49 protein-coding genes and 1 tRNA gene (1 of these 50 cut by a window edge) are annotated in these 57,671 nt (G+C 66.5%); 31 read left to right on the forward strand and 19 right to left on the reverse strand.

Annotated elements, in window-relative coordinates; all coding sequences use genetic code 11:
• Positions 1 to 170: 170 nt before the first annotated feature.
• From ABD088_RS11385 to ABD088_RS11395, 3 genes are all read left to right on the forward strand, one after another.
• Positions 171 to 1,058, forward strand: coding sequence for a cytochrome b/b6 domain-containing protein (locus ABD088_RS11385; protein WP_343902050.1), 888 nt, complete (start codon positions 171 to 173; stop codon positions 1,056 to 1,058).
• A 69-nt stretch (positions 1,059 to 1,127) separates the two neighbouring features.
• Positions 1,128 to 2,264: an acyl-CoA dehydrogenase family protein gene (locus ABD088_RS11390; RefSeq protein ID WP_343902051.1), complete on the forward strand. Its 1,137-nt coding sequence runs from the start codon at positions 1,128 to 1,130 to the stop codon at positions 2,262 to 2,264.
• 59 nt (positions 2,265 to 2,323) lie between these two features.
• Positions 2,324 to 2,397: transfer RNA gene (locus ABD088_RS11395), tRNA-Met, on the forward strand.
• A gap of 96 nt (positions 2,398 to 2,493) precedes the next feature.
• Here the strand turns inward: ABD088_RS11395 and ABD088_RS11400 are convergent.
• Positions 2,494 to 3,246 (reverse strand): PspA/IM30 family protein, encoded by a 753-nt coding sequence (locus tag ABD088_RS11400; RefSeq protein ID WP_343902052.1) that lies wholly within the window; start codon positions 3,244 to 3,246, stop codon positions 2,494 to 2,496.
• 83 nt (positions 3,247 to 3,329) lie between these two features.
• A complete protein-coding gene (locus ABD088_RS11405) occupies positions 3,330 to 5,411 on the reverse strand; it encodes a TPM domain-containing protein (protein WP_343902053.1) in 2,082 nt (693 codons plus the stop codon).
• A 262-nt stretch (positions 5,412 to 5,673) separates the two neighbouring features.
• On the opposite strand from ABD088_RS11405, the gene ABD088_RS11410 reads away from it, so the two are divergent.
• From ABD088_RS11410 to ABD088_RS11425, 4 genes are all read left to right on the forward strand, one after another.
• Positions 5,674 to 7,137 (forward strand): S1C family serine protease, encoded by a 1,464-nt coding sequence (locus ABD088_RS11410; RefSeq protein ID WP_343902054.1) that lies wholly within the window; start codon positions 5,674 to 5,676, stop codon positions 7,135 to 7,137.
• Between the two features lie 220 nt (positions 7,138 to 7,357).
• Complete coding sequence (locus ABD088_RS11415) at positions 7,358 to 8,176, forward strand: electron transfer flavoprotein subunit beta/FixA family protein (protein ID WP_343902055.1); 819 nt, start codon at positions 7,358 to 7,360, stop codon at positions 8,174 to 8,176.
• A 16-nt stretch (positions 8,177 to 8,192) separates the two neighbouring features.
• On the forward strand, positions 8,193 to 9,134 hold the full coding sequence (locus tag ABD088_RS11420) for an electron transfer flavoprotein subunit alpha/FixB family protein (protein ID WP_343902056.1): 942 nt from the start codon (positions 8,193 to 8,195) through the stop codon (positions 9,132 to 9,134).
• A gap of 1 nt (position 9,135) precedes the next feature.
• A complete protein-coding gene (locus ABD088_RS11425; RefSeq protein WP_343902057.1) occupies positions 9,136 to 9,891 on the forward strand; it encodes a PIG-L deacetylase family protein in 756 nt (251 codons plus the stop codon).
• Positions 9,892 to 9,965: 74 nt separating this feature from the next.
• Here the strand turns inward: ABD088_RS11425 and ABD088_RS11430 are convergent, their stop codons facing one another.
• The 5 genes from ABD088_RS11430 to folP form a co-directional block, all read right to left on the reverse strand.
• Positions 9,966 to 10,517, reverse strand: coding sequence for an anti-sigma factor domain-containing protein (locus ABD088_RS11430; RefSeq protein ID WP_343902058.1), 552 nt, complete (start codon positions 10,515 to 10,517; stop codon positions 9,966 to 9,968).
• Between the two features lie 92 nt (positions 10,518 to 10,609).
• Positions 10,610 to 11,071, reverse strand: a complete 462-nt coding sequence (locus ABD088_RS11435) for a tRNA (cytidine(34)-2'-O)-methyltransferase (protein ID WP_343902059.1) — start codon at positions 11,069 to 11,071, stop codon at positions 10,610 to 10,612.
• Positions 11,072 to 11,111: 40 nt separating this feature from the next.
• On the reverse strand, positions 11,112 to 12,035 hold the full coding sequence (locus tag ABD088_RS11440) for a J domain-containing protein (protein WP_343902060.1): 924 nt from the start codon (positions 12,033 to 12,035) through the stop codon (positions 11,112 to 11,114).
• A gap of 94 nt (positions 12,036 to 12,129) precedes the next feature.
• The gene (locus ABD088_RS11445; protein ID WP_343902061.1) at positions 12,130 to 12,906 is read right to left on the reverse strand and encodes a pyrimidine reductase family protein; all 777 of its coding nucleotides are present in this window, start codon (positions 12,904 to 12,906) and stop codon (positions 12,130 to 12,132) included.
• A 9-nt stretch (positions 12,907 to 12,915) separates the two neighbouring features.
• Positions 12,916 to 13,839, reverse strand: a complete 924-nt coding sequence (gene folP / locus ABD088_RS11450; RefSeq protein WP_372710535.1) for a dihydropteroate synthase — start codon at positions 13,837 to 13,839, stop codon at positions 12,916 to 12,918.
• Positions 13,840 to 13,904: 65 nt separating this feature from the next.
• On the opposite strand from folP, the gene ABD088_RS11455 reads away from it, so the two are divergent.
• The 4 genes from ABD088_RS11455 (at position 13,905) to ABD088_RS11470 (ending at position 18,185) form a co-directional block, all read left to right on the forward strand.
• Entirely contained in the window at positions 13,905 to 14,759 is an 855-nt protein-coding gene (locus tag ABD088_RS11455; RefSeq protein ID WP_343902062.1) for a hypothetical protein, read from the forward strand.
• A gap of 30 nt (positions 14,760 to 14,789) precedes the next feature.
• Positions 14,790 to 16,028 carry a cysteine desulfurase family protein gene (locus ABD088_RS11460; RefSeq protein WP_343902063.1) on the forward strand — a complete coding sequence of 413 codons (1,239 nt, stop codon included), beginning with the start codon at positions 14,790 to 14,792 and terminating at the stop codon, positions 16,026 to 16,028.
• Complete coding sequence (gene mnmA / locus ABD088_RS11465) at positions 16,025 to 17,173, forward strand: tRNA 2-thiouridine(34) synthase MnmA (RefSeq protein ID WP_343902064.1); 1,149 nt, start codon at positions 16,025 to 16,027, stop codon at positions 17,171 to 17,173. Before ABD088_RS11460 ends, mnmA begins: the two co-directional genes overlap by 4 nt.
• A 220-nt stretch (positions 17,174 to 17,393) precedes the next feature.
• Positions 17,394 to 18,185: a carbon-nitrogen hydrolase family protein gene (locus ABD088_RS11470; RefSeq protein WP_343902065.1), complete on the forward strand. Its 792-nt coding sequence runs from the start codon at positions 17,394 to 17,396 to the stop codon at positions 18,183 to 18,185.
• Here ABD088_RS11470 and ABD088_RS11475 read toward each other — a convergent pair.
• Positions 18,164 to 19,831, reverse strand: coding sequence for a PucR family transcriptional regulator (locus ABD088_RS11475; protein ID WP_343902066.1), 1,668 nt, complete (start codon positions 19,829 to 19,831; stop codon positions 18,164 to 18,166). The two genes, ABD088_RS11470 and ABD088_RS11475, sit on opposite strands and share 22 nt — an antisense overlap.
• 101 nt (positions 19,832 to 19,932) lie before the next feature.
• Here ABD088_RS11475 and ABD088_RS11480 point away from each other — a divergent pair, with 101 nt between their 5' ends.
• A complete protein-coding gene (locus ABD088_RS11480) occupies positions 19,933 to 21,417 on the forward strand; it encodes an amino acid permease (protein WP_343902067.1) in 1,485 nt (494 codons plus the stop codon).
• Positions 21,418 to 21,470: 53 nt separating this feature from the next.
• Positions 21,471 to 23,177, forward strand: a complete 1,707-nt coding sequence (locus ABD088_RS11485; RefSeq protein WP_343902068.1) for a flavin monoamine oxidase family protein — start codon at positions 21,471 to 21,473, stop codon at positions 23,175 to 23,177.
• 15 nt (positions 23,178 to 23,192) lie between these two features.
• Here the strand turns inward: ABD088_RS11485 and ABD088_RS11490 are convergent, their stop codons facing one another.
• Positions 23,193 to 23,558, reverse strand: a complete 366-nt coding sequence (locus tag ABD088_RS11490) for a hypothetical protein (RefSeq protein ID WP_343902069.1) — start codon at positions 23,556 to 23,558, stop codon at positions 23,193 to 23,195.
• Positions 23,559 to 23,650: 92 nt separating this feature from the next.
• On the opposite strand from ABD088_RS11490, the gene ABD088_RS11495 reads away from it, so the two are divergent.
• The 3 genes from ABD088_RS11495 to ABD088_RS11505 all read left to right on the forward strand — a co-directional run bounded on the left by ABD088_RS11495 (position 23,651) and on the right by ABD088_RS11505 (position 26,050).
• Entirely contained in the window at positions 23,651 to 24,604 is a 954-nt protein-coding gene (locus ABD088_RS11495) for a CPBP family intramembrane glutamic endopeptidase (protein ID WP_343902070.1), read from the forward strand.
• A 10-nt stretch (positions 24,605 to 24,614) separates the two neighbouring features.
• Positions 24,615 to 25,007, forward strand: a complete 393-nt coding sequence (locus ABD088_RS11500) for a chorismate mutase (RefSeq protein WP_343902071.1) — start codon at positions 24,615 to 24,617, stop codon at positions 25,005 to 25,007.
• A gap of 62 nt (positions 25,008 to 25,069) precedes the next feature.
• Positions 25,070 to 26,050: a uroporphyrinogen decarboxylase/cobalamine-independent methonine synthase family protein gene (locus ABD088_RS11505; RefSeq protein WP_343902072.1), complete on the forward strand. Its 981-nt coding sequence runs from the start codon at positions 25,070 to 25,072 to the stop codon at positions 26,048 to 26,050.
• 122 nt (positions 26,051 to 26,172) lie between these two features.
• Here ABD088_RS11505 and ABD088_RS11510 read toward each other — a convergent pair whose 3' ends face one another.
• Positions 26,173 to 27,231, reverse strand: a complete 1,059-nt coding sequence (locus ABD088_RS11510; protein ID WP_343902073.1) for a phosphotransferase family protein — start codon at positions 27,229 to 27,231, stop codon at positions 26,173 to 26,175.
• Positions 27,232 to 27,302: 71 nt separating this feature from the next.
• On the opposite strand from ABD088_RS11510, the gene ABD088_RS11515 reads away from it, so the two are divergent.
• A complete protein-coding gene (locus ABD088_RS11515; protein ID WP_343902074.1) occupies positions 27,303 to 27,881 on the forward strand; it encodes a dienelactone hydrolase family protein in 579 nt (192 codons plus the stop codon).
• Positions 27,882 to 27,906: 25 nt separating this feature from the next.
• Here the strand turns inward: ABD088_RS11515 and ABD088_RS11520 are convergent, their stop codons facing one another.
• From ABD088_RS11520 to ABD088_RS11540, 5 genes are read right to left on the reverse strand one after another with little or no spacing between them, the layout of a single operon-like run.
• Complete coding sequence (locus ABD088_RS11520; protein ID WP_343902075.1) at positions 27,907 to 29,199, reverse strand: DUF58 domain-containing protein; 1,293 nt, start codon at positions 29,197 to 29,199, stop codon at positions 27,907 to 27,909.
• A 6-nt stretch (positions 29,200 to 29,205) separates the two neighbouring features.
• Entirely contained in the window at positions 29,206 to 30,177 is a 972-nt protein-coding gene (locus ABD088_RS11525; protein ID WP_343902076.1) for an AAA family ATPase, read from the reverse strand.
• On the reverse strand, positions 30,174 to 31,367 hold the full coding sequence (locus ABD088_RS11530; RefSeq protein WP_343902077.1) for a DUF4350 domain-containing protein: 1,194 nt from the start codon (positions 31,365 to 31,367) through the stop codon (positions 30,174 to 30,176). The genes ABD088_RS11525 and ABD088_RS11530 overlap by 4 nt, the downstream gene beginning before the upstream one ends.
• Entirely contained in the window at positions 31,364 to 32,044 is a 681-nt protein-coding gene (locus tag ABD088_RS11535) for a DUF4129 domain-containing protein (RefSeq protein WP_343902078.1), read from the reverse strand. Before ABD088_RS11535 ends, ABD088_RS11530 begins: the two co-directional genes overlap by 4 nt.
• A 4-nt stretch (positions 32,045 to 32,048) precedes the next feature.
• A complete protein-coding gene (locus tag ABD088_RS11540) occupies positions 32,049 to 33,374 on the reverse strand; it encodes a DUF7847 domain-containing protein (RefSeq protein WP_343902079.1) in 1,326 nt (441 codons plus the stop codon).
• Positions 33,375 to 33,521: 147 nt separating this feature from the next.
• Between ABD088_RS11540 and mtrA the strand changes: the two genes are divergently transcribed.
• The 7 genes from mtrA (at position 33,522) to secA (ending at position 43,661) form a co-directional block, all read left to right on the forward strand.
• Positions 33,522 to 34,199, forward strand: coding sequence for an MtrAB system response regulator MtrA (gene mtrA / locus ABD088_RS11545; RefSeq protein ID WP_343902080.1), 678 nt, complete (start codon positions 33,522 to 33,524; stop codon positions 34,197 to 34,199).
• Positions 34,200 to 34,201: 2 nt separating this feature from the next.
• Positions 34,202 to 36,073 carry an MtrAB system histidine kinase MtrB gene (gene mtrB / locus ABD088_RS11550; protein ID WP_343902081.1) on the forward strand — a complete coding sequence of 624 codons (1,872 nt, stop codon included), beginning with the start codon at positions 34,202 to 34,204 and terminating at the stop codon, positions 36,071 to 36,073.
• Positions 36,066 to 37,796, forward strand: a complete 1,731-nt coding sequence (locus tag ABD088_RS11555; RefSeq protein WP_343902082.1) for an LpqB family beta-propeller domain-containing protein — start codon at positions 36,066 to 36,068, stop codon at positions 37,794 to 37,796. Before mtrB ends, ABD088_RS11555 begins: the two co-directional genes overlap by 8 nt.
• 108 nt (positions 37,797 to 37,904) lie before the next feature.
• Positions 37,905 to 38,771, forward strand: coding sequence for a ComF family protein (locus tag ABD088_RS11560; protein WP_343902083.1), 867 nt, complete (start codon positions 37,905 to 37,907; stop codon positions 38,769 to 38,771).
• Positions 38,772 to 38,932: 161 nt separating this feature from the next.
• Positions 38,933 to 39,607: a ribosome hibernation-promoting factor, HPF/YfiA family gene (gene hpf, locus ABD088_RS11565; RefSeq protein ID WP_343902084.1), complete on the forward strand. Its 675-nt coding sequence runs from the start codon at positions 38,933 to 38,935 to the stop codon at positions 39,605 to 39,607.
• Between the two features lie 28 nt (positions 39,608 to 39,635).
• Positions 39,636 to 40,859, forward strand: a complete 1,224-nt coding sequence (locus ABD088_RS11570; RefSeq protein ID WP_343902085.1) for a winged helix-turn-helix domain-containing protein — start codon at positions 39,636 to 39,638, stop codon at positions 40,857 to 40,859.
• A 72-nt stretch (positions 40,860 to 40,931) separates the two neighbouring features.
• Positions 40,932 to 43,661: a preprotein translocase subunit SecA gene (gene secA / locus ABD088_RS11575; protein WP_343902086.1), complete on the forward strand. Its 2,730-nt coding sequence runs from the start codon at positions 40,932 to 40,934 to the stop codon at positions 43,659 to 43,661.
• Here secA and ABD088_RS11580 read toward each other — a convergent pair.
• Together ABD088_RS11580 and ABD088_RS11585 are read right to left on the reverse strand one after the other, a co-directional pair.
• Entirely contained in the window at positions 43,658 to 44,230 is a 573-nt protein-coding gene (locus ABD088_RS11580) for an Rv3235 family protein (protein WP_343902087.1), read from the reverse strand. The two genes, secA and ABD088_RS11580, sit on opposite strands and share 4 nt — an antisense overlap.
• Before the next feature lie 5 nt (positions 44,231 to 44,235).
• Entirely contained in the window at positions 44,236 to 45,018 is a 783-nt protein-coding gene (locus tag ABD088_RS11585; protein WP_343902088.1) for a LysM peptidoglycan-binding domain-containing protein, read from the reverse strand.
• A 133-nt stretch (positions 45,019 to 45,151) separates the two neighbouring features.
• On the opposite strand from ABD088_RS11585, the gene ABD088_RS11590 reads away from it, so the two are divergent.
• From ABD088_RS11590 to ABD088_RS11610, 5 genes are all read left to right on the forward strand, one after another.
• Positions 45,152 to 45,706 (forward strand): hypothetical protein, encoded by a 555-nt coding sequence (locus ABD088_RS11590; RefSeq protein WP_343902089.1) that lies wholly within the window; start codon positions 45,152 to 45,154, stop codon positions 45,704 to 45,706.
• A gap of 153 nt (positions 45,707 to 45,859) precedes the next feature.
• The gene (locus ABD088_RS11595) at positions 45,860 to 46,507 is read left to right on the forward strand and encodes a CpaB family protein (RefSeq protein WP_343902090.1); all 648 of its coding nucleotides are present in this window, start codon (positions 45,860 to 45,862) and stop codon (positions 46,505 to 46,507) included.
• Complete coding sequence (locus tag ABD088_RS11600; RefSeq protein WP_343902091.1) at positions 46,504 to 47,781, forward strand: CpaE/TadZ family protein; 1,278 nt, start codon at positions 46,504 to 46,506, stop codon at positions 47,779 to 47,781. Before ABD088_RS11595 ends, ABD088_RS11600 begins: the two co-directional genes overlap by 4 nt.
• A gap of 60 nt (positions 47,782 to 47,841) precedes the next feature.
• Positions 47,842 to 52,674 (forward strand): NAD-glutamate dehydrogenase, encoded by a 4,833-nt coding sequence (locus tag ABD088_RS11605; protein WP_372710528.1) that lies wholly within the window; start codon positions 47,842 to 47,844, stop codon positions 52,672 to 52,674.
• 3 nt (positions 52,675 to 52,677) lie between these two features.
• A complete protein-coding gene (locus ABD088_RS11610) occupies positions 52,678 to 54,144 on the forward strand; it encodes a sensor histidine kinase (RefSeq protein WP_343902093.1) in 1,467 nt (488 codons plus the stop codon).
• Between the two features lie 84 nt (positions 54,145 to 54,228).
• Here ABD088_RS11610 and ABD088_RS11615 read toward each other — a convergent pair whose 3' ends face one another.
• The gene (locus ABD088_RS11615) at positions 54,229 to 55,782 is read right to left on the reverse strand and encodes a LysM peptidoglycan-binding domain-containing protein (RefSeq protein ID WP_343902094.1); all 1,554 of its coding nucleotides are present in this window, start codon (positions 55,780 to 55,782) and stop codon (positions 54,229 to 54,231) included.
• A gap of 222 nt (positions 55,783 to 56,004) precedes the next feature.
• Between ABD088_RS11615 and ABD088_RS11620 the strand changes: the two genes are divergently transcribed.
• On the forward strand, positions 56,005 to 56,337 hold the full coding sequence (locus ABD088_RS11620; protein WP_372710584.1) for an Rv2175c family DNA-binding protein: 333 nt from the start codon (positions 56,005 to 56,007) through the stop codon (positions 56,335 to 56,337).
• A gap of 46 nt (positions 56,338 to 56,383) precedes the next feature.
• Here the strand turns inward: ABD088_RS11620 and ABD088_RS11625 are convergent, their stop codons facing one another.
• The gene (locus ABD088_RS11625) at positions 56,384 to 57,499 is read right to left on the reverse strand and encodes a polyprenyl synthetase family protein (RefSeq protein WP_343902095.1); all 1,116 of its coding nucleotides are present in this window, start codon (positions 57,497 to 57,499) and stop codon (positions 56,384 to 56,386) included.
• 61 nt (positions 57,500 to 57,560) lie between these two features.
• On the opposite strand from ABD088_RS11625, the gene dinB reads away from it, so the two are divergent.
• A protein-coding gene (gene dinB, locus ABD088_RS11630; RefSeq protein WP_343902096.1) for a DNA polymerase IV crosses the window boundary here: on the forward strand, positions 57,561 to 57,671 show its start. It continues 1,089 nt past the right edge of the window; 111 of the gene's 1,200 nt are visible here — the first part of the coding sequence; the start codon lies at positions 57,561 to 57,563; its stop codon lies off the right edge, out of view.

Raw genomic sequence — 57,671 nt, forward strand, 5'->3', positions numbered from 1 at the left:
AACATCGATCGGGACTTTTTGTATCCCCGGATCATTCGAATCCAGATGCTAGGACCTCCTACTAAATACTTGCAAGACCTAGTATTATCGATTCCAGCAATCCGCTCCGAGAGGAACAACTGGTGAATCAGGAATCCCGTACGCCGACTGCAGGCTCCAAGAGTCCGTGTGTGCGCTTTGGACTCTACGCAGCGGGCGCCGTCGTGCTCTTGGCACTGGTGGTGCTGGCCGCCAGGTGGCTGACAGCCACGGGGCCGTTGGCGGACTTCATGGCCAAGTACCCCGGTCATGTGCCGCTACCTGAAACCGCCCCCGTCGGCCTCCCCGCGTGGTTGGGATGGCAGCATTTCCTCAATGCCTTCTTCCTGGTGCTGATGGTCCAGACCGGGTGGAAAGTGCGCACCACGCAGCGTCCCGCAGCCCATTGGGTGCGGAACAACAAGGGTCTGATCAAGACCAAGAAGCCTCCGAAGCGCATCAGCCTGGACTTGTGGCTTCACCTGAGTCTGGACGTCTTGTGGGTGGTGAACGGGATCGTCTTCCTGGTCCTGCTCTTCGCAACGGGACAGTGGCGGCGCATCGTTCCCACCAGTTGGGACGTGATACCCAACGCGGTTTCCGCCGGTTTGCAATACGTATCGCTGAACTGGCCGTTGGAGAACGGCTGGGTCAATTACAACAGCCTGCAGCTGTTGACCTACTTCCTCACGGTCTTCGTAGCGGCACCCTTGGCCATCCTCACCGGGTTGCGCATGTCGTCCATCTGGCCCTCCAAAACCAAGAAGCTCAACCGCATCTATCCGATCGAAGCCGCGCGGGCAGTCCACTTCCCCGTCATGCTCTACTTCGTGCTCTTCGTGATCGTGCACGTGACCTTGGTCCTCAGCACCGGTGCCTTGAGGAACCTCAACCACATGTTCGCAGCACGCGATGACCACGGTTGGCTCGGATTCATCTTCTTCGCCGTAGCGGTCATCGTCATGGTCGGGGCATCCTTCCTGGCCCGCCCGATCTTCGTTGGCCCCATCGCTTCGCTCATGGGCAAAGTGAGCCGTTAACCCACCAGCCTGGGCGGCCAAGCGTCCGGGCATCATCCACGCGCCCCGAGGGTGCCGAAGGGACAACATATGTTTGAGCTCAATGACGAGCAGCAGGCGATGGTCGAGATGGTGCGGGATTTCGCGACCGAGAACATCGCACCGTATGCCGACCAGTGGGACCAGGAACACCATTTTCCCGTCGACGTATTGGCGCAAGCCGGGGAACTGGGCATGGGCGCCATCTACGCCCGGGAGGAATTCGGGGGCTCTGGACTTTCACGCAGTGATGCGGTGCTGATCTTCGAGGAATTGGCCCGTGCATGCCCGACCATCGCCGCCTACATCTCGATCCACAACATGGTCGCCTGGATGATCGACTCCTTCGGCAACGAAGCGCAGCGTGAACGTTGGATCCCCGGGATGGCGACCATGAGTGAATTGGGGAGCTACTGCCTCACGGAGCCGGGGGCAGGATCCGACGCCGCGGCGCTGTCCACACGGGCGGTGCGCGACGGCGACGACTACGTACTCAACGGAACGAAGCAGTTCATTTCCGGAGCCGGCGCCTCCGCCTACTATCTGGTGATGGCCCGTACTGCTGACACCGGAAGCCGCGGCATTTCGGCCATCGTCGTTCCTGCCGATACAGAGGGTCTGGGCTTCGGAGCCCTGGAAAAGAAGATGGGCTGGAACGCGCAGCCCACCCGCCAGGTGATCTTCTCCAACGTGCGCGTCCCCGTGGGCAACCGCCTCGGTAAAGAAGGGGACGGCTTTGGCATTGCCATGAAGGGCCTTAACGGCGGGCGGCTGAACATCGGCGCCTGCTCCCTCGGAGGCGGCCAAACGGCGTTGGAGAAATCCGCGGCCTACCTCAAGGAACGTCATGCCTTCGGTGGCGCGCTGATCAACCAACAAGCGTTGCTCTTCGAGCTGGCAGACATGGAAACCAAGCTGGTCACGGCCCGGACCCTGCTGTGGCGAGCGGCAGCAGCCTTGGACGATCGTGCGGATGACGCCCTGAAGCTCTGTGCCATGGCCAAGCGCGTGGCGACGGATGCCGGATACGAGACGGCGAATGCGGCCATTCAGCTCCACGGCGGGTACGGCTACCTGAGCGAATATGGGCTTGAGAAGATTGCCCGGGACCTCCGTGTCCACCAGATCCTGGAGGGGAGCAATGAGATCATGCGGCTGATCATTGGCCGGATGATTGCCGAAAATTAGCCCTGCGGCCGCCGTGATTTTGGCAGGTATCCGCTTTCGTGTAGAGTCTTATCTCGCGACGCGGGGTGGAGCAGTTCGGTAGCTCGCCGGGCTCATAACCCGGAGGTCACAGGTTCAAATCCTGTCCCCGCAACGAGAGTGAGACCCCCGACCAGATGAAACGTCTGGTCGGGGGTCTTTTTTCGCGCACTCACCTGCCCTGAGTCGGGACTCAGGGCAGGTGAGGTCATCAGGCTTCGGTGTCGCCGGTTTCGAGCGCGGCGGTCGAAGTGCCACCCGCCTTCAAGGCTGCGAGGCGGGCCTCCACCTCGGTCTGTTCGCCGAGGTCCTCGAGCGATTCGAACTGGGCATCCAAGCTGGACGCCGACAACTCCGCTGCGCCCTGCACGCGGGCTTCCTCGCGGCGGACCTTCTCCTCAAAACGCGAGACTTCGCTCGTGGGGTCCATGATGTCGATGCTTTTGAGCGCATCCTGGACCTGGGTCTGGGCCTGTGTGGCCTTGGCCCGGGCAACGAGTTCGTCGCGTTTGGCAGCGAGCTCCTGCCGCTTTCCCTTCATGGCGTTCAAGCCGCTCTTGAGCTTCTCAACGATCTCCTCCTGCGAGGCGATGGTGGGTTCTGCCGACTTCGCTTCGCCTTCTGACTGCATCTGGCGCTGGATGGCGACCTTGGCGAGGTTGTCGAACTTCGTGGCGTCCGCGTCCTTTCCGGCGGAACGGAATTCATCGGCCTTACGGGAGGCGGCCAAGGCCTTGTTGCCCCAATCGCGGGCATTCTCCTGGTCTTCCTGGTGGTCCTGTTGGAGCATGCGCAGATTACCGATCGTCTGGGCGACCGCGGTCTCTGCTTCGGCGATGTTGTTCGTGTAATCGCGGACCATCTGGTCCAGCATCTTCTGCGGATCCTCCGCTGAATCGATGATGGAGTTGATGTTGGCCTTCGCTAGCTGGGCGATGCGCCCAAAGATTGACTGCTTGATCACGATGTCACCTTCCACTGGGTTTACTGGTCTGGTTCTGCAACCGGCGGCTCTGCCGCCGGAATCCTATCTGGGGGGCTATCTCATCAGAAGTTTCCGCCGCCCCCGCCGCCACTGAAGCCGCCTCCGCCTCCACCGCCGAAGCCGCCACCGCCACCGCCGAAGCCTCCGAAGCCGCCGCCGCCGAAGATGCCTCCACCGCCGCCGCCTCCACCGCCGCCGCGAAGGATCGAATCAATGAGGATTCCACCGAGTACTGCTCCGCCCAGTCCATTGCCGCGGCCATAACCGCCGCCACCGAAGCCTCCACCTCCGCCGAAGCCCCCGAACCCATCGACGTCGGACTCGGCCTGGCGGGCCGCTTGATCGGCCAGCATTGACGCGCGCTGGGCAAATTGCAGGGCGGTCTCTGGATCGCTCGCGGCCACGCGCAGCGCTTCGTCGAGGTGCCGCTGGGCTTCCGCCAGACGAGTTCTGGCTGTCGAGCCCACGCCGCCGCGTCTGGCACGAATGAAGTCGTCGGTGCCGTTGATCTTGTCCTGGGCCGAGCGCAGAGCGGACTGTAATGACGCGTTGGCTCGACGGGCACGCTCGGCGCTATCGCGCACTGCGTCCAGTGGGCCGTCCAGTGTCTCTCGGGCCCGTGCCAACGTTGACAGCAAGGCCCCGGGATCGATGCGCTCCGCTTTGCGGGCCGCGTCGACCTGTCCGAGGGCCTCCTGAAGGGAAGCCACGGGCGCGGCTAGTTCCGGATGGTCACCACCGGCAGACAGGGATTGGGCTTGAGCCAGGTCCTGCTGGGCCTCGGCGACCTGGGCATCAAGCTCCGACCGCGCGGAGTCCAAGCCAGCGCCGGTCTTGCTGATTGCCCCGGTCAGCACCCGCGTCTGATCGACTGCCTCTTCACCGGCGCGAATCGCCACTGCTGCTTCGGCGTTCTTGGACTGTGCGATCATGTCCGCAGCGGTCTGGGCACTGCCCGTAATGAAGTCAAGCAATTCATTGGCCTGATCGAGGTTGCCTCGTACCTGGACGAGCGCCGAATCGGCGTACCTGTTCGAAAGGCCGGCCAGTGACGACTTGGCGTTCTCCAGTTCGGTGCGCAGACCTGCGATTTGGTCTTGGAGCTCCTGGGCCGCCCGGGGTGCGTTGCGTTCGAGTTCGCGTAGTGCCGCGAAGTCTTCGCGATGCTCCTCCAGGGAGTCGTTGACGGCTTCACAGCGACGGATGATGTCGCCGAGCCATTTTCGCTGGTCGGCCTCGGTATCCGGGATCGAGTCGTCAAGTTGCTGCTGTAGTTTGAAGGACTCGTTGAGGTGCTCTTTGGCGGTTGCCAGATCGGCGGTAAATGGCTTGACCGAGTCCTCGCCGAATTCTGCCATGGCGAATCCGATTTCCTGCTCGCTGGAACGAATCGCGTCGTCTGCAGCGATCAGCAGGGGGCCGGCTTTCAAACGCAATTCGTCAACACTCAATGATGCAAATGGATCCTGGGGGACATCGCCGGTGGGCCGGGGGGTGGACTGGGGCCGGGGGCCGTTCTGTTTCCTGCGGCGCCCGAGCGCCCACAGGGTGCCACCACCGACGACGATGACGCCGCCGATGATCCAGGGGGCAGCCGAGCCGCCCGAGGAGGGGCCCGCATCCCCGGACGAATTGCCGGACTCGAGATCGCCAGCGGCAGCTGCCTCGATTCCCCGGACGGCGTTTTCTGCGGCTCCCGCCCAATCACTGGCCGTCAGGTTGCTTTTGCGCAGACCGGGGGTGATGTACTGAGTGGCGATGTCCGCATCGAAAGGGGCGATGTCTCCGGCATCCGCCGATTTCAGGCGTAGCTGCCGTGCGTCCGTGGCGATGGCGAGGATGCTGTCCGATGGGCCGAGGCCTTTCTTCTTGGCAACCGCCGCGACCCAGGCATCCATGTCGGAAGGATCTGTGAAGGCATCAACGTAGACGACATAGAGGTTCAGGCCCTCGTTGTCCTGCAATTGTCGGACCGCCTGGTCCACACGGCTTGATTCCTTGCCCAGAACCCCTGCTGCGTCCACCACGTATTCGCCCGGAGGGATCGTCACCGGCGGTTCTGCCGAAGCGGGGCCTGCCAGCAGCAGGATGGATATCAGCACGAAACCGGCAACTGCCGATACTCGTCTGGCAATGGATCGCATGGATCACCCTTCGATATCGGTGACGGACATCGAGTCGGGAGCTGCCAATGGGGTTGCGGAACCCCCTTGGCCGTGGACCCGTGGCCGTCCCTGTTGAGTCTATGGGTATGGTTTGGGACCGTCCACCACGGCACGGCCTCGCGTAGGGTTCCTGGTGCCGCTGCATGGTGCTCTCACAGGTTTCGCATAGGTAAAGCTTTTTCGGAACACAGCGCACCTTGTCATAGTTGGAGGCAAGGAACCCCAGAAAGGACACAAAGTCATGAGCGAGGAACGGAACACCTTCTCCAACGGCCAGGCAGACGAGACGGCCGGGGGAAGCGGACAAGCCAGCGGCGGTCCAGCCGTCCCGCCTCGCCCGCAGACCCCGCCGCAGGCGGCCGGCGGTCCGGCAACTGCCGAATACCCGTCAACGAACGTGCACCCCCAGACCGCGCAGTATGCGGCGGCAAGCGCTCCCGCGCCCGGCACCCCGGGTGGCGGGTCGTACCCGCCGGGCGCCTCCTTCGGCCCTGCACCACGTCGGCAGCCCAAGCGATTTGGTTCCACCACCCTGGTCACCGGAATGGTCATCGCCGCCCTGATCGGTGGTGGTAGCGCTGTCGGTGCCAACTATCTGATGGATGGTTCGGGCCAGCCGGTGGCTTCTTCCTCGCAGAACAACCAGGCCGTGGTCATCAACAACCCCGACAGCGTCACGGCGGTCACCGCAGCCGCGGCCAAGGCATCACCCAGCGTCGTGACCATCGAGGTCGATGGGCAAAGCCAAGCCGGATCCGGTTCCGGCATCATCCTCGACAAGGAAGGACACATCCTGACCAACACGCACGTCGTGACGTTGGGGGGAGCCGTGTCGAATCCAACCGTTACGGTGCGGACCAATGACGGACAGGTGCACAAGGCCACCGTCGTGGGGACCGACCCGATGTCCGACCTGGCGGTGATCAAGATCGACGCGACGGGTCTGCAGCCTGCGACTCTCGGGGACTCCTCCAAGTTGAACGTCGGCGATGCGGCGGTTGCCATCGGGGCCCCGCTGGGCCTGAGCGGCACGGTTACCGACGGCATCATCTCCACTCTCAACCGCACCATCAGCGTTGCCTCCTCGGCGGTACCCGAGAACAAGACCTCCGACGGCTCGTCGGGAAGCGATGGAAACCAGTTCAACTTCCAGATTCCCGGACAAGAGCAGAGTTCCAACGCCGGATCGATCTACATCAACGTCATCCAGACCGATGCCGCCATCAACCACGGCAATTCGGGCGGAGCCCTGGTCAACGCTGCGGGGCAGATCGTCGGGGTCAACGTCGCCATCGCCTCCGCGGGTGGTTCGAGCTCGACGGCCGATTCCAGCGGGTCCATCGGCGTCGGCTTCGCCCTCCCGATCAACTATGCAAAGCGCATTGCCCAGGACATCATCGACAACGGCAGCGCTACCCACGGCTTGCTGGGTGTGACGGTCAAGGCCAAGGCCGCCGACTCCGGAACCCAGTTCAGTGTGGGGGCCGAGGTCCAGGACGTCACGTCCGGGTCCGGCGCTGCGAAGGCAGGGCTGAAGTCCGGCGACGTCATCACCAAGGTCGGCGATCGAGTCATCTCCGACAGCCAGTCCCTGACCGCGGCCATTCGGGAACATGCGCAAGGCGACCAGGTGACGATTGCCTACACCCGTGGAGGCAAGGCACAAACGGCCAGCGTCACGCTGGGCGAAGTGCCGCAGAAGTAGCCAGCCTGCAGTGGACCGGCCGGCATCCCGCTGGGGATCGCCGGCCGGTCCTTCCATGTCCGGGATAAGCTGAAGACCCGGCGCGTCACACGGGAGGTGGCGGGCCCCTGTCCCGGGCGTTACTCTTGGTTAATACTCATTAACTGGAATTTGCGGAAAGTCCCGTGGAACCATAGGTTCCGGCCGTGATCGGTCGGAGGAGTCAAGGCGAAAGGCAAACATGAGCGTGGCAAGCGGAGGGCCTTTGAAGGTCCTTGTCCTGGTCAAACACGTCCCGGATGCACAGTTCGACCGCCACTTGGCGGGGACCAACCACAGCATCGACCGGGCCGAAAGCATCTTGTCCGAATTGGATGAATACGCCATTGAAGCCGCCTTGCAGCTGATCGAGGCCCGCGGTGGCGTGAAGGCCGGGCATACCGTGACGGCGTTGACCATGGGACCGGATCGTGCGGCAGCCGCGGTGAAGAAGGCATTGCAAATGGGCGCGACCGATGGCGTGCACGTCTGCGATGAGGCCCTGGCGGGTTCTGATGCAGCCGCCACGTCACTGGCCCTGTCCTCGGCTATCAACCAGCTGGGTGGATTCGATGTCATCATCTCCGGCATGGCCTCCACCGATGGCGAGACCTCGATTGTCCCGGCCCAGCTGGCGGAACGATTGGGTCTGCCGCAGCTGACCTTTGTTTCCTCGCTGGAGCTCTCGGATGACGGCGTCCTGACCGGTCGTCGGGACTCCGACACGACCTCCACGACGTTGCAGGCGCCGGTTCCGGCCCTCGTCTCGGTGACCGACCAGGGTGAAGAGCCGCGTTACCCGAACTTCAAGGGCATCATGGGGGCCAAGAAGAAGAAGACCGTGACCATGGCACTGGGCGACCTCGGCCTGGATGCCGCCCAGGTCGGCACGGCCGGCTCCTGGACCCACGTTGAAGATGCGCAGGCCCGCCCTCCGCGGACCGCGGGCACCGTCATCACCGACGAGGGAGACGCCGGCGTCCAGCTGGTGGACTTCCTGGCCGACAAGAAACTTCTCTAGGACCCGAGGGGAAACCATGGCGAACATTCTGGTATTCATCAACACGCCCAGCTCACAACCGGGCAAGGCCCAGCGCGAGCTGTTGACCCTGGCCCATCGACTCGGCGAGCCCGTCGTCGTCTTCGGGGCCCCGGCCACCGACGATGCAGTCGCTGCCGTTGGCGCCCTCGGGGCGACAGCCGTCTACGCACCCTCTGGCACCCTTCAGGGGACGCTCATCGCCGGGGAAGCGGCCCTGCTGGCTACCGTGGCCCGATCCACGGAACCGGCCGCTGTGCTGCTGCCGAACACGGCTGACGGCAAGGAGATCGCCGCCCGGGTGGGCATCAAGCTCTCCAGCGGCGTCATCACGGACGCCGTCGACGTGGCGGCTGACCTGACGGTCACCAAATCCGTCCTCGCCGGTGCCTACACGGTTTCGGCCCGGGCCACGCAGGGGTCTCCCGTCATCACCGTGAAGCCGAATAGCGTTGAACCGCTCGACGCCGCCGCCGCCAACCCTGCGGTCACCACCGTGGAGGTCCTGGACGCCGGCCCGGCAGCCACGGTCACCCACACGGAGGCCAAGCCGGCATCCGGTCGGCCCGCCCTGCAGGATGCGCGCATCGTCGTCTCCGGTGGACGCGGTGTCGACGGTGACTTCAGCCAGGTGGAGGAACTTGCCGATGCACTCGGCGGTGCCGTTGGCGCCTCCCGGGCGGCCACGGACGCCGGATGGATCGAGCACTCCTACCAGGTCGGCCAGACCGGTAAGACGATCTCCCCGCAGCTCTACATCGGCGCCGGGATCTCCGGCGCCATCCAGCACAAGGCGGGCATGCAGACCTCCCAGGTCATCGTGGCAGTGAACAGTGACGAGGACGCCCCGATTTTCGAGATCGCTGACTTCGGCATCGTGGGCGACGTGCGCACCGTGCTGCCGCAGGCGGCCGCCGAGATCAAGCGTCGACAGGGCTAGCATGGCCTGGTTCGATCCGACACGGGAGACCGTGCGCCGTGTGCTGTGCTTCGGGGCCCACCCGGATGACCTGGACTTCGGCGCCTCCGGAACGGTAGCCGCCTGGACGGCCTCGGGCGTGGACGTGCAGTACTGCATCATGACCGATGGGGACGCCGGGGGATTCGACCCGGCCCATCGGGAGGAGATCGTGTCCATGCGCCACGACGAGCAGCGGGAAGCAGCACGCGTCGTGGGCGTCCAGGAGGTCCACTTCCTGGGCGAACGCGACGGTTTCCTGGAGCCGTCACTCGAGGTGCAGCGCAAAGTGGTGGCACTCATCCGCCAGATCCGTCCCGACGTCGTGCTGGCCATGCACCCCGAACGGGACTGGAGCCGCCTGCAGCGCTCCCACCCCGACCATCTGGCGTGCGGAGAAGCCGTCACCCGGGCGGTCTATCCCGCGGTGGAGAACCCCTATGCGTTCCCGGACCTGCAGGAATCCGGGTTGGAGGCGTTCAAGCTGCGGTGGCTGTGGCTGTATGGTTCCCCGCAGGAACGGGAAAACCACGCGGTGGACATCACCGGGACGTTCGACGCGAAGCTGACGGCATTGCGCGCACATCTGAGCCAGCATCCCGACGTGGCGAAGATGGAGGCCTTCGTGCGCTCGAACAGCCAGTCGCTGGCCGCGGCCCATGGCCTGGGCGAGGATCGGCTGGCCGAGTCCTTCCACGTCGTGGAGGTCAACGCGGCCGACACCATCGCCGGTTTCTGAACCACGGTACGACGACGGTGGGGCACCCCTGAGGGTGCCCCACCGTCGTCATGTCGTCGCCCCGGGGGCCTGGCCTAACGGGGCAGCTTGATGTCCAGCACCTTGGTGTCGCCCGGTTCGGTGGACCCGCCCTCGGGCTCGGTGGTCACCTGTACGGCCCCGATGTCCTTCAGGGACTTGAACCCGACAGTTGCCTTGCTGTCCTTCGGGTCCAGGACCTTCAGCGAACTTGCCGATCCGCCGTCGGCGGCCTCGACCCACACCTGGTACGTCTTGCCTTGCGGGGCACCTGCCAAATCGCTCAACTCGAGTGAGCCGGCGTCCAGGGAGGCGGAGAGCCGCAGGACCGCCTGGCCGCCGCCGTCGACCTGGACTGTCTGTTCGGTGACGTCGGAAGCGGACTCGACCTCACCGGCCACGTCGCGGGGCATGAGCGCCAGGATCAGGGCGATGACACCGATCACCACCACGAGTGCTGCGCCGGCAACCAGCATCCATTTCTTCACCGGAGCCGTCCGGCGCGCGGGCCGGTCCTGGGCGACGTCGTCGACCAGTCCCAGTCCCAGATCGTCCTGGGCGTCCTCGGGCGTCCCATAGCGGAAATCCTCGGGCTCTCTGTGCTGCATGGTCCTCATCCCTGGCTGGTATGTTTTCTCCCCATATTCCAGCTTAGGGCAGGCCGGTGTCCCCACGGTGGAGGACGACGCCGGTGGGCCCCTCAGGCGCCTGTGAATCCCTGCTGGCGCCAGGCCTCATAGAGCACGATCGAGGCCGAGTTGGCCAGGTTCAGCGATCGGCGTGAGGGCAGCATGGGCAACCTGACCCGCGAGGTCACGCGCGGATCCGCCTTAACCTCGGCGGGAAGCCCCACCGATTCGGGGCCGAACATCAGCACGTCGGAGGGCCGGTAGTCGATGTCGGTGTAGGTGACTTCGCCCTCGGCCGTGTAGGCAAAGACGCGGTCGGGGGCCAGGACCTGCCAGGCGGTTTCCAGATCGGGATGCACCTGGACGACGGCGAGGTCGTGGTAATCCAGACCGGCCCGCCTCAGCTTGGCATCGGAGAAATCGAAGCCCAACGGCTCCACCAGGTGCAGTTCGGCGCCGGTGACGGCGGCCAGGCGGATGGCGTTGCCGGTATTGCCGGGGATCTCGGGCGTCAGGAAAAGTATGCGGAACACCGTTAGATCCTATGCCCCACGGCCCGGTGGCGCCTGCCGGTCAGTACATGCCGCCCAGCAGGCGGGCCAGGACGGGCACGTCGACCACGTTCGGGGTGGGGCCCGTACCCAGGAACATCTTCAGTTCGCGGACCAGGTTGGCGGCGTTGACCACGTTGACCGTCTTTCCGGATGCCGGGTCCGCACCCCGGGCATAGTCGATGACCGGTTCGTGCAGATTGTCGTCGCCGGAGTGGATGACCGTCCAGCCGGTGACGTTCAGTTCCGGGAAGGCCTCCTGCATGCCGCGGACCATCCCCGCCATGCGCGGTGGTTCCAGATGCTTTCCATCACGTAGCAGGGCGTCCCCGTCCCAGCGGTAGAACCCGCGCGGCAACACCATGGAGCTGACCAGGGCCAGCCGATATCCGGCCAGCACCGCGTGGTCGATGAATCCGCGTTCCAGCGGCGAATGCAGGCCGTTGACCAGGCGGGCGGCGGGGAGCTGGGGGAGTGCCTTGCTGGAGAGCAGGCGCACCGTCCGGGCCTCCCGGGCCAAGCGTGATTGCGGGGTGAAGAATCCGCGTTTGCGCGGGGCCCCGTGGATCTGGCGGTCCGCCACCGCCTGCTCGATCACCGGCTGTCCGGGGCCATCGAACGGGGGCACGTAGCGCACCGGGTCCGTGGCCGTGGAACGGCGCCCGCCGCTGGGCTCGGCCCGGGAGGAAGCCGAGAAGCCGGCGTCGTCATCGGAGGACGGCGCACGGTAGGCCGAGGTGGTGCCGTAACTACGGTCGTAGGCGGTCCGGGCCGAGGGGTCGCTGAGGGTCTGGTAGGCCAGCGAGACCAAGCGGAACTGCGCCGCGTCTCCTCCCTGGTCGGGATGGGTCATGCGCGCGGCCCGGCGGTAGGCGGCCTTGATCTCGGGGACCGTGGCATCCCGATGGATGCCCAGGACCTCATAGTGGGTTCTTGCCGGGGACACGCCTGACCTTTCCGTGGGTGCCCACGGGCACCGGGTGTGTTTCTGTCCTAGCCGAACGAACGGCGCCGCCCCAAGGTTCCGCGGCCGACCCAGCCTAGCTGGTGGCGGGTGACTTGCCGGAGTGGGCGCGTCGGTAGTCGGCGAACAGGGCGCCATCCTCCTCCAACAGCAACGCCAATTCGCGGCGGTGCAGTCCAGCAGCCGGTCCGGTGGCGATGCGTCGTTCGGCGCCGCCGGCCAGGACCGGGCTGGTCGTCAGGCAGAGGCTGTCCACGGCGTCGGCTTCCTGGAACGTGGCGAACAGGGACGGGCCGCCTTCGGAGTGCACCACCCGGTGGCCACGTCCGGTGAGCGCGTCGAGCGCCCGGCGTGGTTCGACGTGGTCCGCACCGGCGGTGACGACCTCGGCCACACGCTCCAGTGCGGCCCGACGCCCCGGGTCGGCCGAAGAGGCGGTGAGCACCAGCAGGGGGACGGGGGCTTCGGCGAAAAAGGAGGACGCCGGGTCAAGATCCAGGGAGCCGGAGACGACGGCGATGCCCGGGTGCGCCGGCATGGCCCGTTCCCGACGCCAGGCCTGGGCCTCGGCATCGATCAATTCACCGGCGTAGCCTTCGGCGCGGATGGTTCCGGCCCCCACCAGGACCACGTCTGCGTGTCGGCGCAGGAGGGCGAAAATGCGCTGGTCGGCCTCGGTCCCCAACGGACCAGAGGTTCCCCCGGAGGTGGCAGCGCCATCGGCGGAGGCCACGAAGTTGAAGCGGACAAAGGGGTGGGCATCCACTGCCGGGCGGTACAGCTCCAGCAGCTGCTCATCGGTCAGGGCAGCTGTCGGGGCGTCCGGGTGGGCAGGGATCAGTTGCTGGACCATGGAACCAATCTAACGTCCGGTTACCCGGGATGGCTCATTGGCCTCGCCCATGTTGTGCCGCAGGTAGGTGGGCGCCCGCCACCCGGCGGTCGCCTCGAAGAGCCGGGCTGCGGAGACCGCCTCGGCGACGTTGTGCATGCGCAGGATCCGCGCGCCGTTCATCAGGCAGATGGTGGCGGCTGCCAGGGAACCGGGGAGGCGTTCGGATTTCGGTTGATCCAGCGTCTCGCCGATGAAGTCCTTGTTCGAGACGGCGGCCAGCACCGGGTACCCCAGACCGGCGATCTCATCGAACCGGCGGGTGATCTCCAGGGTGTGCAGGGTGTTCTTGTTCAGGTCGTGCCCCGGATCGATGATGACCTTGGATTCGTCGATGCCCAAGCCCAGGGCCATCTCCACCTTCTCCTGCAGGAAGGTTGACACCTCGGAGACGACGTCGGCATAGGCCGGGCGCGGGTAGACGGTCCGTGGCCGGGCCAGGGAATGCGTGATGACCAGGTGGACGCCGGCGTCCGCGACCACCCGGCCGAGATCCGGATGGCTGATTCCGGTGGTGTCGTTGATGACATCGGCTCCCGCCGCGATGGCTGCAGCGGCTACCTGGGGCTGGAACGTGTCGGCGGAGATGATCGCATCCGTCTGTTCACGGATGGCCCGTATCGCGGGAACGACCCGATCGGCCTCTTCCTGCCAGGGAAGCTCCGGACCGGGGGCGAAGGGGACCCCTCCGATATCCAGCCATTGGGCCCCGTCCTCGACCGCCCGCAGTGCAGCACGCACCGCTGCATCCAGCGCAAAGTTCGCCCCGTCGTCGTAGAAGCTATCCGGGGTGCGGTTGATGATGGCCATCACGGCCACTTCCCGGTCGAAGTCGATCGTGCGATGCGCGAACTGGTGGACGGGGTGGATGAGCTCGGGCAGATACAGGCTCACGGGTTCACGCTCCTCGGGACGGGTCCCTCAGTTCTACCAGCATCCCGGCTTGTAGGCTGGACGGCATGGCCATGACGTTCGCCGGGGCAGAACCCGGACAGTGGATCGCCGACGCGCTCGCCGGCATCCTTTCCCAGCGGCCCCCGGTCTCGACCGTGGCCGCGCAGATCCCTGCGGGTTTCCCCGCCTACGCGAGGATCTTCCACCCCGCAGCCGACGAGGATGGCCAACCCATCCGCTGGTCGGACATCGCAGCAACGCGGGGGACAGTGCTCCATGCGGGCGCCCAGTTTGCCGCGGTATCGGGGATCGACGATATGGGGATGCCCTGGGCCGAGGACGCCTGGGATGGCGAACCACCCAGTGGCGACGGGCTGCCGGGCGCCGACCTGGCAGCCGTGGCCGACATCATCTCCCACCATGCCAACCCCGAGGCGTTTCTGGCGCTCTGGGACGGTTATGCCTTCATCCGCGGCGGGGACGCCGTGGAGGTCCTCACTGCGGCCGAGCCCAACGACGACCCCGAAGCCGCCGAGCGCGAGCGGCTGCTGCGCGAACAGCTCAAGCGCCCGGCCTTCACCGACGCCGTGCTCGCCGGGGAGCGGCTGGCCCTGGGGCCGGACGGGTACCGGGCGTATTACGTGTTTTCCGGAACCCTCGAGGATGTGGCGTCACCGTTGTGGAAGTCCGGGGACGGCTTCGCCGAACGCCAGGCGCCGAACCTGGCCTGGGGGGCCGACCGCTCGTGGATGTTCTCCACCGAGCTCTACGAGGATTCCACGATCGTCGGCGGCTCCGTGGAGCTGGTGCGTGAGTTGGCACGGGACCCGCGGATCGAGGTGCGGGCCGTGGAGCTGACTACCGATTTGGGCGTCGAAGGTGACCGGATCAACCCGGCCCCGGAGCTGCCGGGGTACTGATTTCGGGGGCACCAGCGGTAGAATCGACCGGTGTCCGCAACCCAGCCCGTGTATTTCGACCATGCGGCGACCACGCCGATGTCGGCGTCCGCGCTCGCCGCGATGACCCAGGAATTGAGCCGTACCGGGAACCCGTCTTCCCTGCACGGTGCGGGCCGTCGCGCCCACCGGGTGGTTGAGGAATCGCGGGAACGGCTCGCCGCTGCAGCCGGTGCCCACTCCTCGGAGGTCATCTTCACCTCCGGCGGAACGGAGTCGGACAACCTGGCGATCAAGGGACTGTTCTGGGCCCGCGCCGCCGAGGTGCCGGGCCGCCGTCGTATTTTGTGCAGCACCATCGAGCACCACGCAGTGCTGGACGCCGTGGAATGGCTTGCCGCCCACGAGAACGCGGAGATCACGTGGATCGACGTCGACTCGACCGGTCGGATCCGCCTGGACCAGTGGGCCGCTGAGATTGCCCGGGACCCGTCGTCGATCGCCTTGGCCACCGTCATGTGGGCGAACAACGAGGTCGGCACCGTCCAGCCCGTCGCCGAGGCGGTGTCACTGGCTGCCGCGCATGGCATCCCGGTGCACTCCGATGCCGTCCAGGCATTCACCGCCGTCCCCATTGCGTTCCGGGACTCCGGGTTGGCCACCCTGGCGATCAGCGGCCACAAGATCGGCGGCCCCGTGGGCATCGGCGCGCTCCTGGTGCGGCGGGACATCGTCTTGACCGCGGTCCAACACGGCGGTGGACACGAACGCGCGCTGCGTTCCGGAACCCTGAACACCGCGGCGGCAGCCGCCTTTGCCGCAGCAGCACACGACGGGGCCACCGGCTTGCCCGCGGAGTCCGAGCGGCTGGCTGGCCTGCGCGATGACCTGATTGCCGGTGTCCGCGCCGCAGTGCCCGGTGCAGTGCTCTCGGGCCCCGAGGATCCCTCACACGCAGGGCTCCGACTGCCCGGCAACGCGCATTTCACCTTCCCGGGCTGCGAGGGGGACTCGCTGCTGTTCGTGTTGGACATGCTCGGGGTCCAATCCTCGACCGGTTCGGCCTGCACTGCGGGGGTTCCGCGTCCCAGCCACGTGCTGCTGGCCATGGGCTACCCGGAGGAGGCGGCCCGGGGGGCCCAACGGTTCACCATCGGGCATACAACGACGGCAGCCGACGTTGACCAACTGGTGGCGTCGCTGCCCGAGGCGCACACACGCGCCAAACAGGCAGGAATGGCCGCCAAGAAGAGCAGGATCCAGACAGCAGGAACGGGATTATCGGTATGAGGGTATTGGCAGCAATGAGCGGCGGGGTCGATTCCGCAGTGGCGGCAGCACGCGCCGTCGACGCGGGGCACGACGTCGTGGGTGTGCATCTTGCCCTCTCACGCATGCCCGGGACGCTGCGCACCGGAAGCCGCGGCTGCTGCACCGTGGAGGATTCCAACGATGCCTGGCGCGCCTGCGACAAGCTCGGCATCCCGTACTACGTCTGGGACTTCTCCGAACGGTTCAAGGAAGACGTCGTCGATGACTTCATCGCCGAGTACGCTGCCGGGCGCACCCCCAACCCCTGCATGCGCTGCAACGAACGGATCAAGTTCGCGGCACTGCTGGAAAAGGCGCTGGCCCTGGGCTTCGACGCAGTGTGCACCGGCCACTACGCCAAGCTGGTCCGGGACGAGGACGGCAATCCCGAACTGCACCGGGCCGCCGATTGGGCCAAGGACCAGTCCTACGTGCTCGGCGTGCTGACCGGGGAGCAGCTCTCGCACTCGCTCTTCCCGCTGGCCGATACACCGTCCAAGGCCGAAGTGCGCGCCGAGGCCGAGCGGCGCGGGCTTTCCGTGGCCAAGAAGCCGGACAGCCACGACATCTGCTTCATCCCCGACGGCGACACCCGAGGATGGCTGGAGGAACGCATCGAGCTCTCCGAGGGCGAGATCCTGGACCATGAGGGCAATTCCGTCGGCAGCCACCCAGGTGCCAACGCCTTCACCGTGGGCCAGCGCAAGGGTCTGAAGATCGGCCGCCCCGCGGCCGATGGCAAACCACGGTTCGTCTTGGAAATCCGTCCAAAGGAGAACCAGGTCGTCGTCGGGCCCAAGGACCTGCTGTCGGTGGACCGCCTGCGGGGCATCAAGGTCAGCTGGGCCGGGCAACCGCTGCCCCAGGCACTGGCCGGGGAACGCTTCGAATGCATGGTGCAGGTCCGCGCCCATGCGGACCCGGTTCCGGCCACGGCATGGCTCGAGGATGTGCCGGGGGACGACGGCGTCGTCGGACGCGAGCTGGTCGTGGATGTCGATGAACCGCTCCAGGGGGTTTCGCCGGGACAGACCATGGTCATCTACCAGGGCACCCGCGTGCTGGGCCAGGCAACGATCGACACGGCGCGCAGCCTGGCCTGGGATCCTGCCAGCGTTTCCTGAACCACCGGCAGCGACGGCTTCGAGCCCATCCCGCCGCCCGGGGTCTCTTCCGGACCGGGACCTGCACGGGACCGGTCGGACCGGGCGGCGTCCGGGCCGACCCCACGTTGGTGCAAACCGTCCCGTAGGTCGCGATGACTGATACCAATTGGCCAGCGACGGCGGCCGGGGAGCGCCCCTAGGCTGGGGGCACCGGTCGGGCGGAATCCAGGAGGATCAGATGTTGCTGGCAGTCATGCAGGCACACGCACACGTGTTGGACGTCGAAGCGAACCTTTCGACCATTGACAGCGCCGCGCGAAAAGCCGTCCACGCAGGAGCCGACGTGCTGCTCACCCCTGAGCTGTTCGTCGTCGGCTACGCGCCACGGCGGCTGGGTCGCGACCTGGACCCTGCTTCGCTGCCAGATCTGCACGGGCGGATGCGCCAGATCGCGGCCCAGCACGGGATAGCGCTGGTCTACTCGCTCCCCGCGGTCGATCCTTCCGGCTGGCGCATCACCTCGACATTCGTGGACGACCGGGGCGCTGAAGTGGCGTCCTATGTGAAAGTCCACTTGTTCGGTCCAGAGGAGAAGGCGGTCTTCACGCCCGGAACGGAGGCGCCGACGGTCTTCGAGTACCACGGGTTGCGCCTGGGCATGGCGATCTGCTTCGACGTTGAATTCCCCGAAACCGTGCGCGCGGCCGCGGGCCGCGGAGTGGAACTCCTGCTGGTTCCCACGGCGTTGGGGCACGGCTACGAATCGGTCTCCACGCAGCTGGTGCCGACCCGTTCGATGGAAGGCCAGCTGTTCATCGCCTACGCGAACCATGCAGCCAGCCGTGATGATGCCGCGCTGGCGGGCACCAGCGTGATCACCGATCCCTGGGGTGACACGCTGACCGTGGCGGGGGAGGGTGAGCAGCTGTTGCTGGCCGACATCGACCCCGCGGCCGTGTCCCGCGCCCGGCAGGAGATCAACTACGGTACCGAACGCCGCGAAGACCTCTACCGGCGTTGGGGTGTCTGACGGCCCGCCGGTTCGTCGAGGAGCTGGAGCGCGAGGAGCAATTCCGTGCGGGTCTCGGCTCGGGCCAAGTCGGCGTCCAACAGCTCGCCAATCGAGGTGATGTGCCGGCGTATCGAATTGCGGTGGATCCCGACCCGGGCCGCCGTGGCGTCCCACGAGCCGTGGGCAGCGAGCCAGGCGCGCAGCACTTTCACATAGAGGTCGCGACGGGCCGGTGGCAATTCCAGGACCCCCGCCAGGGTCCGCCGGGCCAGCCGCTGGCCGGCCGCGGGTGGAAGCAAGGAGGCGAAGGTCTGCGGTAGCTGATCAGCGCTGAGGCTCTGGCGCTCTTCGCGGACACGGGCCAGGAGCCCCGAAGCTTCGGCTGCGGGCCCGCTGAGTGATCCGGCCAAGCCATCGCGCCACTCTCCGAACGCCGGGTCGTTGCGGTCCGTCGGACGGCTGACGGCAACCAGGAAGCCGGCTTCCGCCAGACGTGCAAAAAGCTGCGGTGTCGGCTCGCTGCGTGTCACGGCAGTGAAGGCGTCCCTGCTGTGCAGGACCAGCTGGGTGTCAAGAAGCGACCGCAACCGGGTGATCGCATGAGCAGGTTCCACGGCGGGCGATGATGGCTGCGCAATGGCCAGAACCACACGCGGTGCCCGGCGTACGTTGCCACCCACACTGGAATTGAAGAGTTCCTGGGCCAGGACATCGGCGCCATCCGCTCGATCTCCCAGCACCAGGGCAGTTGCCAACTGCGGCGGGGAAAACGAGCCCAGATTTCGCTGCCGGGCCACTACCTCGAGCAATCCGAAGGCAGTGGACATGAGATTGTGTTCGGCAGCTCCGGGGTCGCGCCCGAATGTCAGCTGCAGTACGCCCAACAGAGGGGCTGCCTGTGCGCCGGATAAAGCAGTGGAACGAATGGGAAATGCCAGGTGATACCAACCGTTGGCTTGATGCAAGATGAGTTTCGATGCCTGGGCGCTGGAGGCCTCGGCGAGGAGGGCCGACAACTCGTTGCCGTCGACCGCGGGGACCCCGTCAGTTGATGCGAAGTGGCGCAGCCTGCCCACGGGGCCGAAAAGCTGCACGGTGGAACGGGACCGGGAGGCGAGCACCGTGACGATCTCGTGTTCGGGCTGCTCGCCGGCCACGCACTTCATCAACTGTCGGTTCGCCTCGGCGTTGTCGCGCAGCAGCCTGGCCCCATCGATTTCCATCAGCTTGGCGAAGGCCATCCCGACCACGGCAAAAGGTAATGCTGCCGGAATCTCCCATAAGGTCAGGTCGAACTCGCGGCAGGCCTGGACCACCGTGGCCGGAATGCTGGTGAAGTACGGATCCAGCCCGAAGCCCAGTGCCGAGACCTTGGCCGTGGCCAGCCGTCCGATGAATCCACGCACGAACTCGGCGTCATCAGACCGGCCCACGAGGGGGAATCCACTGGTGAGGATCAGCTCGTGATGTACCAGGTAGTCCGTGGGGTCATCGATGTCGCTGGGCTCCACCCAGCGCAACGGTCGGTCGCCGGCATCATGAACCACCGTGACACCGGGTGGAAGGTGTCGAAGAAACCGCGTCAGGGTGATCGAATCCCAGGCTCTGCCGAAATCGGGGACCACCGGTGACGATCCATCTCTGTTTGGTGCGTTTTCTCCCATGGACAAGAACTTTAGTGTAAATCGTCCCTGCCTGAGATGCGGCTCACACCCCTAGTGTTGGATGCAGCAATCCCAGAGATCCGCAAACCGAGGAATGGCATATGAGCACCAGCACCGAAACGCCGCAGCGGGGCTCCACCGCGCTGGGACCACAACTCAAACGCCGCAAATCGATGAGTTCAATGGTCAGCGATGCGGAAGGCAACGGCGCTGGCGGTGGTCAGCTCCGCCGGACCCTGGGAATGTGGCAGCTGACCATGATTTCCGTGGGTGCCACCATGGGGACCGGAATCCTGGTCGTCCTGGGGGAGGCCGTCCCGATAGCTGGTCCAGCCATCTGGATCTCCTTCGTCATCGCTGGCGTGACCGCATTGCTGTCGGCCGTCTCCTATGCGGAAATGGCCGGCATGGTCCCGGTCTCCGGATCCAGCTACTCCTACACCTACTCCACCATGGGGGAGGGAATTGCCTGGGTGTGCGGCTGGTGTCTGGTCCTGGAGTATGCGGTTTCCGTCGCGGCGGTCGCCGTCGGTGCCGGGCAGTACGTCAACGAGACCCTGGGCGTCCTGGGGTGGGAGCTGCCGCCTGCACTGGCCGGCGGCCCGGCTGAAGGCGGCGTGGTGAACGTTTCGGCGCTGGTCGTGGTCGCGTTGGCGACGCTGCTCCTGGTCCGGGGAGCCAAGGAATCGGCGATCGTGAACACGATCGTGGTGGTCATCAAAGCGGGCATCCTGGTGTTCTTCTCGATCGTCGCCTTCACTGCCTTTGATGCCGGGAACTTCCAACCGCTCTTGCCGATGGGTGCCGCCGGCGTGACCGGCGCGGCCTCGATCGTGTTCTTCTCCTACATTGGGTTCGATGCCGCATCCACTGCCGGAGAGGAAGCGAAGAATCCCAAGCGGGATCTACCGCGGGCCATCATGCTGTCCATGGTGATCGTGACCGTGGCCTATGTATTGGTCGCCGTCTCGGCGGTCGGTGCGCGGAAATGGACCTGGTTCGAAACCAGCCAGGCAGCCTTGGTCCAAATCATCGGGGAACTGACAGGTCAGGCATGGATTGTCTTCATCTTCGGGCTTTCCGCAGTCCTGGCCATCGCCTCGGTGGTCCTGACCGTGCTCTTTGGCCAGACCCGTATCCTGCTGACCATGTCCCGTGACGGTTTGGTCCCGCCCATTTTCTCCCGTGTCTCCCGGCGGACCGGAACGCCGGTGGCCGGAACAATCATCACCGGCGGTCTGGTGGCAGTCACCGCAGGTTTCATCCCCCTGGGCGCACTGGCGGAGGCCACCAGCATCGGGACGCTCTTTGCCTTTGGGCTGGTCGGGGTATCGGTGATCTACCTGCGCCGCAAGCAGCCGCTGGCCCCGCGCACTTTCAGGGTGCCCTTCTATCCGGTCACCCCGCTCCTGGGCATCGCAGCCCGCCTGTTCCTGATGCTCAACCTGTCCTGGCACACCTGGGCAGTATTCGGACTCTGGATGCTGGTCGGGGTGGCCATCTACCTCGGTTACGGTCGACGACACTCCAAACTGGGATCACTGACCAAACAGGAATACATCGAAAGCCACGTCGGCAGCCGCTGACGGGTCTCCCTCGCCACCATCTTCACACCCAGCGACCAGCGAAGGACCGCACCATGGAATCCTTGCCCCAGACCGACGGCAGCATCAACATGCTCAATCCCGATTTTCCGTTCAACTATGACTTGTACCTCCAGCACCCTGCCGGGTTGGGAAGCGTCCCCGAAGAACTCCACGGCACGGAGGTCGCCGTGATCGGCGCCGGGCTGTCCGGACTGGTGACAGCCTATGAACTGATGATCCTGGGGCTGAAACCGGTCATCTACGAGGCCGACCAGATCGGTGGCAGGCTCCGCACCGCCAGTTTCCCCTCCGCCCCGGACGTCACCTGCGACCTGGGCGGCATGCGTTTCCCCACCTCAGGAAAGGCGCTGTACCACTACATCAACCTGCTGGGTCTGGACACCTATGACTTTCCGAACCCCTTGGCCACACCCACTGATTCGACGGTGATCGAACTCGAAGGACAGAAGGTCTACGTGGAAGACGAGGCCGACCTGCCACACTTCTTCCACGAGGTCGCGGAGGCGTGGAAACGCGCGCTCCGGGAAGGCGCCCACTTCGACGAGATGCAAGAAGCCATCAAATCCAGGGATGCCGACCAGATCAAGCGGATATGGAACTCGCTGCTGGAGGAATTCGATGAGGAGAGCTTCTATGGGTTCATCGCCAACTCGGCGGCCTTCAAGGAAGCGGGCTTCTCCCACCGTGAGACATTCGGCCAGGTTGGTTTCGGCTCGGGCGGCTGGGATACCGACTTCCCCAACTCCATCCTGGAAATCCTCAGGGTGGTGTACACCGACGCCGACGACAACCACCGCGGCATCACCGGGGGCGCCAACCGACTTCCCCTGGGGCTCTGGAACCATGCCCCCAGCCAGCTGGCGCATTGGCCGGCCGGCACGACGCTCGCCTCGCTGCACGGCGGGGCGCCACGCGGTGCCGTGGCCCGGATCGCCCGTTCGGCTGCGGGTGGAACCAACGGGGCGAACACCTTTGACGTGACGGAGCGCTTTGGCAGGACCGCAACCTATCCTGCGGTGGTGTCGACGGTGCAGTCCTGGCTGTTGTCCACGGGTATCGACACCGAGGAGTCCCTGCTGCCTCCCAAGCTGTGGACGGCGATTGAGCGCTCACACTACATGCAGTCCTCGAAGACCTTCGTCATGGTCGATCGACCGTTCTGGAAGGACCGCGACCCGGTGACGGGCCAGTACCCGCTGTCCATGACGCTGACCGACAGGCTGAATCGCGCCACCTACCTGCTGGACAACGGGCCGGATCGCCCGGCGGTGATCTTGTTGTCCTACACCTGGAACGACGACGCGCTGAAGTGGCTCTCCCTCTCCGCCGAACGCCGGATGGAGCTGATGCTGCACTCGCTGGAGAAGATCTACCCGGACGTGGACATCCGCAGCCACATCATCGGCCAGCCGGTCACGGTGTCCTGGGAGGCCGACCCCAATTTCATGGGTGCCTTCAAGGCCAACCTGCCGGGGCATTACCGCTACCAGGAACAGCTGTTCACCCACTTCGACCAGCGGGATCTTGCAGCGGAGCACCGCGGCATCTTCCTGGCCGGCGACGATGTGTCGTGGACCGCGGGATGGGCAGAAGGCGCAGTCACCACCGGTTTGAACGCGGTCTGGGGCGTCGTGCAGCACCTGGGCGGGCAGGATGCGGAGCAGAATCCGGGGCCGGGACAGGCATTGGCCAGCATCGGGCCGAAGCGATTGGAAAACCGGCTGGACGTGACGGCCTAGGCCGATCCGTCGTGGCTAGCTGGCGGCCTCGTCGACCACCCCGGTGAGGCGCCCGGCGACCTGCTCGTACTCGCAGCGGACGCGGCCGGCCGGCACGGCGGGCAACTCGCGGGGGGAGTGGGAGTCGCAGAATACGAAGTCGAAGTCCGGCCACCACTTCTTGGGGCGGGCGGCCTCGGCACGACCGCAGACCGTGCAGGTCAGGTGGACCCATACCGGGCGCTTTCCCTGGCGGTTGGCCCGCGACTGGATGAGCCACTGTGGTTCGTTGGCCTGCAGGTCGGCCAGCTCCGCTTCCGATAGGCGGGAGGGGATCCCGTGCTTGGTGGCCATCTCCAGGGGGATGTCCAGGGCGATCGCGGCGTCTCGTCTACTCATCATGGCCCTCCCACTGTAGGCCATGGCCGGGCCTGCGCTGGGGCCACCGATAGGGTGGATGTGCCCGCATTCCGTCGTCCCGAGGTGCCCTTCCCATGCTGCCAGTCCGACCGAAACCGATCATCCTCTACGTGGTGCTGGCGTATGCGCTGGCCTGGCTGGTGGCGCTGCCCTTGTGGATGGGTGGCCGGGGGCTCGGCGATCCATTGTTCACCGTTTATGCCCTGGTGATGATGCTCACGCCCACCGTGGCCGCACTGCTGGTGGTCAGGTTCGCCGAAAAGCCGGGAAACCGTCCGGGAGGACCCGGTATCGCCCGCAGCCTGGGGCTGTGGCCACTGAAGCCGGTCGGACCGTTCATCGCGTTCCTCGCCGCCGGCCTGCTGCTGCCGATCCTGCTCGTCGTGGCTGGGTTGCTGCTCGGAGCAGCACTCGGGGTCTATCCGGCGGACTTCGCCAACCTGTCGGCCTTGCGCTCGATCATGGCCCAACAGGCACCACAGGCCGCGGCCCAGCTCAATGCCCTCCCCGCGGGCCTGCTCATCGCCGGGCAGCTGTTCAACGTCCTCATCGGTTCGGTCATCAACCTGGTCCCCGCTCTCGGAGAGGAGATCGGCTGGCGCGGCTGGCTGGTGTCCCGGCTCGCACCCCTGGGCAAGACGGCCACCGTCCTGGTGTCCGGGGTGGTGTGGGGCCTGTGGCACGCACCGCTGATCCTGCTCGGCTACAACTACCCGGGGGTCCCCGGATGGCTCGGGCTGCTGGCCATGACCGGCATGACGGTCAGCTTCGGTGCCATCTTCGCGTGGCTGCGGCTGGCCTCGGGCAGCGTCTGGCCCGCCGCCCTCGCCCACGGAGCACTGAACGCCGCGGCCGGACTGTTCCTCGTCTTCTCCGCGACGACCGATCTGGACATGCTGGTGGTCGCCCCGCTGGGCTGGAGCGGATGGATCCTGCCGGTCGCCTTGGCCGCGGTGCTGCTGTGGCGGCTTCCCCGACGCCTCCTCACGTCCCGTAACACCGCAGGTCAACCGCAGACCCACCCGTAGGATGGAGACCATGAGCAACGAGCCGGACCCCCAGCCCCCCGTGGACGAGGATTACGACCCCGCCGCATCCTCCCTGGCCGGGAGCGTCGACCCCGCAGTCATGCGCGAACTCCTGGATGTACGGGGCAGCATCGACAACATCGACGCGACCCTGATCTACCTGCTGGCCGAACGGTTCAAGGCCACCCAGAAGGTCGGGCACCTCAAGGCCGAGCACCAACTCCCGCCGGCGGATCCGCACCGCGAAACCGCCCAGATTGCCCGGCTGCGCCGCCTCGCGGCGGAAGCGCACCTGGACCCGGCCTTCGCCGAGAAGTTCCTGAACTTCGTCATCGAAGAGGTCATCCGCCACCATCAGGCGATCTCCGCCTCGCGGATGCCCGAGGGAGGCGACGCACGCTGAGCAGCGTCCGCGCCACCGGCCAGGGGCCGCTACCGGGAACGGATCCGGTCGAAGCGACCCGCATGGTCCGCGGGGAGCTCGGGTCTCCGCATCTGCCTCACCTGGTCCAGCTTCCCCACCGCGGTGTCGGCTCCGACGCCGTGGGGCGGACCATCGCCCTGCTCACCGAGCTGTACGCCGATGTACAACCCCATGGGTGGCGGCTGACCGATCGTCCCGGGCTCGACCATCGTCGGGCCGTCTCGGCACTCTCCTCGGATCTGGGGGTATTGGCCGACGTGATCGGCGCGGCCGGCAGTGCTGCGGGACCACTGAAGCTGCAGCTGCGTGGACCGCTCTCGCTGGCCGCCGCGATCTCCCTGCATCACGGGGAAAAGGTCCTGTCCGACGCCGGCGCCCGCCGTGATCTCGCAGCATCCCTCGCGGACGGGGCCTCCGGGCATCTGCGGCACGTCCAGCGCTCCACCGGCGCCGGCCCCCTGACCGTCGTCGTGGAGGAACCTGACAGCGCTGCCGTGCTCGGGGGGAACGTCCCGACCGCCAGCGGCTATCAAAGCCTGCGCGCCGTCGCCCGGCACGAGGCCACCGGACATTGGGCAGTTCTCGTGCAGGCCCTGCGTGACGCGGGAGCCGAAACCGTGGTGTTGTCCCCGGGGGCGGGGTTCCCCTCCAGCCCCCGGAGCGGCGGAACCACGTGGCGCGACCTCGTCGACGATGCACTGGCCGCCGGTTTCGACACCGTGGTGCTCGCCGGCGGAGCCGACATGGGCGCCTGGGAACGGATGGCAGAACTCATCGACCAGGATGGACAGCTCTTCCTGGAAACCCTCGACCCGGCAGCTGACGTTCCCGACGTCACGGCTGCGGTGGAGCGGATCCACCGGCCGTTGCAGATGATCGGGGTCCCGGACAGCCAGCTGGGAGCGCTGACGCTGTTGCCGGCCGCTGGTCTGGAGCACACCACCCCGGACACGGTCCGGCGCGTCCTGCACCGCCTCACCCAAACCGCGGACGCCCTGAACCAGGTGCGCGTCGGCGGTTAGTCCGCACACCACGGAAACGGGCTCCAGGTCGGGCCCGGAGAGTTGCGTCGGGCAGTGCCCGACGACGTCGGATGCCGCGCGCGGATGCGCATCGCTAGTCTGAGCGCCTGGGGTCCACGGGCTCACACGTCGGGTCCAAGTACACGGCCGGGCCGTCCACCCGCTCCACGTCCCCTGCCGGCCCTGGACTCCACGAGCGCCCATGCCTGTCGGGCGCACAGCTGCTGGTGCCGGCGCAGGTCGGGACTGGTGTCGAGTGGCTCGCGGGCGCCGGCGGCCGTGTAGTAGATGAGGATCGTCGCCAGCCAGGCATCCAGGTCCGCATCCGGGACGCCGGCGGTCAATCCCCAGCCGGCAATCTGATCCAACGGCAGGCCGTCGTCGTGCAGGGCCGGCCACTGGACGACCCAGTCGGCCCACTCCGGGCCCAGCGTGAGGTAGTTCCAGTCGCAGATCCAGGCAGTGCCGGCCGGGAACCCGGCCACTGCGTCGCGGGCGATGATGACGTTGTCGGCACGCAGGTCGTTGTTCAGCGGCGTCGTGCCGACCAGCGCGGTGGGCGCCCGGGCGGCCGCATCCCGGATCCACTGCGCCAGCGGGTCACCGGCGGGGCCGCGGAACCCTGCGGGCAGGAATCCCGGGCGGTGCCCCGCAGCGAGCACGGCGTTCCCACCGTCCAGTTCGTCGAGCAGACCCACCCAGTCGCCCGCCAGCGTTCCGCGGATCCCGAGTGCCTGGGGGGCCACCGGGGCGAGGACCGTGTTGGCCAGCCGGGCTGCGTCGTGCACCGCCCGCGCATCTGCCAGCGTCCAGGGGGAGCCGGGCATGCGGCCCCGCACGGGGGTGGTGGCGAAGACCAGCCAGCCGTCCACGACGGTGTGCTCCAGCAGGGCGGGCACGGCCAGACCGTCCGGCACGGCAGCCAGGACCTCGACTTCGCGGGCGTAGGCCGGGGCAATAAATGGATCGTCACGGGCGATGGCCTTCACGAAGACGGGACGCGGCCCCTCGATGAGCGCGGCGAAACCGTGGGTGAAACCGCCGCCGGCCAGCCGGACGGCGTCGATGCGGCCCCCGGCCCAGCCGGTGATGGTCCGGCGGACCGCAGCGGGGAGCGCCCCGAAACCGGGTCGGCGGGCCGTCGCCGAGTAGTCCAGGCCGCGGGTCTTGTCGTGGGGCACGAATTCCACCATTCTGGGACGGGGCCCACCGGCCCGCCGACTGACCAGCATGCGAACCGAGGGAAATCATCATGGCCGACGTCGTCCTATTCCACCACGTCCTCGGGCTCACCGCGGGGATCGAGGAGTTCGCTGAACTGTTGCGCGCCGGCGGACACACGGTGCACACCCCCGATCTGTTCGGGGGCCGCACCTTCGCCACCCTGGAGGAGGGCGTCCACCATGCCTCCGCCGAGATCGGTTTCGAGGAGGTCCTCGATCGGGGTGCCCGGGCCGTCGAAGGGCTCGGCAACGACCTGGTCTACGCGGGATACTCCCTGGGCGTGCTTCCGGCCCAGAAGCTCGCCCAGACCCGGCCCGGTGCCGCAGGGGCCCTGTTCATCGCCTCCTGCGTTCCGGTCACCGAGTTCTCCGCCAGCTGGCCAGACTCGGTCCCGGTGCAGATCCACGCCACGGAATCCGATCCCGAATTCGTCGGTTCGGGCGACATCGATGCGGCCCGCGAACTCATCGGGCAGGCCGCCGACGGGGAGATGTTCCTGTATCCGGGCGATGCCCACTTCTTCGCCGACTCCTCCACTGCGCAGTACGACGCCGGGGCCACCGATACGCTGTTGGCCCGGGTCCTGCACTTCCTCGGCTCCCACTGACCCGCAGGACCGGTGGCCCCGTGTCTCAGAGCCGGCCGGTGGCCTTGAGCCGGATGTAGGTATCGGCCAGCAGCGGTGGCAACTCCAGCGGTGGCGCATCGACCACTTCGGCGCCCATGGCCCGCAACTGGTCCTTCAGCGCCTCGCGCTGTTGCAGCGTCCGGGCCGCCGCGGCCGCCCGGTAGACGGCTGCGGTGTCGGAGACATCGGCGGCCAGGGTATCCAGCTCCGGATCCCTGACGGCGGCGATCACCACCACATGCTGGGAGGTGAGCGCCGGCAGGATGGGCAGCAGCCCCTCCTCGACGGCCCCGGAGTCCAGGGCGGTCAGCAGCACCAGCAGCGAGCGGTGTGAGGAGATGGCCCGGACCTGGGCGGGCAGGCCGGAGAAGTCGGCCTCGATCAGTTCCGGCTCCAGCGGTGCCATGGACTCGACCAGCTGGGTGAGCATGACCCCCTTGGAGGCCGAGTCGACGCGGGCCCTGACCCGGCGGTCGTAGGCCAGGAAGTCCACCCGGTCACCGCCGCGTTCGGCCAGCACCGCCAGGAGCAGCGAAGCCTCGATCCCGGTGTCCAGCCGCGGCTCGTCGGCGATCCGGGCCGCCGAGGTGCGCGAGGTGTCCAGCACGATCACCACGCGCCGGTCGCGTTCGGGCCGCCAGGTGCGCACCACCACGTTTTGCCGGCGCGCGGTGGCCCGCCAGTCGATGGAACGGACGTCATCCCCGCGGACGTAGTCGCGCAGCGAATCGAATTCGGTACCGGCTCCGCGGACCTGGATGGCGGCCCGGCCGTCGAGTTCGCGCAGCCGCTGCAGCTTGGAGGGCAGGTGGCGTTTGGCATGGAAGGGCGGCAGCACCCTGACCGATCCCGGGCTGGTGTGCGTGAGCTGGCGGGACGCCAGGCCCAGCGGCCCAGCGGAGCGCAGCGTCGTGTGGTGGACTGCCAGGTCCCCGCGGCGCACCGGCAGCAAGCCGATGGTGAAGCCACGGCGTTCCCCGGGTGGCAGGTCCACGGCAAACCGGGTGCCGGTGGCGCCGGCCGAGGGCTGCCAGCCATCGCGGGCCTGGCCGTGCAGCCGTCGGCGTCCGGTGTTGCGCAGGTAGAGGTGAGCGGTCGCCGGTTCCCCGAGCCGGACGCTGCGCGGGATGGACCGCTCGATCGTCACGCTGCGCGGTGAGGCGGCGAGCGCCACGTCGAGCCCGGCGGCGGCCAGCAGCACGAGCAGCGTGAGGGCGATCGTCCAGCCTCCGGGCCACAGCACGACGGGGAGCAGCCCGGCCAGGGCGAACCAGACGAAACGACGGTGCAGGGCCATGGCGGCCTAGCGGGGGACCGGCACGGTGGCCAGGATCGATTGCAGCACGTCGTCGGCGCCGACCCCGTCCATTTGCGCCTCGGGGCGCAGCGACACCCGGTGGCGCAGGCACGGCAAGGTCAACACCTTGACGTCGTCCGGTGCCACGAAGTCCCGCCCGGAGAGCCAGGCCCAGGCCCGTGCAGTGTTCAGCAGCGCGGTCGCACCCCGCGGGGAGACGCCCAGCTGGAAACTGGGCGCGGTGCGGGTGGCCCGGACGATGTCCACGATGTAGCCGATGACCTCAGGGGACACGGTCACGGTGGCGACCGCCGCCCGGGCGGCCTCCAGATCGGCTGCGGTCGCCACCGCGGTGACGCCGGCCGCCGCGAGGTCCCGTGGATCGAATCCCGCACCGTGGCGACGGATGATCTCGATCTCGTCGTCGCGTTCGGGCAGGTCCATGGTCAGCTTGAGCAGGAAACGGTCCAACTGCGCCTCGGGCAGCGGGTAGGTGCCTTCGTATTCGACGGGGTTCTGCGTGGCGGCCACGATGAACGGCTGCGGCAGCTGGCGGGAGACACCGTCGACGCTGACCTGGCGTTCCTCCATGGCCTCGAGCAGGGAGGCCTGCGTCTTCGGCGGCGTCCGGTTGATCTCGTCGGCGAGCATGATGTTCGTGAACACCGGGCCCTCGCGGAAGCTGAAGTCCGCGGTGCCCGTGTCGTACACGAGCGAACCGGTGACGTCGCCGGGCATCAGGTCGGGGGTGAACTGCACCCGTTTGGTGTCCAGGTCCAGGGCCGCGGAGAGGGTGCGGACCATCAGGGTCTTGGCGACACCCGGGACCCCCTCCAACAACACGTGCCCCTGCGCCAGCAGGGCGATCAGCAGCCCCGTGACGGTCGCGTCCTGGCCCACCACGGCCTTGGACACCTCATGGCGTACGTCCAACAGTGCCTGGCGGACCGCGTCGGCCTCTTTGACTTGTTCGCTCACGGGATACCGATCTCCTTTTCGACGGTGTGCAGTTCCTGGGCCCAGGCGACCAGGGCGGCCTCGTGGGCCACCCGGTCCGGGAAGTAGAGGCGGCGCAGCCGGGGCCCGGGGATCCCGGACTCCTTGGCGGCGGTGGCGACGATGGAATCGGCGCTGCTGCCGTGGCCGAGCCGCAGGTGGGCGGCCAACCGACCCAGCGAGGCGGAGCGCAAGGCGGCCACCGCGGCATCGACGGCATGGGCGTCGCGGTAGAGTCGGGCCCTGCCCTCGGCGGTCTCGGAGGCCGGCACGGTGACGGGCAGCGGTTCGGGCACCAGCGGTCCGTCGCGGCGGGCCCGCCAGCAGATGGCCAGCACCCCGAAGACCATCAACCAGCCCAGTGCCGGGCTCACCCACCCCGGGAGGAGTTCGAACGGGCTGGCCGCCGGGCCGGTGGAGATGTGGTCGGCGATCGTGGGCTGGTACCACACCAGCGTGGGTTCGGCGCCGAGCGTGCGCAACGCCAGGGGTGCGTGGTCGTAGGCCAGCACCTTCGAGTTGGCGAGGTAGTCCGGGTTGCCGAGCACCGTCGTCGTGCCCTCGCTGGCATACCCGTAGGCGCGCCCGCTGGAGGTGGTGTGGGCAAAGCAGCCGGTGGGGGCGCGGTAGAGCTTGCCGGCGGCCGAGGCGTTGCGGGTCTCTGCCACGGCGGGCAGCCGGCAGCCGGCGGCCACGGGGGAGGCGGCGTCCTCCGGGACGACGCCGGCCGGGTGGATGTCCGGGGCAAACGCCCGCAGCTCGCGGTTGCCCGGGGTGATGAGCACGGTGTGCGGTGCCGCCCGGGCCAGTTCGGCGAGCTGGCCGCGCCCCAGGAAGGCCTGCGGGTCGTGCAGCACCAGGGTGGCCCGGCCCCCGGAGGCCGACAGGGCGGCCAGTGCGCCGTCCAGGTCCCGGGGTTGCACGACGTCGATCCCCTGGTCGGCGAGGACCCGGGCGACCGCCTGGGCGCCCTCGGGCGAGGGGTTCTCCGGGCTCAGGGCCCGGTTGTCCTCGCCCCCCTGGGACAGGGCGTAGTAGAGCGCCACGAGCCCGACCAGCACGGCCAGGACGACCCAGAGCCGTGCTGCCCGCCAGCGGCGGCGCCAGGTCGAGGCGGCCGTCGCCGGTGGGGCCGCCACCTGCAGGCGTTGACCGTCGGGGATCCGCGTCATCGGGGCACCGCCAGCTGGGAATCGCCGGAGCCCGCGGAGGGCGCCGCAGTGGCGAGGTGGTCCTCGAGATCGGCGAGCCAGCGGGCGTCCTGCGCGGTGGGTTCGTGGTGCCCGTAGTGGACCGCGTTGAACAGCGTGCCCGCCCGGTGCAGTTCGCCGGCGGCGTCGCCGAAGGGCCGGCCCAGGGCGAGCGCCACCTCGGTGGCGGTACGGCCCGGTTGCGGGTCCAGCAGCGTGCGTTCCTCGGCACGGGCCACCAGGGCGCGGAAGCGTTCGAGCACCGCGGTGGCATGGTCCCCGGAGAGCATCGCCCGGTCGGCCCGGCGCCGGTACCCGGCAGCGTCGAGGGTGGCGTCGAGGCCCACGGGGGCCCCGGCGGTCACCGCGGCACCTGCCCGCCGGCGCAGACGGGGCCTGATGAAGAGCACGACGACGGCGAGGGCCGCTGCCAGCACCAGCAGGACCACCAGCCACCCCAGGTTCGGCGCCAGCGTGTTCAGCGAATCGACCCACGACAGGAAATCGGCCCAGAGCCGGCCCAGGAACTCCAGGATCGGGTTCGGCAGTGCCTGGGCATATTCGCGGCGGGACAGCTCACGGGACAGCTCACGGGTCGCCGCATCGCGATCCGGGTCGTAGGCCGTGGCGTTCACCAGCGCGGGGACGAAGAGGGGCATCCGATCAGCTGATCCCGGGGGTGCCCGCGTCGTGCCCCGGGGATGCGGCGGCCGCCAACCCCGGGATCGGGGCGTCGACGCCCGCGTCGAATTCGCGCAACAGCGCCATGTCGAAACCGTCGCGGCGGATCCGCAGGTCCGTGTAGAGCAGGGTGGTCACCGCGCATTGGTAGGCGAAGCCCAGCCCCGTGGCTAGGGCGGTGAGGATGGTGGTGATGAAGGAGAACTTGAGCAGGAAGTCCATCAGGGCGCTGGGGTCCTCCGGCGACATGAAGCCGCCGACCATCCCGCCGATCATGCTCAACGGGGAGGTGATCAGGCTGGTGACGACACCCACGATGATCCCGGTCAGCAGCAGGGTGCCGAAGCACCGCCACCAGGAGGACTTCACCAGGGTGAAGCAGCGGACCAGGGCCCGGCGCACCGTCAGGTCCTCGGCGACCACGACATGCGCGGTGAAGGTGACCCGGACGCTGATCCACACGGAGACGACGGCGGCCAGGACCACCACGATGGCAGCCGTGGTGAAGGCTGCCCCCGTGCTGGCGTTCAGCGCCACCACGGTGATGATGCCCCCGCACAGCAGCAGGGCCACCACCCCGGCACCCAGGTACAGCAGGGCCAGCAGCAGCAGTCGTCCGATCGAGGGACGCAGGATCCGCAGCGTCTGGCCGAACCGGGTCTTGCGGTTCAGCACGGCACGCAGCACCGGGATGGTCACGGCCCCCTGGACGATGACCAGCAGGAACACCGAGAGCAAACCGGCCAGCAGGCTGCCGCCGACCAGCGTGGCCAGCGAGCCGGCCAATGCGCCGAAGTCGGGGGAGGACTCCTCCAGGAACGCGGGGTTTCCCATCGCCGTGAACAGGGGCAGGGTCACCAGTGCCGTGACGACGCCCACGAAGAGCTGGACGATCACGGACAGGCCCAGCGTGGCACCTGCATTGCGCCGGATCGCCTGGAAGGAGCCGTCCAACAGGTCCCCGATGCCCAGCGGGCGCAGGGGGACGACGCCCGGTTTGGGCGGTGGGGCCCAGCCCCAGCCGGCGGGCTGCATCCCCGGGGGCTGGCCGTGGGGGTGGGCGGAGCCCGGCGTGCCAGCTGAGCCCGGTGCCGTACCCCAGGGGCCGGGGGGAGGCGGAGCCCATCCCTGCGGGGCAGGGGCCTGCCAGCCGGGGGCGGCCGGCGGCGCGAATCCTCCGGCGGCCGGTGCGGGCGCCGGACCGCCGGGGCCCGCAGCAGCCGGCCCGGACGGTGCGGTCGCCGGATCCCCGCCGTCCCCGGGCTCGGGTTCGGGCCGGTGGTACGGGTTGGCCGGGTCGTCCGTCATGGCGTTGGTGCCCCTCACATCGCGTTGCAGTCCAAACCAGCCTAGCTGGATGCGGTGCGCCGCCGCTGGCGGGCGCACCGGTGCCCCCTATAGTGGACTGCAGGAATGTTGGACACCGGAGAGACGCATGATCGGAAAAGGGGTGCCATGAAGGCCCGAGTTTTGGTGGTCGACGACGACGAGGCGCTGGCCGAGATGATCGGCATCGTGCTGCGCAACGACGACTTTGATCCGGTCTTCTGCTACGACGGCGCCCAGGCACTGGACACGTTCCGGGAGGTCAAGCCGGACCTGGTGCTGTTGGACCTGATGCTTCCGGGAATGGACGGGATCGAGGTGTGCCGGTTGATCCGCGCCGAAGCTGACATCCCCATCGTCATGTTGACCGCGAAATCCGATACCGCCGACGTCGTCCGCGGCCTGGAGTCCGGCGCCGATGACTACGTCCCGAAGCCCTTCAAACCGGCAGAGCTCATCGCCCGGGTCCGCGCCCGGTTGCGGCCGGGGGAGAAGCACGCCCCGGAAACGCTGAAGATCGCCGACCTGGTGATCGACGTGGCGGGACACTCGGTGACGCGCGGTGGCGCCCTGATTTCGCTGACGCCGCTGGAGTTCGACCTGCTGGTCGCCCTGGCCCGGAAGCCGTGGCAGGTGTTCACCCGTGAACTGCTGCTCGAGCAGGTCTGGGGCTACCGCCATGCAGCCGACACGCGGCTGGTCAACGTCCATGTGCAGCGCCTGCGCTCCAAGGTCGAGGTGGATCCGGAGAACCCCGAGGTGGTCCTCACCGTCCGTGGCGTCGGGTACAAGGCCGGCCAAGGCTGAGCATGGAGACCTCCGCCGCTCCGGCACCGGCGGCGGAACCGTCCGGGGAGCCGCCGCCGTCCCGCCCCTCGGGCGTACGCACCTTCCTCGAACGTGCGTCGGCACGTTGGCGTCGGCTGGTGACCACCTGGCGGCGTTCCCTGCAGCTGCGGGCCGTGGCCACCACCGTGTTGCTGTCGGCACTGGCCATGCTCGGCGCCGGGATCTTCTTGTCGAACCAGATCGCCGACGGCCTGTTCCAGGAACGGTTCGGCCAGGTCCAGGAGGAATCGGTCCGCGGCCTGAACCAGGTCAAGTCAAACTTCGAATCCGCCGCCACCACCGACCGGTCCAGCACCGTCGCGTTCGTCAACGACACCCTCAAGCTGGTGGAGGGCGACGGTGCCAGCGTCCAGCGGGACTTCATCCTGACCCCGTTGCCCAGCTCGGAGAACATCTACGTCACCAATACCGCCAGTGGCGGGCTGACCACTGCCGTCATCCCCGCGTCGCTGGCCGTGACAGTGCGCGACAACCCCGGGGTCTACTGGGAATCGATCAGCTTCCCGCACGCCACCTACGACACCCCGGGCCTCGCCTTCGGCACCAAGGTCCAGCTCCCTCCGGGCCGCGAATACGCGCTCTACCTGGTGTACGACCTGGAATCGGTGCAGCAGACCCTGGACTTCATCCACCGGGTGCTGGCGATCGGTGGCCTGCTGCTGCTCTGCGTCACCGGCGGGATCGCCTGGTACACCACCCGGTTGGTCGTCCGCCCGGTGTCCAATGCCGCACTGGTGTCGGAGAAGCTGGCAGCCGGGGAACTGCAGGAACGCCTCGAGGTCCATGGCGAAGACGAAATCGCCCGCCTCGGGACCTCCTTCAACCGGATGGCGACCTCCCTGCAGGACCAGATCACCCAGTTGGCCACGCTCTCGCAGATGCAGCAACGCTTCGTCTCCGATGTCTCCCACGAGCTGCGCACCCCCCTGACCACCGTACGGATGGCCGCCGAGGTCCTGCACGACGCCCGCGAGGAATTCGACCCGATCAACCGGCGCTCGGCCGAACTGCTCTACAACCAGGTCGAACGGTTCCAGACCCTGCTCAACGACCTGCTGGAGATCTCGCGTTTCGACGCCGGCGTTGCCGTGTTGGACGCCGAGGTCCTGGACCTGGTTCCGGTGGTCCGCCGGGTCGTGGAAACCGCCAGCATGCATGCGGAAAACCTCGGTTCCGAACTGCGCGTGCACGTCCCCGACGGAGGGTGCACTGTCGAGATGGACCACCGGCGCATCGAACGCATCATCCGGAACCTGGTGATGAACGCCGTCGAACATGGCGAGGGCGAGCCGATCGACATCACCGTGGCGCAGGACGAACACGCGGTCGCGGTCACCGTGCGCGACCACGGCATCGGCATGGATCCCGAGGACGCCGCACGGGTCTTCGACAGGTTCTGGCGCGGGGACCCCGCGCGGGCCAGGACCACCGGAGGCAGCGGGCTCGGCCTGTCCATTGCCACCGAGGACACCCGGCTGCACGGCGGGTGGCTCCAGGCCTGGGGGGAGAAGGGCGACGGTGCCTGCTTCCGCCTGACGCTGCCCCGCAACCTGGGGGACCCGGTGGGATCCTCGCCGCTGCCGCTGGCGCCCCACTCACGCCTGCGCCTGGGGCAGTCGCTGGGCTTCGAGGAGACGAGCCCGCACACCGCCTCGCTGCCCACCCTGCCCTCCGGCGGGTTCGCCCTGCCCGGAAGCATCCTGCGCGCCGTTCCGCCGGCGGAGCGCGCCACCCTGGCACACCCCGGAGTCGACGGCGACCCGGTCCATGACCAGGACGCCACGGCCGACGACGAACCGGAAACGGGCCACCCGGGAGGAACCCATGCCTAGCCCCATTCCACCGAACGACGGCGGCTCCCGCACCCGGGTGCTGTTGGCCGCCTGCGTGGTGGTCCTGCTGGTGCTCACCGGATGCGCAGCCATCCCCACGTCCGGGCCGGTGGGGACCAGCGCCCCGGAAGCTGCCGGACAGTCCGACTTCACCTACACCTTCGATCCTCCGGGGCCGGCGCAGGACGCCTCGCCGCAACAGATCATCGAGGGGTTCATGCGGGCGGGCATCGCCCCGCGGGACGACTACAGCGTCGCCCGCGAGTACCTGGCACCGGAGCTCTCGCGCGAATGGCGGGCGGCTGACCGGACCGTGGTCTACGCCTCCGAACCGAACATCGTGGAAAACGTCCAGGAGGGAAGCTATACCGTCGAGGTGGCGGCGACCTCCAGCATCGACGAACACGGGCTGCTCACCCGCAAGGAGGGGCAGTCCACGGTGTCCGCGGACATCAAGCTCGTGAAGGTCGACGGGCAATGGCGGTTGTCCAAGGTACCCAACGGGACCATGATCGAGGAGGGCAACTTTGCCGTGCTCTTCGCGGCCTACCCGTTGTATTTCTACGATTCCACCCGGTCCTACGCCATCGCCGACTACCGGTGGTTCGCCAAACGGCAGGGCCTGCCGGCCACGATCGTCGGCGCACTGCTGGCGGGGCCGGCCCCCTACCTGCGCAACGCAGTCACCAGCGCGTTCCCCGAGGGCAGCTCCCTGGCCCGCGCCTCGGTGCCGGTGGAATCCCGGCGGGCCACCGTGGACCTGAACGTCTCGACCTTCGCCGATGCCACCGAGCTGCAGCGCCAGCAGATGCAGCAACAGCTCGAACTGACCCTGGGCGAGGTGCAGAACGTCCGTGCGGTATCCATGACGGTCGGCCAGCGTGCCGTCAGCCTGGGCAATGCCGCCGAGGGGTACGAGAAGGCGATCGTGGACGCCTCGGTGCCGAACACCCAGATAGCCATCGACAAGAAGGCACTCGTCTTCTACCAGGGCAACGGCGTCGTGCCCGTGGGCGGCGTCCAGGACATCTCGGCCTACGACCCGCGGGATCCGGCCATGGCCCCGGCGGACAACCGCTACGCCTTCCTCAACGGGAGCCGGACCAAGATGATCACGGTCAACGAGGCCGGGGTCCCGCGGGTTGCCGTCACCGGAAAGGACCTGCTGCCGCCCAGTATCGACATCCATGGGTGGACCTGGACCGTGGGCAACGACGGGCGCACCCGGATCCGGGTCACGCCCTCGAACAGCGCCAAGGACGGGTCCTCGCGGCAGGTCAATTCCGGGTGGATGGGCCAGGCGAAGGTGACGTCGCTGCGCGTGTCCCCGGACGGGGCCCGCGCCCTGGTCGTGGCCACGGTCGGTGGGAAGCCCGGGGTCTACATCACCGGGATCATCCGCGACAGCGAAGGCGTTCCCCGCGGCTTCACCGATCCACTGCGGCTGGACGCATCGGTCCCCGTGGAACGCGGGGTGTGGAGCTCCTCGGATGCGGTCATCGTGATGAAGCCCAGCAATTCCCAGGCAGTGCGGGCCGAGGAGATCTCGCTGAGCGGATCGGCCACGACGTTCGAGCCCCTCTTGGGCATGACGAACATCTCCGCCGGGCCAGGGGACCAGCGGACGGTGTACGCCGAAACCCCCGACGGCGTCTACTCACGGGTCTTCTCGACCTGGAAAAAGCGCGAGGGCCAGGCCACGCAACTCTCCTATCCGGGCTAGCCGCGCACGACGACGGCGGAGCCGCCTTCGCCGGCACTGGCACCACCCCGGTCCACACCCTGGCCCCGTCCGCTGGCGCCGCGCCGACCGGACGGTGAGCATGGGTGCATGGGATACCCGATCTTGCCTCCCGGCCTGGCGCGGAGCCTGGACCGGATGGCGTTTGCCCCCTGGGTGCAGGGCCCGCGGTCCGCGCTGGCCGAACTGGGCGCCCTGGTGGCACCGAGCGACTGCATCTTCTGCGAGGCGACGGATGCCGTGCTCTGCCCCACCTGCCGGGCCACGTTCCGGGCGGCAACGGTCAGGCCCTTCGAGGCCCACGCCGGTGCCGAAGGGCTGCCCTTGCTGCCCGATGGTGAACCACTGCGGGTGGTCGCGGCCGGGGTCTATGGCCGTGAGGTCTCCGCCGCGGTCCTGTCCTTCAAGAACCGCCAACGCGTCTCGCTGGCCAGCGTCCTGGGGCCCGCCCTGGCCGGGTCCCTGCGGGTTGCCGCCGCGGGGCAGCCTGGTCCGGTGGCCCTGGTGCCGGTCCCCTCCAGCCGGACCGCGCGGGCACGCCGGGGGTACTCGCCGGTGGACGTGCTGCTGGAGTGGATCACCCGGCGGGGGCTGCTGCCCGACGACGCCTCGGTCTTCCCCGCGCTGCGCGTCTTGCCCCGGCCTCCCTGGGCCCTGGCCGAGCAGAAGGGCAAGGGTCGGCGCGCGCGCAGCGCCGGTGCTGCGGCCGTGGCAGTGCGCCGTGGCCACGGCGTGGCGGGCAGGGCAGTGCTTCTGGTCGACGACGTCCTGACCACCGGGTCGACGCTGGCGCGCGCCTATCGGATCCTCGAGCAAGCCGGGGCCCGCGTAGGTGGGGCCGCAGTGCTGGCGGCAACTGCCCCACCCCGTCAGGACGAGCACGTTCCGTCGTGGTCGGCCGGGGAGGTGGGGGCCGGCGACACGCCGGGGCCCTCGTCCGGCAGGGCCCGCCAGTGAGCCACTTCACAAAAAGAGCGCGGCAAGGGCTTGATTATTGGGTGCCCTGGATTACGGTTGAGTATGGGCACCTCACCAAGAGGAGAAGAACCCATCTTCAGCGACCGGAGGGAGAGACTTTCGGTCGCTGTCGTGTCACCCGAGGTCAGTAGGAGGACACCATGGAGATGAACATCACCGGGCGCAACGTGACGGTTTCCGATCGTTTTCGCGAGTACGCGGACGAGAAGACTGACAAGATCGGACAATTGACGAACAAGGTCCAGCGTCTCGATGTCAAGGTCACCAAGGAACCCAACGCCCGGCAGGCCGAAGCCCAGCTGACAGTGGAGATCAGCGTCGTGGGCAGCGGGCCTGCCATCCGTGCGGAAGCCAAGGCATCGGACAAATTCGCAGCCTTCGATACGGCCTTCACCAAACTGCTCGAGCGCCTGCGCCGGGCGCGCGATCGCCGGAAAGTCCACCACGGCAGGCAGACCCCGAAGGCGGTCTTCCAAGCAACTTCCACGCTGGAGCCGGCCAGCAGCAGCATCCCGCTGCACGAGGAGACCCTGAAGGAGCAGCAGCGCGAGGCGGCGGAAGATGCGACGGGCAGCCCCGTCGAAATCCGTCGGAAGGTCTTCCCCTCCGAAACGATGAGCGTGGACGACGCCGTGGATCGCATGGAACTGGTCGGCCACCCGTTCTACCTCTTCGTGGACTCCGAGACCGGCGCCTCGTCCGTGGTCTATCGCCGGCAGCAATGGAACTACGGCGTCATCACCTTGGACGACCAGCACTCCGATGCGGAAACGGTGGAAACCCGCCACTACCGCGAGTCCCAATCGGCGTCCTAGCGGAGCCAACTGGCCCTAGACTGGCCGCATGACCCAACGGATGACCCTGGCGCAGGCGCGACGCGTGGCGTTGGCAGCCCAGGGACTCCATCACGCAAGGCCCACCGGCCCGGCGACAGCCCGGCAGGTGGGCCTTGCCTTTGACCGGCTGCAGCTGCTCCAGATCGATTCGGTCAACGTGCTCAGCCGGTCCCATTACCTGCCGATCTTTGCCCGGGTCGGTCCCTACGACCGGACGGTGCTCGACGCGATGGGCTCGCGGTCGCCGCGTCGGATGGTCGAATACTGGGCCCACGAAGCCAGCTTCATTCGGCCCGGCCACTTCGCTGACCTGGTGCCGTGGCAACGTCGTACCTGGATGGGCGTTTTCACCGCCGAACGTCCGGAACTGCGTGACCTGGCCGATCGGATTCTCCTGCTCCTGGAAACCTCGCGCCCTCTCACGGCCCGGCAGGTCGCCTCCCGCTTGGGACATCGTGAACAGGTGGACCGATCGAACTGGGGCTGGAACTGGTCCACGGTCAAGGAGGCCCTCGAGGCGCTGTTTGCCCGGGGAGAAGTCGGTTCAGCCGGACGAACCGCCCAATTCGAACGTCGCTACGCCCCCATCGCGAAGGTCCTGCCGGTCCCCGCTGACACGTCAGCGAACGACGATGCAGCCGCCTCTGCCGAGCGGCTCGTCGAAGCCTCGGCGCGGGCCCACGGCATCGGAACCGTACGCTGTTTCGCCGACTACTTCCGTCTGCCGGTCCGTGATGCCGGGGCCGCAGTGGAACGGCTGGTTACCCGCGGCGTGCTGGAGCCGGTGGACGTCGCGGGGTGGCGGGGACTGCAATACCTCCACGTCAACGCCGCCAAGCCCCGCTTTGCCCGCGGGCGGGCACTGCTGAGTCCCTTTGATTCGCTGGTCTTCGAACGCCGACGTGTGGAGCAGCTCTTCGGATTCCACTACCGTCTCGAGATCTATACACCGGCAGCCCAACGGCGGTACGGCTACTACGTGCTGCCGTTCCTGCTGGGAGACCAATTGGTGGCCCGTGTCGACTTGAAAGCGGATCGGGCCAACGGCCGGCTCGTGGTCCGGTCCAGCCACGCAGAGGTCGACGCGCCCGGCGAAACGGCCGTCGAACTGGCCGCCGAGCTGTGGCTGATGGCCCGGTGGCTCGGGCTCGAATCGGTACAGGTCGATCCGGAGGGTAACCTGTCCCTTGAACTGGCCCGCACGGTGCGGACACGGTGCGGGGGAACCTAAACCGGGTCCCGAACGTGTCTCCCGTAGACTGGCCAAGCCAGAATTCCTGTGCCTGAGATTTGGAGCTACCACGTGGCATCACTGCTAGAACGCGTCCTGCGAACCGGCGATAAGAAGATCCTGAAGCGATTGCGCGGCTACGCCGACGCTATCAACGTGCTTGAGGATGAATTCCGAGCCATGTCGGATGCGGAACTGCGGGCCGAGACGGAGGCGTTCAAGAAGCGCCACCAGGACGGCGAGCCCCTGGACTCCCTGTTGCCTGAAGCCTTTGCCGCCGTCCGCGAGGCCGCCGACCGCACCCTGGGCATGCGTCACTTCGACGTGCAGCTCATGGGCGGCGCCGCCCTGCACTTGGGGAACATCGCCGAGATGAAGACCGGTGAAGGCAAGACCCTGGTCGCTACCGGGCCCGCCTATCTGAACGCCATCTCCGGCAAGGGCGTCCACGTGGTCACGACCAACGACTACCTCGCCGAGTACCAGTCCGACCTCATGGGACGCGTGTTCCGTTTCCTGGGCCTGACGACCGGCTGCATCCTCTCGAACCAGGATCCCGCGATCCGCCGTAAGCAGTACGAAGCCGACATCACCTACGGGACGAACAACGAGTTCGGCTTCGACTACCTGCGCGACAACATGGCGTGGAGCAAGGACGAACTCGTCCAACGCGGCCACAACTTCGCGATTGTCGATGAGGTCGACTCCATCCTGATCGATGAGGCGCGGACCCCGCTGATCATCTCCGGCCAGGCCCAGGGAGGCGTGAACCGCTGGTTCGGCGAATTCGCCCGCCTGGTGACCAAGCTGGATCGGGACGAGGATTACGAAGTCGACGAGAAGAAGCGCACCGTCGGTGTCCTGGAGACCGGGATCGAGAAGGTCGAGGACCACCTCGGTATCCACAATCTGTACGAGGCGGCAAATACGCCCCTCATCGGCTTCCTGAACAACGCCATCAAGGCCAAGGAACTGTTCAAGAAGGACAAGGACTATGTCGTGATCAACGGCGAGGTCATGATCGTCGATGAGCACACCGGCCGTACGTTGGCCGGGCGACGCTACAACGAAGGCATGCACCAGGCGATCGAGGCGAAGGAAAACGTCGAGATCAAGGCCGAGAACCAGACGATGGCCACCGTGACCCTGCAGAACTACTTTCGCCTGTACGAGACGCTGTCGGGCATGACCGGCACGGCCCAGACCGAGGCCGCCGAATTCATGGGCACCTACAAGCTCGGAGTGGTGGAGATCCCGACCAACAAGCCGATGCAACGCAAGGACCAGTCGGACCTCATCTACAAGAACGAGATCGCCAAGTTCGACGCCGTGGCCCAGGATATCGTCGAGCGCCACGCCGCGGGGCAGCCGGTCCTGGTGGGTACGACTAGTGTCGAGAAGAGCGAATACCTGTCCCGCAAGCTGGCCCAGGAGGGCGTGCGCCACGAGGTCCTGAACGCTAAGCAGCACGCACGGGAGGCCGCTGTGGTGGCCCAGGCCGGCAAGAAGGGCGCCGTCACGGTTGCCACCAACATGGCCGGTCGAGGCACCGACATCATGCTGGGCGGAAACGCCGAGTTCCTTGCAGTGGCCGAGATGGACCGCCGTGGTCTGGACCCCGAGCGCGACTCCGAGGAATACGAACGTGTCTGGGACGACGTCTTCGCCGATGCACAGGCCCAGGTCAAGTCCGAATCCGAAGAAGTTCGTGGTTTGGGTGGGCTCTATGTCCTCGGCACCGAACGACATGAATCCCGTCGCATCGACAACCAGCTGCGCGGCCGCTCCGGACGCCAGGGCGACCCGGGCGAATCGCGTTTCTACCTGTCGATGACCGATGACTTGATGCGCCGCTTCAATGCCAACGCGGCCCAGCGGATTATGAACAACCCCTCGATGCCCGACGACATGGCCTTGGAGTCGAAGATCGTCTCGAAGGCCATCGAGACGGCTCAGGGCCAGGTCGAATCGACCAACGCCGAACAGCGCAAGAACGTGCTGAAGTACGACGACGTGATGAACCGCCAGCGTGAGGCCATCTATACCGACCGCCGGCGGATCCTCGAAGGCGGTGACCTGCAAGGCCAGGTCCAGCACTTCATGGAGGACGTGGTCAAGGCCATGGTGGCCGAGGCGACCAGCGAGGGCCACGGCGATGACTGGGACCTGAAGCAGCTGTGGACGAACCTCGGACAGCTGTACCCGATTGCGTTGACGATTGACGAGGTCCTGGAGGAGGGCGGCGGTCCCGGAAGGATCACCCCGGAGTTCCTGCAGGAAGAGATCCTTTCCGACGCGCGTGTCCAGTACCAGGAACGCGAACAGGCCATCGGCGAGGAGAACCTGCGCGAGCTCGAACGGCGTGTGGTGCTCAGCGTGATTGGCCGTAAGTGGCAGGAACATCTCTACGAGATGGACTACCTCAAGGAGGGCATTGGCCTGCGTGCCATGGCCCAGCGCGATCCGCTGGTCGAGTACCAGCGCGAGGGCTTCGTGATGTTCCAGACGATGATGGAGGCCATCCGCGAGGAAAGCGTCGGGTTCTTGTTCAACCTCGAGGTCGAGGTGGCCCAGCCGGCTCCTGTATCGCTGCCTGGCGTCACCGATGCCCGGTCCGCCACGACGACTCCGGTCTTGAACACCCCGGGCTTGGAGGCTCCGGCGCGGCCGGCGTCCTTGCAGTACACCGCCCCCAGCGAGGACGGCGAGGCCGAATCCCGGGTTGAACGAGCAGCCGCGGATGATTCGAAGGCTTCGGGCAACCGGGCGGATCGCCGCTCGAAGAAGTCAAAGCGCCGCTAGCCGATCTCCAGCTCCACGACGCTCCAGTGTCCGTGCCGCCGCTCCACCCGGAGCGCAGCGGCACGGACACGGTCGTTTTCGGCCACCACCAGACTGGCTTCGTAGACGCCGGCTGAGACCGGACATAGCCGGGTTCGGCGGATTGTCGTGTTTCGGTGCCGGCGTTGGTCCCCATCGGGCTGCGTGGCTGCCACCAGGGCCACCCTGCAACGCAGTTTCTCGTATTGTCCTGCCTCGAGCCACCGGGCCAACTGGTGGACCGGCCGCACACCCGACATGGATTCGAAGGCCGCCAGGCCCACCATGCGCACGATGGTGTGGACATGGGCCTGTTCCTCGCGCCGCTCGGATTCAGCGACCTGGTGGGCGGGTGATTGGAGGTCTGGGGGCCCCGGAGCGTTGACGGTGGATCCACCGGCCCGCGGACGCGCATGGGCAGGCAGCAGGTCGGCGAATTTGCGCACGGGCAGCGGACGGATCGTGGGGATGATGGCTCGGGCGCCCGCTAGGAGCCCAAGTCCGGGCACGATTTGGGGGAGTTGTTCCTCGGGGATGGCTGGCTCAGTCATGATTCCTACCTTCTGTTCTCGTCCTGCTGGGCCCGCGGTGGGGCCAGAACTGTTCCGATCTGCAACACATCGGGGTCCGGTCCGATTGCTGCCCGGTTGGTGCGATACCACCGGGGCCAGTTCCTGGCGATTTCGGCATCCGTAGCCCCGGCCCCGGCCTCACGGGCGGCGATCGACCAGAGCGAGTCTCCTTCCTGGACGACAATCGAGTCCGCTGCCGATGCGGCACGCTGGTGCTGTCCCATCAGCCGGTTCATGGGGGCGGCCGGACGTTTGGGGCTCCACGCCGGGGACGGCAGGTCGCTGCTGTTCCAGGAAGCCCCGGGAAGTTCGGCCCCGACGGCCGGCAACGACCAGGAAGCCGGTGCTGTGGGGGAGGCACCCGGAGCGGAAAATTCGGTGATGCCGAACTGCGAGGCCTGTGCCGCGGGAACCACCAGCAGGTGTGCGCCCAGCAGTACCGCGGCCAGACGCCGCATGAACGCCGGAGTGCACCGCGCGGTGCTGGCGGCCGCATGGTGGAGGCCGTGCCGCCGCAGCACCTCGGAGGCCACCCCGGCAAGCAGGCAGAACAGCCACCAGGCGAGCACGGCGAGACCGAGGGCGGCGAAGACCAGGGCCGTCCCACGGTCCAGGCCGGCGGGGGACAGCTCGGTGCCGGAGGCGTCCAGCGGATGCCCGGCCGACAGGATGAATCCGCAGGCCGTCAGCAAGGAACCGCAGGCCGCCACCAGTACCCCGGGAAGTGCAGCAGCTACTGCTGAGCCGCGTGCCGTCGTCGTACTCATTTGCCGTATCCGCATCTACTTGATGTCATTTGATAGCATTTGGTGTTCTTTGAAAGTGAGCATGGCACCTGAAGTCGTCTGTGTCTAGTAGTTGTCCGCATTTCGTCGAACGGGAGGGCATAAGGTGGGGTCCATGCGCTGGGAATCGTTGTTTGCCGATCTGGAGTCCCAGCTGAACGCCGCCAAGGCCCGCGAGCGGACGGCGGAGATCCAGGAAATGGTCCGCATCGAACGGTCCCAACTCCGCTTGTGGGACCACGTGGCCGGACAGCTCGGCGCCGACATCACCGTCGACTTGCTGGGTGGGCTTCGGTTCCGCGGAACGCTTCAGCACGTCGGAGTGAACTGGCTATCGCTGCGGGAGGGGCCGGCCGAATACCTGGTGGTCGATGCGGGCATCAGATCACTCGACATCGCGGGGGAGCGTGCAGCCATCGCCGAGGAGCGTGCGGTGCGACGCAGGGTCAGCCTGGGTGCCGCCCTGAGGTCGCTCGTCCGCGACCGTGCACGGGTGAGCGTTTGGGCCGTTGACGGGGCGCCGCTGGGCACCGGGACCCTGGACCATGCGGCGGCCGATCACCTGCGACTGGCCCAGCACCCCGTCGATGGCTACCGCCGGGAGGTCGACGTCCGATCCGTGGCCCTGCTGCCCCTGGGATCCGTGGCGGCACTTCGACATGAGCTGTAGGCGGGCATTCTTTCTCCACAGATGGCGCGTGGGGTCTTCTGCACGAACCGTTTCATCATTAAGGTGGACGAACGGGGGGAATCTGCATTCGCCGCTTTCCCTGCAGCGTGAACTGTATACCGGGGTTCCCGGGGAAGCGGAGGCAAAGTGGCGATGGAGTCGGAACCCGGTGGCCCGGTGAGACGGCTGCGCAAACCGGGGTGGAAGGATCCTCGGCTGCTGGTGGGCCTCCTGTTGGTGGCCGCCTCCGTGGCAGGTGTGCTCACGCTGGTCTCGACCCAGAACCAGACGGTGCCGATGTACGTGGCGCGGCAGGACATAGCACTCGGGCAGAAGATCGATCCCGCGAAGCTGCGCGTCGTCGACGTGCGCCTGGATGCTGTGCGCGACAGCTACCTCTCTGCCGAACAGCCTCCGGCCGACGACTTGCAGGCCAATGCCCTGATCCGCAGTGGTGAGTTGCTTCCGGTGGCCTCGATCGGCGGTCGCGACCCGCAGGGGCGCAAGCCGCTGTCCGTGGAGCTGCCCCAGGAATTGCCGATCGCCGTGGGCGTCGGCACGCGAGTGGACGTGTGGGCCGCCGAGCGCGGCTCCACCTCGACGACGTATGGGGAGCCCAAACGCCTGCTCCAGGCCGTCGAGGTCAGTGCGATCCGTGAACGTGATGCGGGGTTCGGCGTGGCATCGGGACAGTTGGTCGAATTGCTCGTCACCGACGAGGATCTGCCCGGGATGCTTTCGGCGATCGCCAACGACGCGCGACTGACAGTGGTCAACAACCCGGGTGAGGCCGGTAAATGAGTATTTCGGTAGTGGTCTGCGGACGGGTCGGCGACCTGGCAGACCGGCTGGAGCGCCTGCGTGGACCGGTGACGATCGTGCGCAATTGCGACGAGCTCACCGAGGTCGTGGCCCTGGCCGAATCGGGTCTTGCCGATGCGGCCCTGCTCCTGGGACCGACGGTGGATATCGACGCTGCCTTCGCGGATGAGCTCGCCTACCACGGGGTCCCGGCGGTGGCCATCACCGACGAACCAGCGGATGCCGAGCGTCTCACGGGCCTCGGCCTGGGGGTCGAGCCGACGAATACCGGGGAGCAGTCGGTATCGGACTTGCTCGAGTTGCTTGTCTCAGGGGCGCATCGGCCATCCCGTGGTGCAGCCCGCCACGCCTCGCTTGCCCCGGAAACCGCCTCCGAGCCGGCCCGTGACCCCGGGCGTATCCTCGCGGTGTGGGGCCCCACCGGTTCCACCGGTAAGACGCTCGTCGCCGTCAACCTGGCCGCCGAGGCGGCCATGGACGGGCAGCGTGTGCTGTTGCTCGACGCCGATACCTACGGTTCCAGCGTTGCCGTCCATCTCGGGCTGCTCGATGAATCCGCGGGGCTGGCCCAACTGTGCCGTCTCTCCGACCAGGGCATGCTCGATGAATCCGGATATGAACGTTCCTGTGCCGTTGTCGCCGTTGGGGGAACCACCCTGCGCGTCGCCACCGGACTACCCCGCCCGCAACGGTGGCCCGAACTGCGTGCAGGAGCCCTGACACGCGTGTTGGAATTTGTCCGGCGCCGAGCCGACCTCGTGGTGGTCGATGTCGCCTCCCTGCTGGAGCGCGATGAGGACCTGACCTACGACACCTCCGCACCCCAGCGCAATGGTGCAACGCTCGCAGTCCTAGAAGCCGCGGCAGAGATCATCGCGGTGGGGTCCGCTGACAGTGTGGGTGTGCCCCGGATGGTGAAGGCGTTGGAGGATCTTCTGGAGATCTTCCCCGAGGCCGAGCCCCGCGTCGTCTTCAACCGCGTCCGCCGCGCCGCGGTGGGGCCGTCCCCGGAACGCGCCCTGCGTGAGACCTGGGAACGCTTCGGCCCGGGGCCCGGCATGGCCGCGCTGTTGCCGTCGGATCTGGACGCCGCCGATCGTGCCTTGTTGCAGGGGAGCGTGCTGGCGGAGGTCGCTCCGGACAGCGACTTGCGCGCCCGGATCGCCGGGCTGGTTTCGGTGACCGTTCGGCGTAGAACAGGCCTGTTCGGAGGGGGATTCGGCGCATTGGGAGCTAGTCGTTCCGCAGGATAGTCTTGAGGAGTTCGAGACCGCAATGGAGCGGTCCACACCGCTACACGGAGGCGTTCATTGATGTCGTCGGGGTCGGGCATGCCTACAGGGTTCATTGCCGAGACAAACACTCCCAAGTTCGCACAGGCCTACTATGGCCACCTATCGCCAGAGGATGCGCAAGAGTACCCTCCGGAGACACTTGCCGAGAGGGTATCGGTCCACCTCGGAGTCGGCTATGAGCGGCAGGCGGGCCGCGCCAAGGTAGCGGTCGACACCACCGGGGGCGTCGCCGTCGTCTATGTGGTCACCGACGACATGCCATTCCTCGTTGACTCGGTCACCGCCGAGATCGTCCGGCAGGAACACGCCATCAACTTGGTGGTGCACCCGACTCTCCTGGTTCGCCGGGAGGATTCAGGGGCGGCCATCGCCATCGAACCGGTGTCGACGCGTGCCGCCACCGCTTCCGGGGATACCGCAGCGCTACCCAACTTGGCCAGTTTCATGGCCCGCGAGGGCGGAAATTCCACGGTTGAATCGTGGATCGCCATTGAAATCGGCGGAACGCCGGATGAAGAGCGTATTGCCTCCCTGGTGGGAGGTCTTGAAAGCGTGCTCGCCGACGTGCGCGATGCCGTTGAGGACTGGCAGGCCATGCGCACCAAGGCCACGGAAATCGCCAACTCGCTCTCCGACGTGGCCGGTGGCGCAGAGATCCCGGACCTGGAAAGCGCCACGGAACTGCTGCGTTGGCTCGACGAGGGCAACTTCACCTTCCTCGGCTACCGGGAGTACGATCTGGCCACCGAGGGCGGGAAGGATGTCCTCCACGTGCGCCCGGACAGCGGCCTGGGCCTCATGCGCAGATCCGGTACGACCATGCTCCGCCAGGAGCTGACCGAGTCGGGTCGTGAAAAGGCACGCGAAAAGCGTGCGCTGGTCATTACCAAGGCGAACTCGCGTTCCACCGTCCACCGGGCGGTCTACCTCGACTACATCGGCGTGAAGAGTTTCGACGCGCAGGGAAACGTCAATGGTGAGCGCCGCTTCATCGGCCTCTTCGCTTCCAGCGCCTACACCCGCCCGGTGCGCAGCGTCCCGGTGGCCCGGGAAAACGTCGAACGGGTACTGAAGGCCTCGGGATTCGCACCCGATTCGCACTCCGGCAAGGACCTGCTGACGATTCTCGAGTCCTACCCTCGCGACGAGCTGTTCCAGATCGACACCGAAGACCTGCTGCGCATCGTGACGGGCATCCTGGGCCTGCAGGAACGCCGCCGCACCAGCCTGTTCCTGCGACCTGACATTTACGGCCGCTTCATGTCCGCGCTGGTTTTCCTTCCCCGTGACCGCTACACCACCGCGGTCAGGCTCCGGATCGAGGCGGAGCTGAAGGAGGCCTACGGAGCCGAATCCACCGAGTATGAAGTCCGCATGAGCGACTCGGCACTCGTGCGCTTGTTCTATCGCATCCGTCTGCCTCGCGGGGGAGACGCGCCGGAGATCAGCCGCGCCGACCTCGAACAGCGATTGGTCCGTGCGGTCCGCTCCTGGTCCGAAGGCGTGGATGAGGCCGTGCGTAGCCGGTTCTCCGGCGATGAGGCCACCGGGCTGTCACGTCAATGGGCGGAGGCCTTCCCCCAGGCCTACCGCGTCGACTTCGAGGTCGAGGACGCGCTCGAGGACATCGAACGCTTCTCGACCTACGACGATCCGGATCACGAGGGGCCCGTCGTCAACGTCTACGTGCCCTCCGACATGACCCGCCAGCACGGCATCGATGCGCGGTTGAACCTCTACCTCACCAAGCCGCTGTCGCTGAGCCATATCCTTCCGGTGCTGTCGAACCAAGGGCTCGAAGTCGTCGACGAGAAGCCGTTTGCCATCCAACGCGGAGACGGCAAGGAATTCTTCCTCTACGATCTCGGCCTGAAGTACCCCGCGGGGATTGATCCGTTGGAGACCCGCGACCTGCTGACCGAGGCGTATTCCGCGGTTTTCACCGGTCATGCCGAGTCGGACGCCTTTGATCGGCTGATCCTCGCCCAGGGGCTCACCTGGCGTGAGACGGCTATCCTGCGGGCCTACGCCAAATATCTGCGTCAGCTCGGGGCCGCGAACTCGTACGGGTTCATCGCCGACACGATGCTGGCCAACCCGAACGTGACGCGTTCGCTCATCGAGCTCTTCAATGCGACGTTCGACCCTGACATCGACGACGTGTCTCGATCCACGCGCATCGATGAGGCACGGACTTCTTTGGACACCGGTTTGGAAAGTGTCGCGACCCTGGACGCCGACCGGCTCCTGCGCCGCTTCATCAACGTCATCGACGCCACCACGAGGACGAACTACTTCCAGGACACGATCCATTTGTCCTTCAAGCTCGAGCCGGGACGGATCGACGGTGCACCCTTCCCCCGGCCACGCTACGAGATCTGGGTCTACTCGCCTCGGGTCGAAGGCGTGCACCTTCGCTTCGGCAAGGTAGCCCGGGGCGGTCTGCGGTGGTCCGACCGCCGCGAGGATTTCCGTACCGAGATCCTCGGGCTCGTCAAGGCACAGATGGTCAAGAATGCGGTCATCGTTCCCACAGGTGCCAAGGGTGGGTTCTTCGCCAAGAACCTTCCGGATCCTTCGGTGGACCGGAACGCATGGATGGAAGAGGGCAAGGCGGCATACCGCATCTTCATCACTGCTCTGCTGGACATCACCGACAACCTGATCCAGACCGAGGACGGGGAACAGGTCGCCGTGCCGGACCGCGTGGTTCGACTGGACGACGACGACAGCTATCTGGTCGTGGCAGCGGACAAGGGCACCGCAAGCTTCTCCGATATCGCCAATGAGATATCCCTCGCCAAGGGCCACTGGCTCGGCGATGCGTTCGCTTCCGGAGGTTCCGTCGGCTACGACCACAAGGCCATGGGAATCACTGCCCGGGGCGCGTGGGAATCGGTGAAACGCCACTTCGCCGAGCTGGGTGTCGACACCCAGACACAGGAGTTCACGGTCGCCGGCATCGGCGACATGAGCGGCGACGTGTTCGGCAACGGCCTGCTGCGCTCGCGTCACGCACGGCTGGTTGCCGCGTTTGACCACCGCCACATCTTCCTGGATCCGAATCCCGACGCGGAGTCGTCGTTCGTGGAACGGCAACGACTCTTCGATCTTCCCCGCTCCAGCTGGGGGGACTACGACACGTCATTGATCAGTGAGGGAGGAGGGGTCTACCCGCGCCAGTCCAAGACCATCCCGATTTCGGCCCAAGTCCGAGAGGCCCTGGGTCTCCCCGACGGAACGACGTCGATGTCGCCCCCCGATTTGTTGCGGGCTGTCCTCTCGGCTCCGGTTGATCTCCTCTATAACGGTGGCATCGGCACCTACGTCAAGTCTTCCGACGAGACGCATGCCGACGTCGGCGACCGTGCCAACGACTCCATCAGGGTCGACGGCAAGGACTTGCGGGCCCGAGTGGTCGGCGAGGGCGGCAACCTGGGCATGACCCAGCGGGGTCGAATTGAGGCGGCTCTCAATGGTGTCATCCTCAACACGGACGCCATCGACAACTCAGCGGGAGTGGACTGCTCGGACCACGAGGTCAACATCAAGATCCTGGTGGACCGCATGGTGCGCGCAGGAAAGCTCGATGCCGATGACCGCGCCGATTTCCTCCACTCCATGACCGACGAGGTATCGCGGCTGGTCCTGCGCACCAACGTTGACCAGAACATCCTGTTGGTCAACGACAAGCAGCATCTCTCGGAGTGGAGCCCGAGTTTCGAGCGGCTCATGGATTGGCTTGAGGAACATGCGGATCTGCATCGTGATATCGAGTTCCTGCCCAGCACCGAGGAACTGGAAGAACGGATGGCGGCGGGACAGTCCCTGACAGCTCCGGAACTTTCCGTGCTCGTCGCCTATGCCAAGATCCAGCTGGCCACAGCTCTGGCCAAAACCGATCTGGCAGACGATCCGTATTTCGACCAGACAGTGCGCGACTACTTCCCGGTGCAGTTGGCAGAGAAGTTCCCCGAGGACATCCTGGCCCATCCGCTGCGCAAGGAAATCGTCAGTACGGTCGTCGCCAACGACATGGTGAACATGGGCGGCATTACGTACGCCTTCCGGGTGATGGAAGAAACCAGCGCCACCGAGGCGTCAGTGGCACGAGCGTTCGTTGCCCTGCGCGAGATCTACGCGTTGGACTCGTACGTGGAGGCGGTGACCGAGTTGCCGGCCAGCGTGCCGACCGACCACTGGTGCCGGATCCAGCTGGACATGCGACGACTCCTGGACCGCGCCACCCGCTGGTTCATCACCCATGTTGGACGGGGGACCAGCATCCAGGAGGACATCGATGCTTTCCTCCCAACCGTCTCCACGCTGAATGCCGAGCTCGGTGACCTCCTGCAGGGGACCGATGCCGAGCGTGTTGCGCAGTGGAAGGCCAACGGAATCGAGTGGGGACTTCCCGAGGAACTTGCTGCCCGTTGGTCGCGTCAGTTCGAGAGTTTCGCCCTGTTGGACATTGCCTTGGCTGCCCGCGATCAGGAGATGTCGGCGCGCAACGTAGCTGCCGTCTACTACCTGGTGTTCGAGCGATTCGGCGTGGACTCCCTACTGGAGCGCATCACCAAGCTACCGCGCGGTGACCGCTGGGAGGCACTGGCTCGTGCTGCACTGCGTGATGACCTGTACTCCACTGCCGTGGACATCACCGAGGCGGCTTTGGCCACGGTTCCTCAGACCAGCGACCCGGTTGAGTGCCTTTCGGCTTGGGAAGAGGACAACGCCAGCAACCTGGATCGGGCCAAGAAGATGTTCGATGAGGTCAACAGCCTGGAACGTGATGACATGGCGTCATTGTCCGTGGCGCTGCGCCTGTTGCGTTCGATCGTCAGGCGGTAGCGAGTGGCGACCTTCACCGATCCCATCCGCGATCTGGCCGATTTCGAGCCTGGCGACGAGGAATGGCTGCACCTCCTAGTGGGGGACTGGCAGATGGTCGCCGATCTGGCTTTCGCGGACCTGGTGCTGTGGCACCCCTCGGCGGGAGGGACGTATACGGCACTGGCCCATGTGCGTCCCTCCACCAGCCACACCGTCTTCCATAGCGACTTTGTCGGCGAGCGGATCCGCCGGGACCTGCGGCCACTCGTTGAAAAAACGTGGTCCTCCGGCCAGATGCAGCGGGCGGCTGAAGACCACTGGACGCAGGAGTCCGCGATGCGTATCGATGCCTACCCCATGGTGCGCAACGGGCGGACCCTCGCAGTGGTCACCAGCCACGAGGATCTCTCGACCTCCCGGATGGCCTCGCGCCTCGAGCAGACGTATAAGCAATGCGCGACGGATTTGTTGCGCATGGGAACGCAGGGGCTGTGGCCGGACTTTGCCACACCGACCGGTTCGCGCCGGGGCGCTCCACGCGTGGGTGATGGATTGATCCGGCTCGACGCCGAGGGCATCGTGCAATATGCGAGCCCCAATGGTGTATCAGCCTACCGGCGGCTCGGCGGGGTCGATTCGCTAGAGGGCCGCTCGTTGGCAGAAGTCACGACAGGACTTCTTCGGGACCGGCGCATGGTGGATGAGTCGCTGGCCCTGGTAGTGACCGGGAAGATGCCGTGGAGGACCGAGGTCGAATCACGTGGCGTGAGCCTGTCACTGCGCGCGATACCCCTCCGTGATGGGAAAAAACGATATGGCGCCCTGGTGCTGTGTCGCGATGTGACCGAGCTACGGCGCCGTGAAATGGAATTGGTTTCCAAGGACGCGACCATTCGAGAGATACATCACCGCGTCAAGAACAACCTTCAGACCGTGGCAGCTTTGTTGAGGATGCAATCGCGTCGCATGGTCAGCGAGGACGGAAAACTCGGTTTGGAACAGGCCATGCGCCGGGTGGCCACCATCGCATTGGTCCACGAAACCTTGTCGCAGGGCCTGAGCCAGAATGTGGATTTCGATGAATTAATCGACCGGCAGTTCAGGTTGGCGGCAGAAGTCGCATCTCCTGGTCAGGTCGTTCACACCGAACGGTCCGGATCGTTTGGTGGACTGCCGAGCGAATTGGCCACGCCGCTCTCCCTGGTCATCAACGAACTCGTTTCAAACGCTGTCGAGCACGGCCTGGGAGAACGCGATGGGACCGTCAGCCTCGACGCCACGCGACGGGCCATCGCCGACGGCACCGAAAGGCTGCGGGTTGTGGTGTCGGACGATGGCCGTGGCCTCGGCTCCGTTCCAGGCAAGGACGGTCTGGGATTGCAGATCGTCAAGACGCTGGTGATGAGTGAACTGGCGGGTTCCATTGAGTGGGAACCGCGGGAACACGGCGGCACCAACGTCATCCTGGACCTTCCGGTCCAGCGCTGACCGGGGACCCTACCGTCAACCATGGGTGAAAAAATCGGCCGGACCCCACGGGGCCCGGCCGATTTTTTCACCAACGAACAGTGGTTAGCTGAACTTCTTCTGGTGCGCTCGAACCGAGTGCACATATGACTTGGTGTCGGAGTACATGCCGTTGCGCTTCACCGACCCCTGCCCCTGATAGTAGGAGGCAATGCCGATTTCCACTGACTTGCTGGTGCGTTGCAAGGAGCGGATGATCGCGATCCCCGCGGTCACATTGTCGCGGGGGTTCAGCAAGTCGAGCTTGCGCCCGACCAGCTGTGAGGCCCATTCGCCGGAGGACGGGATGACTTGCATGGCACCAATCGCATTCGCGGGGGAGACGGCAGCCATGTTGAAACCCGACTCCTGGTAGGCATGCGCCAGTGCCAACGACGGGTCGACGCCCATCTGGCGCGCAGTGCTGGCAATCAGCGACTTCATTTGCTCGCGTGACGGCAGATTCCGTGACAGGAGCTCGTACTTGTTCTCGTTGGCGGACTTGACCGTAGAGCTCGGGTATTTGTAGTGCAGGAATGTGCTCGAGACGAGCTGCTTGCGCGATGAGGTGGTAGTGACCGAAGCGCCACCAGAGATCTTGATCTTCTGGCCGACAAGGATCACTGAGGAATTGCTCAGGTGGTTGGCCTTCAGCAGCTTGGAGAGTCCCATGCCAGCTTCAGCAGCGATGCCCGACAAGGTATCCCCGGCCTTCACTGTGTAGGTGCTCGACTTCGACGCACTTGACGACTTGGCAGCGGAGGGCTTCACCGAAGCAGCTGAACCGCCGCTGAGACGGATCTTTTGACCGGGATGAATCGTGGTGCTGGCCTTGAGTCCGCTGGACTTCAGCAGTCCTGAGAGCGACATGTGGTGCTTGTGCGCGATGCCCGACAAGGTGTCACCGGACTTGATGGTGTAGCTCGATGACTTCGGATTGCTGGCCGACTTCATCCGAGTAGTGCCACTGGCGGCGACCTTGACCGAGGCGCCGGATCCGCCGGAGAGTCGGATCTTTTGACCGGGGTAGATCGTGGTGCTGGCCTTGAGTCCGCTGGACTTCAGCAGTCCTGAGAGCGACATGTGGTGCTTGTGGGCGATGCCCGACAAGGTGTCACCGGACTTGATGGTGTAGCTCGATGACTTCGAGGAGCTGGTGGCCGTGCGCGGGGACGACTTCTTCGACGACGATCCCGAGAGCTTGATCTTTTGGCCGGGGAAGATCATGTCGTTGGCCGAGAGGCTGTTGGCCTTCAGCAAGGTCGAGAGGGACACGTGATGACGATGTGCAATGCCCGACAGGGTATCGCCGGATTTGACGGAAACGGTCTTGGGAGCGGCCGTGGCGACCGTAACGCGGGCTGGTACGTGAGACGCCACGAGATGCGCGGCAATGCGGTGCTGCGCTGACAGGATGTTGGCCGCAGTAGCCGGCTTCGGCAGGAGGAGGGACCTTGACGATGGCGCCTCGACTGCTGAGGCCGGGGCAGCTGCTACTAATCCGGACATGGCAACGGCGGGGATTGCCGCGACGGCGACTGCGCCGTAGATGGAACGATTGCGGGGTCCCTGAACGAAGCCGTTCGAGGAACGCGCACCGCTGGAGCGGAGCTCGGGCATATAGACATCCTCTGGTCGCGACGGCCGTAGCCGAAGAAGTCCTACGAGTGGAGCCAGGCAGGGCTCCGCGGTACTCGTGTGACTTATGTTGCAAGTGTGACTCAAGTGAATTTACACCATTTGCCCCTATCCCAAAAGTCTTAAGGGGCTCGTCACATGGGGATTGCCCGCGAAAGCGGCGCGTTATGGCAGTCTTGTCTTGTGAGTTCTCTTAATAATCTCGTGACCGAATGGTTGTCATTACCTGACCTAGCCGACGTGCTGGGCGTGTCCATTAAAGATGTTCATCGACTACTCGATGAACGTTCACTCGTTGAATACCGCATAGGTGAACGCAAGGTCCGTTCAGTCCCGGCTGGATTCGTGCAGGACGGCCATGTAGTCGACAGCCTTAAGGGCACCATCACGGTGCTGGTGGACTCCGGGTTCTCCAACGAGGAGTTGATTACTTGGCTTTTTACGCCAGATGAATCGCTACCCGGGACGCCTATCGAGGCCCTGCGCGCAGGCCGGAAGACGGAGATCCGCCGCCGGGCGCAGGCCTTGGCCTGGTAGGAAGGGCCACTGCAACTGGGCGCGCGCGGCGGTGCAGATCCCTCCGCTACGCCGCGCGATTGGTGACGGCCTCGCCGAGCTTCTGCAGTTGGGCCCTGACGCCTTCAGTAACCGGAAGCTCCGCCAGTGCGGAGAACCCGCGCTCCGAAAGCTCCGCGATGCTCGATTCCGTGGCTTGGAGGGCACCCGACGATTCAAGGATGTTCGCCATGCGGGATATCTCGTCGGCCGTCAGGTCCCCGGCCCCGAGGCGCTCCTGGATGAAATCCCGGTCGGCGCCGGAGGCTTTCAGTAGGGCGTGGGCGATCATTTCGGTGCGCTTGCCTTCACGGAGGTCGTCTCCTGCAGGCTTTCCCGTCACTGCGGGATCACCAAACACTCCGAGGACGTCGTCCCGGAGTTGGAAGGCTTCCCCAATCGGCAGCGCGAACGCCGAGTAGCCAGCGAGAAGCGCGCTGTCTGCTCCAGCTAGGGCCCCACCCATCAGCAGGGGGTTCTCGGTTGAGTATTTGGCCGACTTGTACCGAAGAATCGTCCTCGCCCGACGAAGGACGTCGGCGTCGGGGGATGTCGGGCCGGCCGACTCCTCGAGAACATCGAGATACTGGCCCGCCATGACCTGGGTGCGCATGCCATCGAAGATCACTCGTGCGGGCGAGCCGGCGGGAGCAGCCGTAGCGAAGAGCTGTTCACTCAGCGAAAGACACAAATCGCCAACGAGTATGGCTGCCGCTTCACCGAATCTCGCCCCATCGCGAGCCCAACCATTGCGTGCATGCGTGTATTCGAAGGATTTGTGGACGCTTGGACGACCGCGGCGCGTCGCAGATCGGTCGATCACGTCGTCGTGGATCAGGGCCGCCGCCTGAAAGAGCTCAAGGGCGGCCGCTGCGCGGACGATGCCATCGTCCTTTTGGTCGCCGCCGGCACCGACGTATCCCCAGTAGGCGAAGCGCGGACGCAGGCGCTTGCCACCTTGGACCAGTGCTTCTATCGAGGACACCAACTCGGTCGCTGACTCCGAGATCTCGGACACGATGCCGGATTGCTCGGCCAGGAAGCCCGCAAGTGTTTCGTCCAGACGCTCCGTGAAGCCGTTATCACTGGACCCTTCGGAGAACGGCAGGGGACCGGCGGCATCGATGTGGTTCATGGCATCCATTGTCTGGGTGGGAGGGGCTGAGTCCACTCTATCTGTCGGCGAACATCTCTAGAATTGGGCCATGACCGTTGTTCAGGAGAACCGTACCGTCCTTCATGTGGACATGGATGCCTTTTACGTTTCTGTCGAGCTGTTGGAACGGCCCGAGCTCGTTGGTCGTCAAGTCATTGTC

Source organism: Arthrobacter rhombi (genome assembly GCF_039526245.1).
Taxonomy (GTDB): domain Bacteria; phylum Actinomycetota; class Actinomycetes; order Actinomycetales; family Micrococcaceae; genus Arthrobacter_H; species Arthrobacter_H rhombi.

Coding starts and splice junctions, on each gene's coding strand:
- ABD088_RS11570 (WP_343902085.1), top strand. CDS start 39,636: ATGACCCAACGGATGACCCTGGCGCAGGCGCGACGCGTGGCGTTGGCA.
- ABD088_RS11530 (WP_343902077.1), bottom strand. CDS start 31,367: ATGACGCGGATCCCCGACGGTCAACGCCTGCAGGTGGCGGCCCCACCG.
- ABD088_RS11535 (WP_343902078.1), bottom strand. CDS start 32,044: ATGCCCCTCTTCGTCCCCGCGCTGGTGAACGCCACGGCCTACGACCCG.
- ABD088_RS11555 (WP_343902082.1), top strand. CDS start 36,066: ATGCCTAGCCCCATTCCACCGAACGACGGCGGCTCCCGCACCCGGGTG.
- ABD088_RS11455 (WP_343902062.1), top strand. CDS start 13,905: ATGGCCATGACGTTCGCCGGGGCAGAACCCGGACAGTGGATCGCCGAC.
- ABD088_RS11580 (WP_343902087.1), bottom strand. CDS start 44,230: ATGACTGAGCCAGCCATCCCCGAGGAACAACTCCCCCAAATCGTGCCC.
- ABD088_RS11425 (WP_343902057.1), top strand. CDS start 9,136: ATGGCCTGGTTCGATCCGACACGGGAGACCGTGCGCCGTGTGCTGTGC.
- ABD088_RS11605 (WP_372710528.1), top strand. CDS start 47,842: ATGTCGTCGGGGTCGGGCATGCCTACAGGGTTCATTGCCGAGACAAAC.
- ABD088_RS11615 (WP_343902094.1), bottom strand. CDS start 55,782: ATGCCCGAGCTCCGCTCCAGCGGTGCGCGTTCCTCGAACGGCTTCGTT.
- ABD088_RS11390 (WP_343902051.1), top strand. CDS start 1,128: ATGTTTGAGCTCAATGACGAGCAGCAGGCGATGGTCGAGATGGTGCGG.
- ABD088_RS11515 (WP_343902074.1), top strand. CDS start 27,303: ATGGCCGACGTCGTCCTATTCCACCACGTCCTCGGGCTCACCGCGGGG.
- ABD088_RS11485 (WP_343902068.1), top strand. CDS start 21,471: ATGGAATCCTTGCCCCAGACCGACGGCAGCATCAACATGCTCAATCCC.
- ABD088_RS11495 (WP_343902070.1), top strand. CDS start 23,651: ATGCTGCCAGTCCGACCGAAACCGATCATCCTCTACGTGGTGCTGGCG.
- ABD088_RS11410 (WP_343902054.1), top strand. CDS start 5,674: ATGAGCGAGGAACGGAACACCTTCTCCAACGGCCAGGCAGACGAGACG.
- ABD088_RS11480 (WP_343902067.1), top strand. CDS start 19,933: ATGAGCACCAGCACCGAAACGCCGCAGCGGGGCTCCACCGCGCTGGGA.
- ABD088_RS11505 (WP_343902072.1), top strand. CDS start 25,070: ATGGTCCGCGGGGAGCTCGGGTCTCCGCATCTGCCTCACCTGGTCCAG.
- ABD088_RS11585 (WP_343902088.1), bottom strand. CDS start 45,018: ATGAGTACGACGACGGCACGCGGCTCAGCAGTAGCTGCTGCACTTCCC.
- ABD088_RS11500 (WP_343902071.1), top strand. CDS start 24,615: ATGAGCAACGAGCCGGACCCCCAGCCCCCCGTGGACGAGGATTACGAC.
- mtrB (WP_343902081.1), top strand. CDS start 34,202: ATGGAGACCTCCGCCGCTCCGGCACCGGCGGCGGAACCGTCCGGGGAG.
- ABD088_RS11430 (WP_343902058.1), bottom strand. CDS start 10,517: ATGCAGCACAGAGAGCCCGAGGATTTCCGCTATGGGACGCCCGAGGAC.
- ABD088_RS11595 (WP_343902090.1), top strand. CDS start 45,860: ATGGAGTCGGAACCCGGTGGCCCGGTGAGACGGCTGCGCAAACCGGGG.
- ABD088_RS11520 (WP_343902075.1), bottom strand. CDS start 29,199: ATGGCCCTGCACCGTCGTTTCGTCTGGTTCGCCCTGGCCGGGCTGCTC.
- ABD088_RS11445 (WP_343902061.1), bottom strand. CDS start 12,906: ATGGTCCAGCAACTGATCCCTGCCCACCCGGACGCCCCGACAGCTGCC.
- ABD088_RS11625 (WP_343902095.1), bottom strand. CDS start 57,499: ATGGATGCCATGAACCACATCGATGCCGCCGGTCCCCTGCCGTTCTCC.
- ABD088_RS11540 (WP_343902079.1), bottom strand. CDS start 33,374: ATGACGGACGACCCGGCCAACCCGTACCACCGGCCCGAACCCGAGCCC.
- ABD088_RS11600 (WP_343902091.1), top strand. CDS start 46,504: ATGAGTATTTCGGTAGTGGTCTGCGGACGGGTCGGCGACCTGGCAGAC.
- mnmA (WP_343902064.1), top strand. CDS start 16,025: ATGAGGGTATTGGCAGCAATGAGCGGCGGGGTCGATTCCGCAGTGGCG.
- hpf (WP_343902084.1), top strand. CDS start 38,933: ATGGAGATGAACATCACCGGGCGCAACGTGACGGTTTCCGATCGTTTT.
- ABD088_RS11420 (WP_343902056.1), top strand. CDS start 8,193: ATGGCGAACATTCTGGTATTCATCAACACGCCCAGCTCACAACCGGGC.
- ABD088_RS11590 (WP_343902089.1), top strand. CDS start 45,152: ATGCGCTGGGAATCGTTGTTTGCCGATCTGGAGTCCCAGCTGAACGCC.
- ABD088_RS11490 (WP_343902069.1), bottom strand. CDS start 23,558: ATGATGAGTAGACGAGACGCCGCGATCGCCCTGGACATCCCCCTGGAG.
- ABD088_RS11415 (WP_343902055.1), top strand. CDS start 7,358: ATGAGCGTGGCAAGCGGAGGGCCTTTGAAGGTCCTTGTCCTGGTCAAA.
- ABD088_RS11405 (WP_343902053.1), bottom strand. CDS start 5,411: ATGCGATCCATTGCCAGACGAGTATCGGCAGTTGCCGGTTTCGTGCTG.
- ABD088_RS11475 (WP_343902066.1), bottom strand. CDS start 19,831: ATGGGAGAAAACGCACCAAACAGAGATGGATCGTCACCGGTGGTCCCC.
- ABD088_RS11560 (WP_343902083.1), top strand. CDS start 37,905: ATGGGATACCCGATCTTGCCTCCCGGCCTGGCGCGGAGCCTGGACCGG.
- mtrA (WP_343902080.1), top strand. CDS start 33,522: ATGAAGGCCCGAGTTTTGGTGGTCGACGACGACGAGGCGCTGGCCGAG.
- ABD088_RS11470 (WP_343902065.1), top strand. CDS start 17,394: ATGTTGCTGGCAGTCATGCAGGCACACGCACACGTGTTGGACGTCGAA.